The following is a 54580-nucleotide window of genomic DNA, read 5'->3' as shown; positions in this document are numbered from 1 at the left end:
GGTGATGAGCTTAACCGTTTCAACCTTGAATTCCCTGGAATACGTCTTCCTCTTCTTTGCCATGACAGTCCCTCCGTGCTGCCGGTTTTAGCAGCTTTTCGGACTGTCCACAAGATCGGGGAAGATCCACCACCCCCTCGCTATTAGCGACCACCCCTTCGTTAATAGCGACCACCCCCTCCCTAATAACGACCACCCCCTCGCTAATAACGACCACCCCTTCGCTAATAACGACCACCCCCTCGCTAATAGCGACCACCCCTTCGCTAATAACGACCACCCCCTCGCTAATAGCGACTACCCCTTCGCTAATAACGACCACCCCTTCGCTAATAACGACCACCCCCTCGCTATTAGCGACCACCCCCTCGCTATTAGCGACCACCCCCTCGCTATTAGCGACCACCCCCTCGCTAATAACGATGACCCCTTGCTAATAACGATGACCCCTTTGCTAATAACGACTATCTCCGCGCTATTAGCGGTGGCTACCCTGGTGAAAGGGACTGCTGCGCCGTCCGTAACGCCCACCCCTTCGGCCATGGGGACGGGGCCCCGACGGCGGAACGCGAGTTCATGCAGATAAAGGTTTGTTGCTGGGAACTGGATTTATTGAGAAATACGGAATAGGGGAGTGGTAATCAGGGAGGAAAGAACTGTATAAAACGAAAAGCGCCCTGGTCGTTTTGACCAGGGCGCTCTTTGTGATTCGTTGGTGCCGAAGACGAGACTCGAACTCGTACAGGCTATCGCCCGCCACCCCCTCAAGATGGTGTGTCTACCAATTCCACCACTTCGGCAAGAAGTCCTCGTTATTTATCATTAGCTCAGAAAGAAGTCAACCAAAAAGTACAAATCTTTTTTTTATTTCTGTGCAGGAGCCGGCTGAACCGGTGCTGCGGGTGCTGCGGGTGCAGCCGGTGCAACAGGTGCTGCGCCGGGAACGGCCGGTGCTGCGGGCTTCTGCAGCGGCATGCCGCCCATGGGGGCCGGCTTAGCCTTGGGTGCCTTCGACATGATCGAAGAGCTGCTCCCTTTGCCGGAGATGAAGGCCAGGGACAGGGACGTCAGCATGAAAATGATCGCCGCACTCGTGGTGACCTTGCTCATGAAGGTGTTGCCGCCACCAGCGCCGAAGACCGACTGGCTGCCGCTTGCACCGAACGAAGCGCCCATCTCGGCACCTTTTCCGGACTGAAGCAGTACGACGACGATCAGGGCAAGACAGACGACGACGTGCAGAGTTACCAGTAAAATTGTCATTAAACGTGTTACCTCCGAGAAATTTCAACGTGCATATTTAGCATAGTTCTCGGAAAAAACAAAGCCCTTTATTGTCCGAAGTTCACAATGGAGGCAAAGGACGCTGCTTTGAGGCTTGCTCCACCTACCAGTGCGCCGTCTATGTCGCTGCAGGCCATGAGCCCCTTGACGTTCTCCGGCTTCACGCTGCCACCGTAGAGAATGCGCACTTTTCCGGCTGCCGCGGCACCGTAGAGTTCGCTGACGACGCCGCGGATGAAGGCGTGCGCCTCCTGCGCCTGGGCGTCAGTGGCAGTCTTGCCGGTGCCGATAGCCCAGACCGGTTCGTAGGCGATGATGACCGGCGCGAACTGGGCTGCGCCGATCCCTGCCAGACCGCCTTTCACCTGGCGCTCGAGGACTTTAAAGGTTTCGCCGGCTTCCCGCGCTGCCAGGGTCTCGCCGATGCAGAAGATGGGGATGAGCGGACCGTTGAGGGCTGCCTTGATCTTCTTGTTGACCGTCTCGTCGGTCTCGCCGAAATACTCGCGGCGCTCGGAGTGCCCGATGATGACGTAGCTGGCACCGGCATCCAGAAGCATCCTCGAGGATACCTCGCCGGTGTAGGCGCCTTCTTCCTCCCAGAAGACATCCTGGGCTGCCAGGTTGATCTGGGTGCCGGCCACTGCGGGTACCAGCGAAGGGAGCACGGTGAACACGGGAGCTACCACGATCTCGACCTGGCCGGCATCCGCCACCAGCGGGGCGAGTTCCTCGACCAGGGAGAGTGCCTCCTGCTTCGTCTTGTAAAGCTTCCAGTTGCCAGCGATTACCGGTTTGCGCATGAATCCCCTCCAAAAGGTGATGAAGAAAACTGTTTAGGTAATTACATTGCAGTCCGGACCTGTGAAGGTGCGGGAGAGGGGAGGGGGCTGCCCCGACCTCTCTCCCGCGCCGTTGTCCGGGAAACCCTAGTTTTTGTGCCCGTTGTCCTCGAGGACCTTGATGCCCGGGAGCTTCTTTCCTTCCAGGAGTTCCAGGAAGGCGCCGCCGCCGGTGGAGATGTAGCTGATCTTCGCGTACTCACCGGCACGGTGCACCGCGACGTCGGTATCGCCGCCCCCCACGATGGTCAGGGCGTAGGAATTGGCCACGGCCGAGACCATGGCAAAGGTGCCGCGCGAGAAGGCGTCCATCTCGAACACACCCATCGGGCCGTTCCAGACGATGGTCTTCGAGTTCTGCAGCGCCTCGGCGAAGAGGGTCACCGTGGCCGGCCCGATGTCCAGCGCCATCCACCCTTCGGGGATCTCCTGGATGGTGCAGACCTTGGTCTCGGCTGCGGGGTTGAACTGGTCGGCGACCACGCAGTCGACCGGCAGGTAGAACTTGACCCCTTTCTCGCGGGCCTTCTGGTAGGTAGCCATGGCGGTGTCGATGAGGCTGTCCTCGACGAGCGACTTGCCGACGTTGTAACCCAACCCCTTCAGGAAGGTAAAGGCCATGCCGCCGCCGATGATGATCTTGTCAACCTTGTCGCACAGGTTCTCGAGTACCTCGATCTTGCCGGAGACCTTGGCGCCCCCCAGGATGGCGACCAGCGGACGGATCGGGTTCTGCATCGCCTTGTCGAAGTAGTTCATCTCGTTTTTCATCAGGAAGCCCGCGGTCACCACGGGGATGAAATTGGCGATGGCTTCGACCGAGGCATGGGCGCGGTGCGAAACGGCGAAGGCGTCGTTTACGTAGATCTCGCAACCGTTCACCAACTCCTTGGCGAAGTCGGCGTCGTTTTTCTCCTCGCCCTGGTAGAAACGGACGTTCTCCAGCATGAGGATGTCACCCGGCTGCATGGCGTCGACCATGGCGCGCACCTCGGGGCCGATGCAGTCCGGGGCGAGTTTCACCTCTTTGCCCAAAAGGCGGGAGAGGCGCTTTGCGGCCGGGGCCATGGAGTACTTCTCCTTGCGCTCACCCTTGGGGCGGCCCAGGTGCGAGGCGAGGACGATCTTGGCCTTCTGGTCCAGCGCGTAGTTCAAGGTGGGGAGCACGGCGCGGATGCGGGTGTCCTCGGTGATGTTCTGGTTTTCGTCCAGCGGCACGTTGAAGTCGACGCGCATGAAGATCTTCTTGCCGGCCAGGTTGTCTATCTCGTCGATGTAGCGAATTGACATGGTCCCTCCTGATGTATGACGGGAATTTCCCCAAAACGGGTAATGCTGTGAAACGCAGAGCCGCCCCTTTCCGCGCCTGGCCGGCAGGTGTCCGCTTCCGGGTGCACAAGGCGCCGTGGCGCGAACCCGCTTTGACACTCGCCCGTAAAAGGGGAGGGCGGGACCTCGGCGCGAAAGCGGCAAAAAGACGGGGAGAGTAAACCCTCCCCGTCTCTTATGGTCTGCGGTTGCGCCTGTTCGTTAGAGCAGGATTTTCATCAGGCTGACGACGCGGTTGGAGAAGCCTGCCTCGTTGTCGTACCAGGAGATCACCTTCACCATGTTGCCGGCAATCGACTTGGTGCAGGATGCGTCGACGATGGAGGAGAGGGCGTTGCCGTTGAAGTCGATGGATACCAGGGGCTCGGTGCAGAACCCGAGGATCCCCTTGAGCGCCCCTTCTGCGGCGGCCTTCAGGGCGGCGTTGACCTGCTCGGCGTCGGCGGGCTTGGAAAGGGTCACGACCAGGTCGACGACCGAGACGTTCGGGGTCGGGACGCGGATCGCCATGCCGTCCAGCTTGCCCTTAAGTTCGGGAAGCACCAGGGAGACCGCCTTGGCGGCGCCGGTGGTGGTCGGGATCATGGAGAGGGCGGCGGCGCGGGCGCGGCGCAGGTCCTTGTGCGGCAGGTCGAGGATGTTCTGGTCGTTGGTGTAGGAGTGTACGGTGGTGACCAGGCCCTTCTCGATCCCGAAGGTCTCGTGCAGGACCTTGGCGACCGGTGCCAGGCAGTTGGTGGTGCAGGAGGCGTTGGAGATGATGTGGTGCTTGGTCTTGTCGTACTCCTTGTCGTTCACCCCCATGACCACGGTGAGGTCCGGGTCGGTGGCCGGAGCGGAGATGATAACCTTGGCCGCGCCTGCGGTGAGGTGCTGGGCCGCCTTTTCTTTGGCGGTGAACAGGCCGGTGGACTCGAGTACCACGTCGACCTTCATCTCTTTCCAGGGGAGCTCGGCCGGGTTGCGGACGGCCAGGACCTTCACGGCCTTGCCGTTAATGACGATGGAGTCGCCCTCTACCTTCACCTCGCCCGGGAAAGCGCCGTGTACCGAGTCGTACTTCAACAGGTGGGCCAGTGTCTTGGCATCGGTGAGATCGTTGATGGCGACAAATTCGATGTTCTGATCCTGGGCAGCCGCCCTCAGGACGCAACGCCCGATCCTGCCGAAACCGTTAATCGCTACTCGTAAAGCCATGTGCTCCTCCCTGGATTATAATTAAGATTTACTTCTCAACCGCCATAGTATACGGACGCACGCGCGACAGTCAACAATTTTGTTCAAGAAAAGTTAGCCGGGCGTCGATAGCACGGATGTAGCTCAGCAGACCTGTTATATCAGTTATTGTGATGCGCATCACGTTGTCTTGAGACAATAAATCCGGATAATTATTGACTTTTCGAGTCGGGGAAATTATGCTGGAGTATCCGGCATTCTACCCTGTGACTCCCAAGGTTTGGAACGTATCTCATAGATGAACATGACGCTTGAAAAACGCATAACGCTCTTCTCCTTCCTGATCCTGTTCCTGACTATCTTTGTCGGATCCGGAATGGATATCATGGCGTTGCGCAAGGACCAGGTGAACGCCCTCAACCTGCGTTCGCGCAGCCTTGCCAGTGCGCTCAAGGTCAACATCGAGAAAGTCCTGAACCTCGGCCTCGACCTCAAGGATATGACCGGTCTTTCCGAGAAGTGCCGTGAGATCATGGCCGGGAATTCCGACCTCGCCTACTGCATCGTCTCCGATACCAAGGGCACTATCCTCTTCGCCAGCGATTCCCACTACCTCTCCCTGCCGTCGTTACCCGTCTCACCCGAGCAGACCAAGACCCAGAGCCGCCTGACCCTCACGGTTGAAGGGCAGGAGGGGTCCTACTACGATTCGGCGGTCCCCGTCAAGGCCGCGGACGGCAGGACGGTCGCCCTGGCGCACGTAGGGTTCAGCGAGAAGGTCGTCTTCGACAAGGTGAGGGGGATGATCTTCAAGACCCTGTACCTGCTCTGCATGGCGCTCGGGGTCAGCTTCTCGCTGGTGGTCATCTTCGTGAAGAAGTACGTCATGTCTCCGATCTCCACCCTCTTGAAGGGGGTGAAGCAGATCTCGGAAGGGGCCTTCGACACCCAGATCGGCGAGGTGCGGGTTCCCGAATTCAACGAGCTGGCCCGCAACATCAACCTGATGTCCCAGTTCCTGAAGCACAGGGACGAGCAGATCAAGAAGAACTACCAGGACATGGAGAAGACCTTCGAGGAGCTCCATGACTCCTACCGCAAGCTCGAGACCATGAGTGCGGACCTTGAGCGCTCCGAGGAGCTCTACAAGTCCCTTATGGAGGACGCAAGCGACGCCATCCTGGTCATCGGGGCCGACGAGTCGATCCGCATGGTCAACAAGATGGCCGAGGAGTTCTTCGGCTACGAGGCGCGCGAGCTGGTTGGGTTGCCGCTCACCAAGATGCTGCTGCTCCTTAACATCGGCAACATCCCCAAGTTGCAGCGCATTTTCCGCGAGGCGGCGAGCGGCGCGCACATCCAGGAAGAGATGCAGCTTTTAAAGAAGGGGGGCGGGGTGATGGTGGCCATGCTGCACGCGACCGCCATCAAAAGCGGCAGCGAGACCCTGGTGCAGGCGATCTTCCGCGACGTGACCCGCGAGCGCGAGATCATCGCGAACCTCGAGAAGAGCTCGGCGGACCTGGCGCGCCTGAACCGGATGAAAGACTCCTTCCTGGGGCTTGCCTCCCACGAGCTTAAGACCCCGCTTACCGTCATCATGGGGTACTCGGAACTGATCATCACCGACATGTCCGACCGGGTCGACAAGACGGTCATGGAGATGGTCACCAACATAAGCAACGCCGCAAGCCGGCTGGACAACATCGTGAAGGACATGGTCGACGTCTCGCTCATCGACGAGAAGAGGCTCCAGCTCAAGATGGAGGACATCCAGCTGAACCGGCTCATCGAGGCGGCGGTGAACGAGCTGCGCTTCTTCTTCTCCATGCGCAAGCAGGAGGTCGTGGTCAACCTGGACGAATCGATCCCGACGCTGCGCGGCGACGCCCTCAGGCTCATGCAGCTTCTCTCCAACATCCTTGGTAACGCCATCAAGTTCACCCCGGACGGCGGGCGGATCACCATCGCGAGTTCGGCGAAGTACCTCCTGCGCGGTGCGCAGGTCTCCGAGGCGCAGGCAGCCGCCCTCGCCGCCGGGCGGGAGCACCACCTGTTCCTGGAGATCACGATTACCGACACCGGCATCGGTATCGACCGCGACGACCAGCTGCGCGTCTTCGACAAGTTCTACGAGGTCGGCAACATCCAGGAGCATTCGAGCGGCAAGGTCGCCTTCAAGGCCAAGGGGGCGGGGCTCGGACTCTCCATCGCCAAGGGGATCGTCGACATGCACGGCGGCGAGATCTGGGTGGAGTCGACCGGCTACAACCCGGACAAGATGCCCGGTTCCACCTTCCACATCCTCTTGCCGCTCAATCCCATGTTGGGCGAGAACATCGCCGACTACTCCAAGCTGCTCCGTTAACGGCATCTCAGCAAGATAACCTTGAATCTCCCGCCCGTTTCCTGTATATAACTTAGGTTTTTCACTCCTTTTTAGGCAACACTACTTCCCGATCCCTCACCACAGCGTCGTGCCGAGGTTTTTTGTGAAACGATGAGAGCATCGCCCGCGGCACGTAGCGTGCCGGCGGTCTCGCGCTCCCCGTCTTTCCGTCGGCTGGTTGGGGTTTTGATTGCAGCGGTATCCATTCCTGGAGGGATTGATGAAGCTTTGCCTTTTGGCAAGCGGCAGCAAGGGGAATTGTCTCTTTCTCGAAACCGACTCCTGCCGTCTCCTGATCGATGCCGGGCTCTCCGGCAGGGAGGCCCTGAACAGGCTGGCCTCCATCGGGGTTGCCCCCGAAACGCTGGACGGCATACTCATCACCCACGAACACACTGATCACATCCGCGGCGTCGGCACCCTGGCCAGGCGCCTGAAGATCCCCGTACTGATGGCGTCGCGTACCCACGAGGCGGCGCGTCACGTCATCGGCAAGGTGGACCTCGTCGAGTTCGACCCCGGGACCCCGCTTGCCTTCAAGGGGCTCGGCATCGATCCCTTTCCGATCACCCACGACGCGACCGACCCGGTCGGCTACCGCATCGAGGGGAGCGAGGGGTGCATCGGGTTCGCCACCGACCTGGGAATCGCCACCCGTCTTACCTGCGAAAAACTGAAGAACTGCCGCGCGCTGGTGCTTGAATTCAACCACGACGAGGAGATGCTGCAAAACGGGCCCTATCCCTGGCACCTGAAGCAGCGTATCCGCTCGCGGCACGGTCACCTCTCCAATTCGGAAGGGGCCGCGCTTTTGGAGGAGCTGCTCCATGCCGGGCTGGAAGGGGTTTTCCTGTCGCACCTCTCCGAGGTGAACAACGACCCCTCCCTGGCCATGCTGGCCGCGACGAGCCTGGTGAACGGTCAGAACCTCTGCGGCCCGCAGCTTTTCCTGGGGAACCAGTACCAGGCAAGCGGAGTACTCGACATTTAGTTCACGATCCTGTAAAGTCAGCTGGTTCAACTCTTATGGTCCTGCTTTTGACACAGCTTGAGATAAACAGAGGGGATTTGTTTGATCCGCGTATGCCGCTTCTTTGAGCGGTGCCGTGGATTTTCGTGTTTTATACAAAATCTGAAACAGCTACCAATGCAAGGGGGAAGAATTCGTGATTGAACGTTACAGTCGTCCTGAAATGGCCCGTATCTGGGAACCGGAGAACCGCTACCAGAAGTGGCTTGAGATCGAGATCTACGCCTGCGAGGCACACGCACAGATGGGGAGGATCCCCCAGGACGCCGTGGACCGGATCAAGGCCAAGGCCTCGTTCGACGTGGACCGCATCGACGAGATCGAGCGCACCGTCAAGCATGACGTGATCGCCTTCTTGACCTCGGTGGCCGACTACATCGGCGACGACTCCCGTTTCGTCCACCTGGGACTTACCTCTTCCGACGTCCTGGACACCTCCTTCGCCATGCTGTTGAAGGAAGCGGGGGAGCTGATCATCGAGGACATCAAGCGCCTCATGGTCGCCATCAAGAAGCGCGCCTACGAGCACAAGATGACCCCGATGATGGGGCGCTCGCACGGCATCCACGCCGAGCCGGTCACCTTCGGCCTCAAGATGGCCCTTTGGTACGACGAGATGGCCCGCAACTTAAAGCGCATGCAGGCGGCTCTCGAGACCATTTCCTACGGCAAGCTCTCCGGCGCGGTCGGCACCTTCGCCAACATCGACCCGCAGGTCGAGGCCTTCGTCTGCCAGAAGGCGGGGCTTAAGCCGGCGCCGTGCTCCACCCAGGTGCTGCAGCGCGACCGCCACGCCGAATACTTCACCACCCTCGCCATCGTGGCCTCCTCCATCGAGAAGTTCGCCGTCGAGATCCGCCACCTGCAGCGCACCGAGGTGCTGGAAGCCGAGGAGTTCTTCAGCAAGGGGCAGAAGGGGTCCTCCGCGATGCCGCACAAGCGCAACCCGGTACTCTCCGAGAACCTGACCGGCCTGGCGCGCCTGATCCGCGGCTACGCAGTCTCCGCCATGGAGAACGTGCCGCTTTGGCACGAGCGGGACATCTCGCACTCCTCCGTCGAGCGCATCATCGGCCCGGACGCCACCGTCCTCATGGACTTCATGCTGAACCGCGCCATCGGCCTCATCGAGAACCTGGTCGTCTACCCCGAGAACATGATGCGCAACCTGAACCAGATGCGCGGGCTCATCTTCTCGCAGCGCGTGCTCTTGAAACTCGCCGAGGCGGGCGCCTCCCGCGAGAAGGCCTACGCCCTGGTGCAGAGAAACGCCATGAAGGTGTGGGAGGAAGGTAAGGACTTCCAGGCCGAGCTTTTAAACGATGCCGAGGTGACCGGGTTCCTGCCGGCCGAGGAGATCAAGGAAGCCTTCGACCTGGGTTACCACATGAAGCATGTCGACACCATCTTCACGAGGGTTTTCGGTGGCTGATATCTGGAGCTATTTCCTCCCGGACGAAGGTGACATCTTCTACCTCTTCTGGGCCAAGCAGATGCTCATTTCGGTGCTGATCGTCGGCGCCGCTTACCTGGTCTCCAGGTTCGCGGCGCTGCTCGTTGCCCGGGTCGCCCACCGGGTGAACCAGGTGACCAAGGGGGAGTGGGACGAGCCGACCCTGGCGCGCATCTGCGCTCCGCTTCTGGCCCTGGTGAACACCGCAGGCCTCTACGTCGCGATCCGGCGTCTGCCGCTTCCCGAGCGCCTGCACCTGGTCATCTCAGGGATCCTCTTCATCGTCAACATCTGCCTTTTGGCCACCTGCGCCTACCGGCTCATGGACGAGGCCTTGAAGCGCTACGGCAAAAGGCTCGCGGGCGAGGAGATGAGCCGGCAGCTGATCCCCCTGGTGCAGAAGATCGGCAGCATCTTCCTCTTCGGCACCGCGCTCATCATCACCTTAAAGCACTTCAACTACGACATCCTCTCCCTGGTGACCGCCCTGGGGGTCGGCTCCCTGGCCATCGGCCTCGCCGCCAAGGACACCCTCGCGAACATGATCTCCGGCTTCACCCTCATGATCGACCTGCCGTTTCGCATCGGCGACCGGATCCAGCTGGGGAGCCAGGTGGGGGAAGTCATCGACATCGGGCTCAGGAGCACCAAGATCAAGAGCCTGGACAACAGCTACCTGATCGTCCCCAACTCCGAACTCTGCAACACGCTCCTCATCAACCAGGATCTCCCCGACTCCCGCGGCAAGGGGAAGGTCGTCTTGGGGGTCGCCTACGGCACCGACGTCATGCTCGCCAAGAGGGTCCTGGTCGATACCGCCAAGGCGGTCCCCGGCGTGCTCGCCGAGCCGGCACCCGAGGCCTTCTTCACCAGTTTCGGCGACAGCGCCCTGAACCTTACGCTGCTCTTTTGGACCGAGAGCTACACCACGGTCTTCGGCGTCACCGACAGGGTGAACTGCGCCATCCTGGAGAGCTTCGCACAAAACGGCATCAACATCCCGTACCCGACGCGGACGGTTTTCTTCGAAAAGGACACCAACCATGCCCCACAGAATTGAAATAACGCTCAAGGACGAGGTCCGCGACCCGCGCGGCGAACGGATCAAACGGGAGATCGAGCACTTTCTCCACCTGAGCGTGGACCAGGTGCGCACCATCGACGTCTACACGGTCGACGTACCGCTCTCCAGCGAGGAGCTCGAGGCGGTGGCGGCGGGCCCCTTCAGCGACCCCGTCATCCAGGGGTACAGCATCGACAGGGCAGCGGCCCACGGCTTCGACTGGCTGGTCGAGGTCGGCTTCCGCCCCGGCGTCACCGACAACGTCGGTCGTACCGCCGGCGAGGCGATCGCCTACCTGACCGGGCGCCCGCTTTCGGCGGGGGAGGGGGTCTACACCTCGGTGCAGTACCTCATCTCCGGGAAGCTTTCCGCCGAAGTGATCGAGAAGATCGCCACCGGCCTTTTGTGCAACACCCTCATCCAGCGCTACCAGGTGCTGGACGCCGCCTCCTTTAGGGCCAAGGGTGGCGTCGCCACCTTCGTCCCCAAGGTGCAGGTCGAGGCGAAGGTCGAGGTGAACACCGTCGATCTCGAGGTCTCCGACGAGGAGCTGATGCGCATCAGCCGCGACGGGGTCCTGGCGCTCACCCTGGACGAGATGAAGATCATCCAGGCCCACTACCGCGATGCGAAGGTGCGCGAGACCCGTGAGAAGCTGGGGCTCGGTGCGCAGCCGACCGACGTGGAGCTCGAGGCCCTGGCGCAGACCTGGTCCGAGCACTGCAAGCACAAGATCTTCTCCGCAGACGTCGAGTACGACGACGGCACCGGGAAGACCGAGAAGATCAATTCGCTCTTCAAGAGCTACATCCAGAAGACCACCGCCGACGTGCGCGCCGCCCTGGGCGACAAGGACTTCTGCCTCTCCGTCTTCAAGGACAACGCCGGGGTGATCCGCTTCAACGACGACTGGTCGCTGGTCTTCAAGGTGGAGACCCACAACTCGCCGTCCGCGCTCGACCCCTACGGCGGGGCGCTCACCGGGATCGTCGGCGTGAACCGCGACCCGTTCGGCACCGGCAAAGGGGCGAAGCTCATCTTCAACACGGATGTCTTCTGCTTCGCCGATCCCTTCTACGAGAAGCCGCTTCCCACGCGCCTCTTGCACCCCAGCCGCATCTTCGAAGGTGTCGTCGAGGGGGTCGAGCACGGCGGCAACAAAAGCGGCATCCCGACCGTTAACGGCTCCATCGTCTTCGACGACCGCTTCGCGGGAAAACCGCTGGTCTTCTGCGGCACAGCAGGGCTCATGCCGGCTACCGTGAACGGCGAGCCGGGGCACCAAAAGCGGATCGTACCGGGCGACCTGATCGTCATGACCGGCGGCCGCATCGGTAAGGACGGCATCCACGGCGCCACCTTCTCCTCCGAGGAGCTAAACGAGAACTCGCCGGTCTCCGCGGTGCAGATCGGCGACCCGATCACCCAGAAGCGGATGTTCGACTTCCTGATCCGGGCCCGCGACAAGAACCTCTACCGCTTCATCACCGACAACGGGGCAGGGGGGCTCTCCTCCTCGATTGGCGAGATGTCCGAGGAGTGCGGCGGCTGCCAGGTCGACCTCTCCAAGGCGCCGCTCAAGTACCCGGGGCTCGCTCCCTGGGAGATCCTGATCTCCGAGGCCCAGGAGCGCATGAGCCTCGCCGTTCCCCCCGAGCAGATCGACGCGTTCCTGGAGATGGCCAAGCGTTTCGGCGTTGAGGCCACCGTTCTCGGTACCTTCACCGACTCCGGCATCTTCCACATGCTCTACGGCGAGCAGACCGTGGCCTACCTGCCGCTCTCCTTCCTGCACGGCGGCCTCCCCCCCATGCAGATCCCGGCGCGCTGGGAGCAGCCGGTACACCCGGAGCCGACGCTCACGCCGGCCGCCGACTACACCGGCGACCTTAAGGGGCTCCTCTCCTCGCTCAACATCTGCTCCAAGGAGAGCGTGGTCAGGCGCTACGACCACGAGGTCCAGGGTGGTTCGGTAGTGAAGCCGTTTACCGGTGTCGCCAACGACGGCCCCTCCGATGCCGCCGTGGTGCGGCCGATCCTCGATTCCTTCGAGGCGGTGGTGACCGGGCACGGCATCAGCCCGCGCTACAGCGACATCGACGCCTACCACATGGCGGCGAACGCCATCGACGAGGGGCTTAGGAACTACGTGGCCGTGGGCGGCTCCCTCGACCTCGTGGCCGGCCTGGACAACTTCTGCTGGTGCGATCCGGTCCTCTCCGAGCGCACCCCGGACGGCCCCTACAAGATGGCCCAGCTGGTGCGCGCCAACAAGGCGCTCTACGACTACTGCACCGTCTTCTCCCTGCCGCTCATCTCCGGCAAGGACTCGATGAAGAACGACTTCTACGACGGCACCACCAAGATCTCCATTCCGCCGACCCTGCTCTTCTCCGTCATCGGCAAGATGGAAGATGCCCGCAAGGCCGTCACCATGGACGTGAAGCGTCCGGGCGACCTGGTGTACCTCATCGGTGTCACCAGGAACGAGCTGGGCGGCTCCGAGTACCTGGCTCAGAAAGGGCATGTCGGCAACAGCGTACCGAAGGTCGACGCCCAGGCGGCGCTGGCGAGTTACCGCGCCTACCACAAAGCGCTCAACGACGGGCTGGTAGCCTCCTGCCACGACCTCTCCGATGGCGGCCTGGCCGTTGCCGCTGCCGAGTCGGCCTTTGCCGGCGGGTACGGCGTGCAGCTCGACCTCGGCAAGGTGGCCTTTGCCGGCGCGGCAGCAGAAAAGAGCGACGCGGTGCTGCTCTTCTCCGAATCCGCTTCGCGTCTGCTCGTTACCGTGCGTCCCGAGAAGGCGGCTGCCTTCGAGGCGGCACTGGCCGGCAACGTCTGCGCGAAGATCGGCGAGGTGCGCGGCGACCAGAGCTTCGCGGTGACCGGCTTAAACGGTGCCGGGGTCGTCAAGGCTCAGCTTGCCGAATTGAAGGAAGCCTGGCAGGCGCCGCTTCGGGAGCTGTAGAGAGCAACGCCTGGGTATGCAGAACGCCATATATTTAAGTGGACAAAAAAAATCCCCGTTGTGCGATAATGAGAAGCTGAATTTTTCGCCCGGCACCTATTAGAGGATATTTGATGACAAAGGCAAAAGCGCTGGTCATAACTGGTAACGGTACCAACTGCGAGACCGAGGCGGCCCACGCCTGCCGGCTCGGCGGTTTTGACGAGGCACGCATCGCCCACATCTCGGAACTGATGACGGGCGAGGTAAGCCTGGACGACTACCACTTTTTGAACCTCACCGGGGGCTTTCTGGACGGTGACGACCTGGGCTCCGCAAAGGCGCAGGCCAACCGGCTCCGCTACGCAGCGGTCGCCGGCAGCAACGAGCCGATCCTGGAGCAGCTCTTGCGCTTCATCGGCGACGGGAAACTGGTCCTGGGGGTCTGCAACGGCTTCCAGCTCCTGGTGAAGATGGGGATGCTCCCGGCCCTGGGAAGCGACTATGTGAAGCAGACCGCGACCCTTACCTACAACGCGAGCGGCCGCTTCCAGGACCGCTGGTGCTACCTGAAGGTCGATGCCTCCTCGCCGTCGGTCTACACCCGCGGCATCGAGGGGGGCGTCTACCTCCCGATACGCCACGGCGAGGGGAAGTTCCTGGTCGATGCGCCCGAGACCCTGGAAGCCATCGAGAACAAGCACCTGGCCTGCCTGAAATACTCCGATGCCAACTACAGCGCCCCCACCATGGAGTTTCCGGAAAACCCCAACGGCTCCACCAACGCCATCGCCGGCATCTGCGACGAGACCGGCCGCGTGATGGGGCTCATGCCGCACCCCGAGGCTTTCGTGCACCGCACCCAGCATCCGCGCTGGACGCGCGAGGAACTGCCGGAGGAAGGTGCCGGCCTGGTCTTCTTCCGCAACGCGGCGCAGTACGTGAAGCAGAACCTGTAAAAGCTGAGAGTCGCAGTCACATAAGGAGCAATTTTCGTGGACGAAATGTTGATGCATAAACCTGAAGAAGAGTGCGGCATTTTCGGTGTCTTCAACCACCCGGAGGCGTCGAACCTCACCTACCTCGGGCTCTACGCCCTGCAGCACCGCGGTCAGGAAAGCTGCGGCATCGTCTCTTCGGACGGAGTCAACCTGCATGCTCACAAGAGCATGGGGCTGGTGGCCGACGTGTTCGGCAACCAGGAAATCTTCAAATCGCTTCCCGGACGCTCGGCCATCGGTCACGTCCGCTACTCGACCACCGGTTCTTCGGTGATCAAGAACGTGCAGCCGATCAACGTGGATTACTCCCGCGGATCGATCGCCGTGGCCCACAACGGCAACCTGGTCAATGCCCAGATCATCAAGGACGAGCTGGAGGCTTACGGGTCCATCTTCCAGACCACCATGGACACCGAGATAATCGTCCACCTCCTGGCGACCTCGAAGGCCAATTCGCTGCTGGACCGCCTCACCGATGCCCTGAACCGCATCCAGGGCGCCTACTGCCTCTTGTTCCTAACCGAAACCCGGATGATCGCGGCACGCGACCCGAACGGTTTCCGTCCCCTTTGCCTGGGCCGCCTCGGGAGCTCCTACGTGGTAGCCTCCGAGAGCTGTGCGCTCGACCTCATCGATGCCGAGTTCATCCGCGAGATCGAACCGGGCGAGGTGGTGCACGTCGACAAAAACGGCCTGACTTCGTACTTCCCGCTCAAGAAGGTCCAGCCGACCCCGTGCATCTTCGAGTTCGTCTACTTCGCCCGCCCCGACTCGCACATCTTCGGCAAGAACGTCTACCAGGTGCGCAAGGAGCAGGGTCGCCAGCTGGCGCGCGAGCACAAGGTCGATGCCGATATCGTGATCCCGATCCCGGACTCCGGCGTGCCGGCGGCACTTGGCTACGCGGAGGAGTCGGGGATCCCGTTCGAACTCGGCCTGATCCGCAACCACTACGTGGGGCGTACCTTCATCGAGCCGCAGCAGGCGATCCGTCACTTCGGCGTGAAGATCAAGCTGAACCCGGTGCGCGAGGTACTGAAGGGCAAGCGCGTGGTGGTCATCGACGACTCCATCGTGCGCGGCACGACCTCAAGGAAGATCGTGAAGATGATCCGCAATGCCGGCGCCGCCGAGGTGCACGTGCGCATCTCCTCGCCGCCGACCAGCTACCCCTGCTACTACGGGATCGACACCCCGAACCGCAAGGAGCTGATCTCCTCCTCGCACTCCATCGACGAGATCCGCCGCTACATCACCGCCGACTCCCTGGGGTATCTCTCGGAGGAGGGGCTGATGGCCTCGGTGGGCGCCGACAAGGAGAGCTTCTGCCACGCCTGCTTTACCGGGGGCTACCCGGTTAAATTCCCGCGCCTCGCTCAGGACGAAGAGCCGCAGATGCCACTATTCGAAAAGGAGACCGAGAAAAAATGACCGAACTGGAGCGCCTGAAGAAGATCATCATCGAACTGTCCTACGAGAAGAGAAACGTGACGCTGGCCTCCGGGCGCCAGAGCGATTTCTACTTCGACGGCAAACAGACCACGCTGCATCCGGAAGGTGGTTACCTGACCGGTAAGCTTTTCTTCGAGGCGATCCGCGACGTCGAGGGTGTGGAAGGGGTAGGGGGGCTGACCCTGGGGGCCGACCCCATCGCAACCGCCACCTCGGTGGTGAGCTTTTTGGAAGGGAAACCCATCCCGGCCTTCATCATCCGCAAGGAGCCCAAAGGGCACGGTACCGGCGCCTGGCTGGAAGGGCGCAAGAACTTCAAACCGGGCTCCAAGGTGGTCATCGTCGAGGACGTGGTGACCAGCGGCGGTTCCTCCCTGAAGGCGATCAAGCGCGCCGAGGAGGAGGGGCTGGTAGTGCTTGGCGTGGTGACCCTGGTGGACCGTGAGGAAGGCGGCCGCGAGAACATCGAGAAAGAGGGTTACTGGCTCAAGTCGATCTTCACCAAAGCCCAGATCCTTGCCTAGGTATCGGTTGTAACCGCATAATAAAAAAGAGGCGGCCCGAGATAGTTCGCGCCGCCTCTTTTTTTGAACCTGATTCCGCCACGGAGGCACGGACACCACGGAGAAAAGCGAGCCTTCCGGGTTAGATTTAGCTCTCTTTGGTTATCGTCGATTTCAAGGTTTTCTCCGTGTACTCCGTGCCTCCGTGGCAACTACTTAAAGGCTTATGGAACGTACCGTACAGAAGTACCAGGAACTCCTGCAGCAGATCGACCGCTGGTTCGCCCTGAGCAGCGAGCGTTACCCGGAGCTCATCGCCTGCCAGAGCGGCTGCTCTTGCTGCTGCCGGTCGCTCTTCGACATCACCATGCTGGACGCCTACGTCTTGCAGTGCGGCTTCGCCACGCTGCCGGCCGAGACCAGGGAACTCGTACTGGCGAAGTGCCGCGCACGCCTCGAGCTCATGCGGGAACAGTGGCCGGAGTTCCGGCATCCCTTCGTGCTGAATGAGCGTCTCGAGGAGGACTGGGAGGCGCTGATGCCGGACGAGGACGAGACACCGTGCGTGCTCCTCGACGATAACGGCCGCTGCCTGGTTTACCAGAACCGGCCCATGACCTGCCGGCTGCACGGCCTGCCGCTCATCGATGTAACTGGCGAGGTGCTGCACGACGAATGGTGCACGCTCAACTTCACCGACAGCGACCCTCTCGAGCTAGAGGGGGTGCGCGCCCCCTTCGATTCCATGATCCGGCAGGAGGTGGCCCTGGTCCGGGACTTCACCCAGGCGCTTTTGGGGCAGAGGATCAGCGAACTGGACACCTTCATCCCCACCGCACTGCTCGTCGATTTCGCCGGCTTTAATTGGCACGAGTGGCTGCGCGGCTTTACCCCCGCCGCAGCTGAAACCGAAGAAGAATAACCACACTATCCAAGAGGTCCTCCTGAATGGCTCTCCCCTCGACCATCTATCGCGCATCGATCCAGCTTTCCGACCTGGACCGCCAGGTTTACGAGCAGCTGCAGACCACCATCGCCCGACACCCCTCCGAGACCGAGGAACGCCTGGTGGTGCGCCTTTTGGCCTACCTGCTCTGTTACCAGGAGGGTCTCGTTTTCACCAAGGGGGTCGGCTCGGGAGACGAACCTGACCTGTGGGTCATCGGTCCGGATGGCCGACCAACACTCTGGGTGGAAGTAGGTCTCCCCGACCCGGAGCGCCTGGTCAAGGCCTGCCGCCACGTCGGCCGCACCGTCTTGTTCTGTTTCGGCAGGAACCAGGCGCAGTGGCTGGGACAGCACCAGGCGAAGCTGGCGGGGTGCCGGAACCTCAGCATTGTCTCTTTGGATGCGACGTTCCTGGCCGGCCTGGTGGCCACGCTGGAGCGGATGATCGCCTGGGAGGTAACGGTGACTGAAGGGGCGCTCTACCTGACGGCGGCAGGGGAGACTCTCGAATCGACACCGCAGCTGATCGTGGGAGTTCCTCTGTAAGGAATGTTGCTGGATTTTCGAAACCGGTAACCTGAGCCTGCCAGTTCCCGCTTCTCTGACGCCGCTGCCCTAACGTCCCTCCCTTTAGCAAAGGGAGGACAGGAGGGATTCGCTTTTTGGGCTTTAGGTTCTGTGGACTTACGGGCCGACTAAAACCGAATCCCCCCTGTCCCCCTTTTTCAAAGTGGGGAACCTGAGGTCAGCCGCAGCGCTTCGTGGAAGGGAGCTCTGAGCTTCCCAGGAATTTCCGGAAGAACTCTTTTCCAATGGAGAGCGCGTTCCAGCGCTGACAGCGACTAAAGACCGCGCTGTTCCTGGAATTCCTGATGCGAGGTTTTTGGTTGGGTAGGTGGAGGATTGGCAGGAGAGGGGACCGAAACGGGCACAAAAAAAGCCCCGGATTGCTCCGAGGCTTTTTTTAAAGTTCTACGCTATAACTAGATCCGGGTAACGTTAGCTGCCTGAAGACCTTTCGGCCCCTTCACGATTTCGAAGGACACGCTCTCGCCTTCAGTCAGGGACTTGAAGCCGTCGCCGTTGATAGCGGAGAAATGTACGAACACGTCCTCGCCATTTTCCTGCTCAAGAAAGCCAAATCCCTTGCTGTCGTTAAACCACTTCACAGTTCCGTTTACCATTTACTTACTTCTCCCATAATACATCTGATGTTTTTATCCGGGATCATCCGCAGACGCGTCACCTTAGCAGTTTTGCCCCTGATATGTCAATCCTATAATTTTAGTTTTCCGATAAATTTTATCGGCAGGTGGCATCTCTTTTGTTGCTGGCCGCGGCGGCGGATGGGGTGGAAACACCTGAAGTAGCGTACGTTCTCCCCTTTCTGTCGCGTCAAACTAAGACGCCTCCCATTAACCCCGGACCCGCGCCCCTCCTCAAAATGAAGCTTCGGCCCGAGATGGGGGGAGGTTCCCTGGCTCGGTCACGATTCCAGGTGCTTCACGATCCGGTCGATGCACTGCTCGATCTCTTGCCGCGCGGTGAGCCGGTTCCGCCACTGCTCGGGGACCGCACTCATGCCGAACCGTGCGCCGAGCCAGGTGCCGATCATCGCGCAGCGAGCCGCGTTGTCTCCGCCGGCATTGGCACATTCCAGAAACGCACGACGCGGGTCGTCCTGGAACTTGATGGCGGCGTGCAAGGCGGCCGGGAAACTGCTGGTAAGCGGACAGGACTGGCCAACGTCGAGGGTGACCTCGCGAACGTCCTCGCTGAGCCTGCCGAATACCCCCTCCACCAGAGCGCTCAATTCCCTGCCGAATTCCGGCTCGCCTGCCACCGAGCTCGCCGCCGATTTGACTGCTTCGGGAAGCCCGCTCCCGCCGAGGAGCGCCTCGATGATAAGGGCGTGGCATTTCATGTACACCACGGCGCGGGTGTTGTTTTGGCAGACCCGGGTGGCACTTTCCACGGCCCTGAGCAGTTCGTCGTCTTCGGCGTGCGCCACGACCACCGGCGCCAGGCGCGTGGCGGTAGCGGGTTGGTCGTCGTCGGCTCCTGCCTGGAAGTGAAACGGGTTGTCGGGGAACTTGTCAGCATAGGGGCGGAAGTTCTCCAGGGTCCCCTTGGTGGCATGGTCGAGATAGCCATGGTAGTCGGGGGAGGAAAAGAGGGCCACAAAACGCGCACCGAAATCCTGTGGGGTGAAGAACCCTCTATCGGCGATGCTCTGCAGCATCAACAGGGCGGCGTCGCCGTAGTGGGTGAAGTCGCCTGGGTGCTTGCCAAAGTGGTAGTGTCCTTCGACGGGGGCCTCGAAGCCGGTGACACCTTCAGGAAACCGGTTCTTAAGCTCGTTAAGATCGTATATCCAGTGCGAACCGAGGCAGAGCGCATCCCCTACGAACTCCCCCCAGATCGCGGCTTTACAGCGCTCGCTAAAATCGACGATCCTGCTTTCTTGGTCTTTATTCATGGCGTACTCCTCTGGTATGACTGTGGGGCGGAAGTCTTTGTCGAAAAATTCTGTTGCCCGATGCGGCATTTAATATTATACCGCTAGAGGAGAGAACTGTACCAGGGAAGGTCGGTCGCTCTACAAACAGTGTGGCCGCTTAGCCAATCATGCCTCTTTCAGTGGTTGATTTCAGGTTGTTGTTTTTAACCTGTGCGCGGCTTCCAATGCGTACAAAAAATTTAATCGGTTGTTCCAGGTAGAGGAATGCGAGCCGGAAACCAGCAAAGACTCCCCGAAGAGATCGAGCTTGACCTCAAGCAGGACGCATTGGCCGCGTTGCAAGCCGAGCATGGCGCCGCGCGCGCCGAGCTGCAAAAACTGCGCGGAGAAATTACCCGCTTCGAAGGTGAGTACGAAAAGACCGTAGGCCGGCGTATCGCGGAGTTGGAAAGAATAGAGGGCGAGATCGCCCAGCTGACTGGATCCCAATCGGAGGTGGGCCGGGACGCGGGGGAGACCCGGGGGGCCGGAGCCGGGAACGCTTCGCAGTCTGAGGAGGAATCGGAGCGGGAGGACCTGGCTGCCGACCCCGTGCACCTGCGCCGCTTCGAGGACTTAGAGATCAAGGCGCTGTACCGCGAGGTCGCCAAGGCCATCCATCCGGACCTGGTAGGATCGGGGGCAGACGAGAACCAACGGCATGAGCTGATGGCCAAGGCGAACCGGGCCTACGCCAGCCAGGACCGGCATACCCTCGAGGAGATCCTGCGCAACTGGCGCCCCGCGGTGGCAAAACCGCGGCAGGAGCCGCTCGACCTGGCGCACCAGTTGGTGCAGGTGATCCGCCAGATCGCCCAGGAACGCGAGGATATCGCAGCCACCCGCGCCACAGTACAGGACCTAAAAGGGAGCTACGTCTACCGGTTCAAGCTGAGGGTCGAGGCTAGCCTCGCGCAGGGGATGGACCTCTTGGGCGAAATGACGGCCGCCGCCGAGATGAACATCGCCCGGGCCAAGAAACGGCTGGCCCTGCTGCGTGGTGAGCAGGCTCAGGTGCCGGTCGCAGCGCCGGAGAAGGCGGTCCGCGAGATCTGCTTCCCCACGGACCGGTTTGAAGGGACCCTCTACCTGAGGGAGCGCAACTCGTTCAACTTCAGCCAGTGGAGGAAGATCGGCCCGGCACATGGCTGTCTGAAAATCGGCGCAGACCAGGCGGTGCGTCTCGATGTAAAGGCCGACGAGGCAGTCGAGATCGGCAGGATCCGCAACCTGAAACCGGACGACCTCCACTCGCTGTTTCTCTATGAGGTGGCGGACCGCGACCTGGAGAGCATCATGCACCTGACCGGCCTCGAAGAACTCTACCTTTCGGGGCAGGGGCTTACCGACGCGGCGCTGCGCGGTCTCAACAAGCTGACCAACCTGAAACGGCTCTACCTGTACCAAACCGTCATCACCGATCACGGTCTCGCCCACCTGGAGCGGCTCCCTTCGCTTAAGGGGCTCACCTGCAGCGGCAACAGCATCACCGAAAAAGGGCTGGCGACCTTCCAGAAGGCGATCCCCGGCGTGAAGACGGTGAGCTTTCCCTGGCGCTACAACAAGTAAGTTCCGCACCTCCCAAGTAACAAAAAGCCCGACCAGCAGTGGTCGGGCTTTTTTCGTTTCGGGGCGTGGTTCTTTATCGCCGGCAAGGTTCCCTCTCCCCTTGCGGGAGAGGGGTAGGGTGAGGCTGCCACGGAGGTGACAGGCTGCTTCCTTCTTAGGGGGCTTCCCCCACCCCCTGGCCCCCTCCCGCAGGGGGCGGGGGGATGTGTGGTCTTGGGCTACCACGTTAATGACCGGCTGATGCCGTTGTTCCTGCAGACACTGATAAGTTACAACGCGAGGAGAGGAGCCTCGATGGGGCGCAGCCTACTTGAGGAAGCGCTCCAGGTCGGCGATCAGGTCTTCCGGGTCCTCGAGGCCGACCGAGAGCCGGACCAGGGTGTCCTTGATGCCGCGCGCCTCGCGCTCCGCCGGCGGCATGGCCGCGTGGGACATCTTGGCGGGGTAGGAGAGGATGCTCTCGACGCCGCCCAGGCTCACCGCAAAGGCGGCCAGCTGCACCCCTTCCAGAAGGCGCTTGGTGGTCTCGTAGCTGTCGAGCTCGAAGGAGAGCACCGCACCCGGTCCGCTTGCCTGGCGCTGGTGGATCTCGTAGCCCGGATGTTCGGGGAGCCCAGGGTAGTAGATCTTCTGCACCTTGTCCTGCGTCTTCAGCCAGGCCACGATCTTCCGGGCACTCGCCTGGCCCTCCTCAAGGCGCACCTTGAGCGTCTTCAAGCCGCGCAGCACCAGCCAGCAGTCCTGGGGCCCCAACACCGCACCGAAGGCGTTCTGGATGAAACGCAGGCGCTGGCCGAGCTCCTGGGTCGCGGTTACCGCGAAGCCGCAGATGACGTCCGAGTGGCCGTTTAAGAACTTGGTGCCGCTGTGCAGCACGATGTCGCAGCCAAGCTCCAGCGGGCGCTGCAGGTAGGGGGTCATGAAGGTGTTGTCCACGATGGTCAAAAGACCGCGTTGCCGGGCAAGCGCCACGCACCCGGGGAGGTCGCTGATCTTGATGAGCGGGTTGGACGGGGTTTCCAGGTAGAGCGCCCGGGTCTCTGGGGTGATCGCCGCGGCGATCTCTGGGAGGTCGGTGGCGTCCACGAAGCTTACCTTGAGCCCCCAGCCGGTGAAGAGCGTGGAGAGCGCCCGGAAGGTGCCGCCGTAGACGTCCTCGCATACCACCAGGTGGTCGCCGGGGCGAAACAGCAGGAAGGTCGAAGCGATGGCGGCCATGCCTGAGGCGAAGGCCAGGCCCGTCGCCCCTTTTTCCAGCCTCGCTACGGCTTCCTCGAGGGCCTCCCGGGTGGGGTTGCCGCTTCTCGCGTAGTCGTAGCGGCCGAAATGGTCGAAGGAGCGCTGGGCAAATGTCGAGGTGTGGTAGACCGGGTGGCTCAACGAGCCGTGCTCCGGGTCGATGGGGTTCCCCCCGTGGATCAGTTCGGTTGCGAATTTCATCCTTATTCTCCTTCGAAGGCCTGCGCCAGGTCGGCGATCAGGTCGTCCTTGTCTTCAATTCCCACCGACAGGCGCAAGAGCAGGTTGTTGATCCCCAGGCGCTTGAGGGTCTCGGGCTCGATGTCGGCGTGGGTCTGGACCTGCGGGAAGGTGATCAGGCTCTCGACCCCCCCAAGGCTCTCCGCGAAGGAGATCAGCTGTGTCTTCATAAGGAGCTGGTTCACGAGTTCCGGCCGGGCTACCTCGAAGGCGATCATGGCGCCGAAACCGGTGCCGCGCGCCGCCATGAGTTCGCGCCCGGGATGCCCCTCGAGCCCCGGGTAGTAAACCTTGCCGACCTTCGGGTGGCCGGTGAGCCAGCGCGCGATCGCCAGGGCGTTCTCCTGCTGGCGGTCCATCCTGACGTGCAGGGTCTTGATGCCGCGCACGGTAAGCCAGGAATCCTGGGGGCCCAGCACGGCGCCCGCACCGTTTTGGTGGAAGTAGACCTGCTCCGCGAGAGCGGGATCCTTGACCGTCACCAGCCCGCAGACGGTGTCGTTGTGACCGGCCAAGTACTTGCTCCCGCTGTAGATGGCGATGTCGGCGCCCAGGTCCAGGGGGCGCAAAAGGTACGGGGTCAGGAAGGTGTTGTCCACGATACAGAGCAGACCCCGCTCCTTGCAGAGGGTGGCGAGCGCCGCGACGTCGGCCACCTTCAAAAGCGGGTTGGTGAGGGATTCCACGAAAAGCCCGCGGGTGTTCGGCTTGATGGCGGCGCGCACCGCCTCGAGGTCGCTGGTGTCGACGTAACTGAAGGAGAGCCCGAACTGCTGGAACAGTTTCTCGAAGAGCCGGTAGCTGCCGCCGTAGAGGTCCTCGGTGACCACCAGATGATCACCCTGGCGGAACAGGAACATGAGGCTCGTGATGGCGGCCATGCCGGAGGCGTAGGCGAAGCCGCGGGCGCCGCCGTCGAGTTTGGCCAGTCCCACTTCCAGCGCCTCGCGGGTCGGGTTGCCGGACCTGGCGTAGTCGTAGCCGGTGCTCTGACCAAGCCCCGGGTGGCGGAACGTGGCGGTCTGGTAGATGGGGACGGTGACGGCTCCGGTCCTGGTTTCCCGGTCCAGGCCCACCTGGGCTGCCTGTGTTGCGATCTTCATCTGGTACCTCCATAAAGGAAAAGTCCCCATCCGGGGGCGGAAGGGGACTTCATGGGCGAGTAGTCCGCGCTTCCTTATCTACCGGAACGTTGCCGCTCCGCAGGATTTGGCACCTTCCCCTGAAGGGAGGTTGCCGCGACGTCATCGGGCCAGTCCCTCGATCGCTCTAGATAAGTTGCTGCTATGTGATTAGCTAAGGCTGGCTCTACTAATACTTAAATGCACCATTCCTGTCAACTATAAACTCTCTTATTTTCCCAACCGCTCCGCTGGGGATTGACCGGCGCCGGCAAGCGGACGCGGCAACGTCAGCGGGAACCAGGAGCGTTATTTTTCGTTTTCGGACCTTCTTCCTGAACTGATGCCCACCGGGGTGGTTGTTCTCTCCGCGCGTCTGAATAAACTGCAGACGCAACGTTCCGTCCAGTGATTGTAAAGGGAAGCGCACAGGAATATCAACAGCAACTCGGAGAGGCGGACCGATTAAAAAGGGGAAGTTCCCGGGTAATTGTTGTGCTCCCCTTCACGTGCCGGACAGAGGGGGTGAATAACCCGGGCCGCGCACATACAAGGGGTGCAGGCGCTAGGTTTTTCACCTCGTAAAACTGTCAGACCGGTAGGCTCGAACCGAGTCAGGCGCTCGGTTCATCGGACCACCGCCCCATTAATTCAGCATGCTGAATTATTCTCATTGACAAAGGCTACAGATATGTCAGTATAACCGTAATTATTCATTTTAGTTCCGGAGGAACAATCAATGGCAACGTTAGTGGAAATCGCAGCTCAGATCGTAGCATCACATGCGTCGAGTACTCCGATGACTTCAGACCAGCTTATATTCGAAATCGGAAAAGTACACAACGCTCTCAAGAACCTCGAAGCAGGTCAAAGTATCGAGGGAACCGAAGAGGTTAAACCGACTGTTACTGTGAAGGACGCCTTTAAAAAGAGCGAAGTAGTTTGCATGGTCTGCGGCAAAGGTGGCTTCAAGACCTTGGCGCGGCACCTGAGCACCGCCCACGGCATGAAACCCGGCGAGTACAAGAAGCAGTTCGGCATTCCGAGCAAGCAGGCGCTTTCGGCGAAGAACTACTCCGAGGCCCGCCGCAAGATGGCGCAGGACCGCGGCCTTGCCGACAACCTGGCCAAGGCACGCGAGGTACGCATGGCCAACATCGAGGCCAAGAAAGGCGCTCCGGCTAAAGCCGCCAAGGCCGCCAAACCGGCCAAGCAGGCGAAGCCCGCCAAACCGGTCGCCGAAGCGAAGCCCGCCAAGCAGGCCAAAGCGGTCAAGCCGCCCAAGGTTGCCAAGCCCAGAGGCCCCAAGGCCAAAACCGTCGCCTAAGCCGTATCGTCAACGAAAAAAAGCCGCCCTAAAAAGGCGGCTTTTTTTGTTGCTGCGTGATCCCTCGGTTCAGGCTCCTTCCCCCCTGGTCCGGACTATGATCTCCTTCAGGGTGGCCTCCAGGTCGTGCAGGGAGTAGGGCTTGGATACCGCCCCCGCAAAACCGAACTGCCGGTACTTCGCCATCACCAGGTCCTCCGAGTAGCCGCTCGAGGCGACGGCTACCGCGTCGGGGTCCAGTTCCAGGAGTTTTTTCACCGCCTCTTTGCCCCCCATGCCTCCCGGTATGGTGAGGTCCATGATGACCGCGGCAAAGCGGTGTCCCGCCGCCAGTTCCCTCGCGTACACCTCCAAAAGCTCCTCCCCGTCGGAAACCACCACCGCATGGTACCCGAACATGGTGAGCGCCGCCTTGGCCATCTCGCGGATGGCGTCCTCGTCATCCATGAGGAGGATCCTCCCCCCGTCGTTTGCCGGGGCCAGGGGCGCCTTAGGTAGTTCGGGGGGGGGCTCGGGAGCCGGGCCGTCCTGTGCCGGCAGGGTGATGGCGAAGGTGGTGCCGTGCCCGCGGCGCGAGAACACCCTGATCTCCCCGTCGTGGTTCTTGATGATGGCGTACACGGTTGCCAGCCCAAGGCCGTTGCCGGTCGCCTTGGTGGAGAAGTACGGGTCGTAAATACGGCTCAGGTCGTCGGTGCCGATGCCGACCCCGGTGTCCTTGAAGGTGATCCGGATCCGGTGCTGGCTCTCCTCTGCGTCGAGGGGGAGCACGTTTTCCGCCCGGATCAGGATGGTCCCGCCTTCGGGCATCGCCTGGTCGGCGTTGATGACCAGGTTGCTGATCACCTGGCTCATCTGCCCGGTGTCGATCTCGGCCGGCCAGAGGTCGGGGGCGATGTCGAAGTCGCAGCGGACATTGGAGCCCCTGAGGGCAAAGGTCGCCGAGTCGGTGAGCACCTGGGATATCGAGGTGAGTTTCTTCACCGGCGCCCCCCCCTTGGAGAAGGTGAGCAGCTGCTGGGTGAGGGCCTTGGACTGTTCGGCCCCCTTGCGCGCCCGGTCCAGGAACACGGCGGCCTGGTGCTCATCGGGAAGCGTCGCCCGGGAGAGGGCGATGTTCCCCATGATCCCGGTGAGCAGGTTGTTGAAGTCGTGCGCGATGCCGCCGGCCAGGATCCCCAGGGACTCGAGTTTGCGGGCCTTGAAGAGCTCCTCCTCGATGCCGCGCCGCTCGGTTATGTCGCTGAAGACCAGGACCACCCCCGGGATGGCCTGGTTGCGGTCCAGGATCGGCGCGGTCTTGCTGACGATGCTCCGTTCGGTGCCGTCGCGCGCCACCAGCACCCCGAGTCCCGACTGCTCGACCACTTCGCCGGTTGTCAGGACCCGCGCAATGGAGTTCTCCTTCGGTACCCGGCTCCGTTCCTCTACGACCCGGAACACCTGATCCAGGGGGAGCCCGGCAGCCTCCTCCTGGCGGTAGCCGCAGAGTTCCTCCGCCATCCGGTTGATCAGCACGACCTTCCCGGCGGTGTCCACGGTGATGACCCCGTCGCCGATGGAGCGCAGCGTCACGGCAAGGCGCTCCTTCTCGCGTTGCAGGGCGCTTTGCGACGCCTTGAGCTCGGTGACGTCGGCGATGCAGCCGACCAGGGCGCGCAGCGAGCCGTCGCCGGTTTCCAGGCGCCGCCCGGAGAGGTAGCCCCAGAAATCGCTGCCGTCCCGACGCCGGTAGTGCCGCTCCACGGCGACCGAGCTCACCTGCCCGGCGATCAGCCTGGCGGCCAGGCTCGACCCTTCGCCTTCTTCGGAGGGGTGCAGCCAGGAGACGTACTGGGTCCCCAGCACCTCGTCCAGGGGGAGGCCGAACATCTCCGCCATCCGGCGGTTGGCGAAGCTGATCCTGCCGTCGGGGTTGACCAGGACGATGCCGACCTGGGAGGCCTCGAAGATCACGCTCAGGCGCTCCTCGCTTTCCTTAAGCCGCCGCTCGACCTCGGTGCGCTGCGAGATGTCCTCGTAGACCCCCAGGACCCCCACCACGCAACCTGCGTCGCCGTGCAGGGGGATCTTCGTGGTGTCGACGGTGAGCAGCGAGCCGTCCGCCTGGAGCTGGGTTTCGGTAAGGTGGTACTTGGCGCGGTCCAGGCGCATGACCTCGCGGTCGTCGCGCCGGTAGGCCTCGGCCTCCTCGGGCGACCAGGGGAAGTCGTAGTCGGTCTTGCCGACCACGGCGTCCGGCGTGGGGAGTCCGGCCGCGCGCGCGAAGGCGTCGTTGCACCCCGCGTAGACCAGGTTGGTGTCTTTCCAGAAGATGTTCTGCGGAACCGCGTTTATGACCAGGGAGAGCATCTTCTCGCGCTGGCGCAGCGCCTCGGCAACCTGCTGGTGCTTGGCGATCTCGTCTTCCAGCATGGTCGCCTGGAGCTGCTGCTCCTCCTTGGCCAGGGTCTGCTCGGTGAGGTCCGGGATGATACCGACCAGGCCGTGACACCCGCCGCGATCGTCCACCAGGTGAGCCTCGATGAAGAACAGGGTGCAGGTTCCCCCGGCGGCGCTACGCACCGGCAGCACCTGGCCGGGACAACGGGGGTCCGCGCTGGGGCGGGCTTTGGCCAGGGCCTGGACGATGTCGTCGTGCGGCGAGTCGAGCTGGCTTGGGAGCCGTCCCAGGATCTGGTTGCGGGTAAGCTCGAGGAGGGCGCCGAACCGCTCGTTGCAGTCGCAGTAGCTGCCGTCGTCCCCCTTCAGGTACACCGGGTGCGGCATCGCCTCCAAGAGGGCCTGCACCAGGCGGCCGCCCTCTACCTGCGGCGCAGCGGGTTTTTCGAGGAGCCAGTGATAGGTCTGGGGGTGGCGGGGTTGGCCGAGTAGCGGAGTGACGGTTGCCCGGAGCGCCGCCGAGGGGTGTCCGCCGGCAAGGAGCAGCTCGGCGCTGGCGCTACCAGAGGCAAGCGCCCGATCCATGACATCTTGGAGGGAAGGGGTACCCGCCGCGCCGCCCGGCACCAGCAGTTCCGCCAGTGCGCGGCCGAGCAGGTCTGCCGCGCCGAAGAGGGCTGCCGCCGCGGGGGTGCAGAGGGAGACGACGCCACGGTCGTCGGTGACGAGGACTGCGCTGGCGGGAAGCGCCCCGCCAGCGGACCCGGCGCGGTACGGCCCTGAGGCCTCCGCCTCCGGAGTTGCCGGAGGGGTCGCCTCGTTTCCAGGTTTTCCCGTCAAAGGCTCCGGCTGTTCGGACTTTTGGCTGGCTCCTCTCTGCCAAAACTGCATAACACCTCTCATGATTCTAGGCACTTCCCTGGCACCTCGGCGGGCTTGGTCGTGCCGTCTCCACCGGCCGGGAAACTTACCTACGTGGTATCGGCACCGCTTATGAAAACTAAAGGGAGAAAAGCCGGACCAGCCGGCAAATGCCGCAATGGGCCCGGGTAGTTACCGGATAGCTGATGGTGAGGGGACAGCAGCGGGATTCAGGGGGAGAGGAGGCGGCCGGTCACTGCGGGGGCAGGACCGGCGCCAAGGGGGAACGGCCTTTCTCGGTCACAGCTTCCCGAGATAGATGAGGACCAGGAACAGGGCGTAAAAGAGACCGCCAGCCAGCAGGGTGACCGGCGTCAGCGCACGCTTGATGCGCAGCTGCGCGTAAGCCAGGCCGATGGAGGCGAAGGTGAGCAGCACCGTGACGAACGCGGCGTGGTTCAGCTGCCAGGGGGTCATCATGATCCCGATCGCGGTGATGACGGAACTCTGGAAAACCATGGCGCCGGTTATGTTGCCGATGGCCAGGGTGTCCTTCCCCTTGTTGATCCAGATGACGCTGTTGAACTTCTCGGGAAGCTCGGTGGCGATGGGGGCGATGATCATGGAAAGGATGAACGGCGAGATCCCCATCTCGGCCGACAGCACCTGCACCTTTTCCACGAAGATGTAGGATCCCCAGACGATGAGAAACAGCGAACTGAGCACCTGGGAGAGGATCAGGGCGAAGTGCGGGTCGTGGGATTTGGGTGCGAAATAGCAGGGATCGAGATCTGCCTCTTCGACCGCGTGGTTTTGCGTCCCCTTGATGGTCTTGAGCGCGTAGGCGCCGTAGCACATGAAGAGCGTCATGGCGATGAAGACCTTGAGGATCGGATGGGTGAGGAAGGTGCAGAGGATCGCCAGGGAGTAGAGCGAGAGAAAATACTCCATGTCACGGCGCATGACCACGTGGTCCACGCGCATCACGGGGTAGTCGTCGCGCTGCTTGCGGTTGAAGATCACCGCGACGCCGCTGATGAACAGGGCAAGCGTCCCCAGCATGAAGGGGGCCCCGATGATGGCGCCGACCCCGATGCTGTGGCCGGCCTCCTTGGTGCCGAACATGATGGCGATGATCGGGACCAGCGTCTCGGGGAGAGCGGTACCGATGGCGGCAAAGATACTCCCCACGGCGCCGTCGGAGAGGTTCAGCTTCTTGCCGAACCACTCAAGGCCGTTGGTGAAGACGGTGGCGCCGAAGAGGATGATGGCGAGCGCCAGAAAAAGCATCAGGATGTTGCCCATTAAAGCTCCTAGAGGGGGTGTGCGGGGGCCACCGGTGTGGCAAGGCTTGGGCAGGGGGAACCTGCCGCGCTGCTAGGGGGGACAGTCGGCGCACATGGATTTGAAGAGATTGGTGCTCAGGTAGCGGTCGCCGCGGTCCGGGACGATGACCACCACGGTTCCCGAGGCGAGGTCGCCCGAAAGGCGCAGCGCTCCGGATACCGCGGCTCCGCCGGACATGCCGCAGAAGATCCCCTGTTTGCTGGCCAAAAGCCGCGCGGTCTCGAAGGCGTCGTCGTCCTCGACCACCAGTTTGTGGTGGTAGGAAGCCGGATCGTAGATGGCCGGAACGATCGCTTCCTGCATGTTCTTGAGCCCCTGGATCTTGTGCCCCAAGACCGGTTCTACCGCAACCACCCGCACCTCGGGGTTTTTCTCCCGGAAAAAGCGGGAAAGGCCTATCACGGTGCCGCTGGTCCCGATCCCCGCCACCACGTGCGTCACCGTTCCCCCGGTCTGCTCCCAGATCTCGGGGCCGGTGGTCAGGTAGTGCGAAAGGACGTTGTTGGGGTTGGAGTACTGGTTCGGCATGTAGTAGCGCTCCGGGTCCTGGGCGAGAATCTTGTGGGCCAGGCGGATGGCCCCGTCGGTCGCCTCGCACCCCGGCGACAGGACGATCTCGGCACCATAGGCCTCCAGGACGCTGCGGCGCTCGACGCTGACGCAGGCCGGCATGACCAGCTTGATGCGGTAGCCGCGCGCCGCTGCGATCATCGCCAGGGCGATCCCGGTGTTGCCCGAGGTCGGTTCCAGGATGACCTTGTCGGGGGTCAGCTCACCGCTTGCTTCGGCGGCCAGGATCATCTGGCGGGCCGGGCGGTCTTTCACCGAGCCGCCGGGGTTGTTCCCTTCAAGCTTGGCCAGTATCCGCACGGCCGGGTTGTTACTGAGGGTGCCGATCTCTACGAGCGGCGTGGAACCGATGGCCTGCAACAGGCTTTCACCTTTCATGTGCGCCTCGTCATGTGAAAAATGGAGCTACCATATAATCCCTCAAAGGCCAGAAGGTCAAGGCTGTTGACATGTTAATCGGGATTTTCGCGGCTCGGGAAAGCGGCAGGCGCCCCCTTTGACGCTCCTGGCGGCCCGGAGAGGGACGCTAAGCGAAGCAAAAAGCGGCGCCGGGATCTGTCCGGCCGCCGCTTTTTTCGGGTCGTTTACCGACCGCGCTCGTCTCTGTGATCGCCACCGCGCTCGGGACGCCCTTCACCGCGCCCTTCGTGTCCGCGGCGCTCACCGATATCGGGGCGCCGCCCCTGGCCGCGGTACTCCTCGCCCCTGCCATGGTCGGGGCGGAAGGTCCTGCCGCGGTAATGATCCCGGTCCCGATCGTAGACCCGGTACTCGCGGTCGCGGTACTCGTGGATCCGGGCGACCTTGTAGCGACGCAGTTCATAGGGGAGCTCGCGGTGGCGCACCTGGATCCAGTCGCCGCCGTAGCGCGAGGTGCGGTACCAACCGCCGCCGCGGTAGATGTAGTAGACTCCGCCGAGGTAGTACATGTCGTAGGGAACCCCTACCGCGACACCGAAACCGAGTTCAGGCGGGTAGAGGAATGCAGGCGGCTGTTCGATCACCACCGGGGGGCCGCCTACGTTGATACTGAACGAGAAATTGCCGGCCGCCTGGGCCCAGGTGGTGGTGAGAACGAGTAATGCGAGAGTGACTGTCAGTACTCTTTTCATAATTCCTCCTTCAACCGGTCACACTGTATGAGACGCACGTTCACCGGCTAGCGCTAGCTGGTATTTTACCTCATAGCATGGGCAATGCCAATCTTGCTGGCCCTGATAACAGTGCAATCTGCCGTAATCTGCGCAGCTGTCACAGGACAGTCAGGGAATCTGTTGCCTGAAATGCGCCGTGTCTGCCGTATCTGCGGTAGAGCGGAACGGTGATCGGGATGGTGTGCAGGCGACAACTTCGAGAGGGGAGAAACGGTGGGTACACGAAGAGGGGCGGGGACACCCCCAGGGAACGAGCGGCTAGCCGGCGGCAGAGATCAGGTTTTAATACCTGCGGTCGTGCCAATCGCCGTGGTCGCGCCATTCCCCGCGGCCATGCTCATGGTCGTGGTAGCCTCGGTGGTATCCCTCGTCTTCGTAGTACCCTGGCCAGATGATGCAGCCCGTGAGCTGGGTGAGGAGGGCCAGTAACAGCGTGATGCCGGTAAGAGGTTTCATGGTTGTCCTCCGCGTGGGCAGCGCCGGGAAGGCCGGAGTTTTCACTCCGAGGTTGCCAATGGGTGCCTGATGCCCGTTACATTCTCTCAAAAAAAGGCCCCGGTGCGCAAGCTCATAACCGGGCCCCTCCTGCAGGCTGGCGGCTGTCCGGGTGAGTGCCTCGCGGGCTTAGCGGCTCCCCAGGTCGCGCCACTCCACGGCACCCAGGTGGGAGTCGCCGAGGAAGGTATAGACGAGGCTTATGGTCCCGTCGGCCTGCTTGCTGCGCGGCAGGGAGCCGTAGTGGGCGTAGCGCAGCGATTCGACGAACTGCAGCCCGATGCCGTGGCGGCGGAACACCCGGACGGTAAAACCGGCGTTGATCCTGGCGATCTGCTCGTATCCCTGGGAATCGTCGGAACCGGTGCCGCTTACGTAGTAGCCTCGCCCGATCAGCTCCAGCGCCGTCCTGTTGCCAAAGAGCAGGCGCGTGGCCAAAAGTACCTGGGGTGTCGCACCGTAGTGGTAGTCGCGTTTGCCGAGATCGACCGGGGTCTTCCCCGCTGCGCCGAAGCCAAAGCCGCCCAGAACGCTCCCCTGCAGGGCGATCCCCGGGGCCAGCCAGTACTGGCCGGTGGTCCCCAGGGAGAGGGCCGTGGTCGATACCCGGAAGTTGGTCGGCGAGAGGTAATCGTACCCGCCGTAGAGCCCCCAGATGCCGCGGTAGTTCTCGCCGACATGGTAGTCCCGGCCGACGAGCAGGCCGCGCAACAGCACGTAGCTTATGGGGTTCCTGGCCTCTGACAGCCCGCCGATCTGGAAATCGAAGTAATCTAGGGGGCGGCGGTAGCTGTACCCCGGCTTGCCGGGAAGGCCATAGGACATCTGAAAATCGAGCACCGCCGCCTGGCGCGAGGAGCCGCTGATGCTCGCTCCCAGGCGTGCCCGCCAAAAGAGCGCCGGGTCGTCGCTGGTAAAGATCGGCTTGAAGCGCTCGCCATAGGCCCAGCGGTTGAATCCGGTCGGCGGCGACAGGAGCGCCGCACCGGCCTCGTGCCAGGCATCGGGGCGGGGTGCATCCTCTTTGAGCACCAGCTGGGACATGCGAAAGAGGGCCTCACCCAGGAGGCTTCCGGAGTTGCCGGTGGTGATCAGGTCGTTTATGGAGGGGCGGCTGGTCTCCCCCGCCATCTCCCAGGTGAAGCTCCCCAGGTTGCTGTAGAGCAGCGATTCCCAGAAGTTGAGCCCCGTGGAGCGGGCGATGGCGTACATGGTGGCCCCCTGGTAGGGGTGGCCTATCTGGTTTACGTTGAACGGGTCGCGGTCGAAGGTCCAGTTCTGCTTTCTGAGATGCTGCCAGATGGTGGAGGGGTTGCTGTCGTAGGTGCTGCTTCCTTCCTGGGTCTTGGTTTCCAGGAAGGTGCGGTCGTAGAGATTGAGGAGCACCAGGAAACTGGGGAGCTCGATCCCCGGGATGAGGTAGCTCTTCCCGGCGCCGCTATCCCAGTCGAGGACCCTCTGGCCGGCAGTGCCGGCAGCCGAGCCGGCTGGCGCGCGGGGCGCAGCGGACTGCCCCGGTGTCGTGTTGTCGTCTTGCGCGGCTAACACCCGCCACTGGTAGACGGGGGGCGTCGTGCGGGGGGCGTCGGCGGGCTGCGGAGACTGCGGCGGAACCGGTGCCGCCAGGGCTAAGGGGGGTCCCTCTCCCAGCCGGTCCGGCCCCGGAACGCCGGCCAGGAGACGGCCCGCCTCGACCCCGGGAGCAGGGGAGGGCGCGGCCAGGGCCCTCCCCCCGGCACCCAGGCTGGCTGCCAGCACAACTACCAGCAAGAAAAGTATCTCAGAACGAGGCGTCAGGGGCATGTATCGTCTCCATAGGCTCTCAGCGACTTCAGGTTCATCCTTGGTGAGCAGATCCATGGACCGTTCCGAGGTCGGACAGCCAGAGTGTTTTTTCGATACTGGATGAGCGGGGAGTCAGCGTCAGGGACTGGCACAGTGACGGGGCGGCAGAGTACCTGTTGTTGAAAAGAGGGACATTAGGTTGTGCAAATGTCACGGCATGAGCTTATCATAAAAACTGCTAAAGTCAGTTTTGCTGCTATTCTTTGCAGCGGGCCGGCTGGAGGGAGTCTTCCATGAGCGTCGGGTACTTTTAAAACTGCGGCGCGTCGGCAAAGCAGCGAGGTCTCCGCCGCTGGCGGTACAAGGAGTGACAGGTTATGCAGACCCTGATGGATCTTTTCCGTACCTTTCCCGGCCTTGGCGACAAGACGGCCTTTATCAACCGCACCGGCATCCGCAGGTTCGTGACCAGCTATCGTGACTGCTACGAGCTTGCCCTGAAGATGGCCACCTTGCTCGAGCAGCAGGGGGTCCAACCGGGCGACCGCGTGGTGCTTTGGGGGCCTAACTCGTCCTGGTGGGGCGTTGCCTACTGGGGGATCCTGGTGCGGGGGGCCATCGCGGTGCCGGTCGATTTCATGTCCGACCTGGTGCGGGCGGACAGCATCCGGCGCCTGACCGAGGCGAAACTCGTACTGCAGAGTAGGTTCAAGGTCGAGCGGATCAGCACGGGCAACACCCTACTATTGGAACACCTCCCCTTTCTGCTGCCCGATCTTCCCGCCAGCGCCCGCATCAACGAGCCGAAGCCCGAGGACATCGCCCAGCTCATCTACACCTCGGGTACCACGGGGAACCCGAAAGGGGTGATCCTCACCCACCGGAACCTGGTCGCCAACATCGAGCAGATCAACACCCAGGTCCCCATCATCACCCCCCAGTTCTCCTTTCTCTCCCTCCTGCCGCTGTCGCACATGTTCGAGCAGATGGGCGGCTTCTTCACCCCGCTGTACCGCGGCGCCACGGTGATCTACCTGGGAGCGTTGAAGCCCTCGGCCATCATGGAGGCTCTGGCCGAAGAGGACGTCTACGTCATCATGTCGGTCCCGCGCCTCATGCAGCTGCTCAAAACGAGCATCGAGCGGGAGCTCGCCGAGAAGCACCTGGCCGGCGTCTTCGCGAGGCTCTCCCGGTTCGCCGCCGGTTGCTCGATGCCGACCCGGAAGCTTCTCTTCTTCCCGGTGCAGCGCACCTTCGGCCGCAACTTCACCGTCTTCGTCTCCGGCGGGGCGCCGCTTGCCCCGGAACTGTTCGGCTTCTGGTTCGACATGGGCTTTACCGTCCTTGAAGGGTACGGGCTGACGGAGACCGCTCCGGTACTCTGCGTCAACAGCATGGAGCGCCAGGTGCCGGGATCCGTCGGCCCCCCCTTGCCGGGGGTGGAGCTGAAGATCGCGGAGAAGGAAGTGCTGGCCCGGGGGGCCAACGTCTTTCCCGGTTACTACCACAACGAGGAGGCGACCCGCGCCGCCTTCACCGAGGACGGCTGGTTCAAGACCGGGGACCTGGGGGAGATCGGCCCGGACGGCTGGCTCACCATCAAGGGGCGCGAGAAGGAGCTGATCGTCACCGGCGCCGGGGTAAACGTCTACCCGGACGAGGTGGAGGCGGTACTCAACAAGGTCCCGGGTGTGAAGGAGTCCTGCGTGATCGGCCTGGACCGGGGGGGCGGCGAGGAGGTGCACGCCGTGCTGCTTCTGGACAGCTCCGGCAGTCCACCCGATGCCATCATCGCCCAGGCGAACAAGAACCTGGACGGTATGCACCAGATCACCGGGTATACCCTCTGGAAGGAGCCGGAGTTCCCCAAGACCACCACGCTCAAGATCAAGAAATTCGCCGTGAAGGAGGCGATCAAGCAGGGAGCCGAGGAGGGGGATGCCAAGGGTTCCCGCGACAGCCTCACGAACCTCCTCGCCAAGGTGACCGGGACGCCGGTGGCGCAGATCCGCGAGGATTTGCTGGTGGTCGCCGACCTGGGGCTCACCTCGATCGGGCGCCTGGAACTGGTGAACTTCCTGGAACAGGAGTACCGGCTTGACATCGACGATTCCCAGATCGGGCCCGCCTCCCGGGTCTCCGACGTGCGCCGGATCATCGAAAAACGAGAGAAGCTCTCGCAGAAGAGCCACTACCGGTTCTGGACCAACGCCCCTTTAGCCCGCGCGGTGCGCCGCTTCTGGGATACCGTGTTCCACTATCCCCTCTACCGCAGCTTTGCCCGCCTCGAGGTCACGGGCACCGAGAACCTCTCCAAGGTCAAGGGGCCGGTCTTCTTCGTCGCCAACCACCAGGGGTACTTTGACCAACCCTCGGTTATGTTTGCGCTTCCGCCCGAGCTTCGCTATAGTACCGCCACCGCCGCCTGGGCCGAGTTCTTCTTCGGCGACTACCACGGACTGGACCGCATCTGGCGGCGTTTCACCTTCGAGTACGGCACGCTTTTCTTCAACCTCTTTCCGCTCCCCCAGCAGCAAGGGTTCAGCGCCGCCTTCCGGTTCATGGGGAGGCTCGCCGACGCCGGGATCAACATCCTGATCTTCCCGGAGGGGGCCCATACCAGGACCGGGGAGATGCAGCCCTTCCAGCTGGGACTCGGGATCATGGTGAAGGAGTTGGGGCTTCCCGTGGTGCCGATCAAGATCAGGGGGAGTGACCAGGTGCTCCCCCCCGAGGCCGGCTTTCCCCGGCGCGGCACCATTTCGGTCCGCTTCGGCGCCCCCCTTTCCTTCAGGTTCGAGGAGCCTGCCGAGATCGTCGAGCGCTCGCGCCGGGCGGTGGAAGAGCTGTAACCCAAGCAAAGAGGGAGATCCGCATGCCAGCAGAAACCATTTCAAAAACCTACCGCCGCTACGTGCTGGGGCTGCTGCTCGCCGTCAACCTCTTGAACTACATCGACCGGCAGGTGCTCTTCGCCGTTTTCCCGCTCATCAAGAGCGACCTCAACCTCTCCGACACGGCCCTCGGTTTCCTCGGGAGCGCCTTCATGCTGAGCTACATGATGCTCGCGCCGCTGTTCGGTTGGCTGGGGGATCACTGGAGCCGGGTGAAGCTTGCGGCAAGCGGACTGGTGGTCTGGAGCCTCGCCACCGCCCTCGCCGGGCTCGCCCCTGGGTACCGGACGCTTCTGGCTGCCCGGGCCACGGTCGGGGTAGGGGAGGCGAGCTTCGGGACCGTGTCGCCGGGGCTCATCGCCGACTACTTCCCCAAGGAGCGGCGCGGCGAGATCCTCTCCTGGTTCTACGTGGCGATTCCGGTCGGGAGCGCGCTCGGCTACCTCCTGGGCGGCCTGCTCGGGGAGAACTTCGGCTGGCATGCCGCGTTTCTCATGGTCGGCCTGCCGGGGCTTGCCCTGGCCATCCCCATCGCCATGTTGCGCACGCCGCCGCGCGGCGCTGCAGTTCCTGCGCACGGTACGCCGGACGAGGCGGGCGAGGCGGACGCCGTGCCCGAGGGGGTTTCCACGAGCTACCTGGACCTCTTCCGTAATCGCTCCTTTGTCTTCAATACCCTGGCGATGGCCTCGATGACCTTCGCCATCGGCGGCCTGGCCCAGTGGATCCCCTCCTTTTTAAACCGCGCCCACGGACTCAACGTGGCCAAGGGGAACACCCTCTTCGGTGCGACCACGGTGCTCGCCGGCATCCTGGGGACCCTGGCGGGGGGGTGGCTGGGGGATCGCTGGCAGAAAAAGAGCCCCGCCGGGTATCTGCACGTGTCGGGGTGGGGGTTCTTCATCGGCACCCCGTTTGCCGCCTGGGCCATCCTGGCGCCGGATCTCACCACCTGCCTGGGGGCCATCTTCGTGGCCGAATTCTTCCTGTTCCTCAACACCGGGCCGCTCAATACCGTGATCATCAACGTGACCCCACCCACCATGCGGGCCATGGCCTTTGCCGTCAACATCTTCTTCATCCACGCCCTGGGCGACGCCTTCTCCCCCTCGATCCTGGGATGGCTTTCCGACCTCTGGGACCTGCGCAGCGCCCTTTTAATCACCCCGCTTGCCATGGCTTTGGCAGGAGTGCTCTGTTTCGTCTGCGGCTGGTTCGTCGTCAAGGATATGGCCCGCGCCGAGCCCTAGCTGTTCACGCTCGCCCAGCTATCCCATGCTCTGAGCACCCTCGTGCGAACTCACTCCCCTCAAGCCGCAAGCATCGCCTCCTGCGCTTCATGGCTTAACCTGCCTGAGCTGCTGTCTTAGCCGGTTTTCCTGAACAAGGTCGGCACCCCTCCCTATCCTTCGGTACTCAACAGATATTTGTCAGCGCTGTTTGACAGTCCCACCCGCCTACAGTATAAGAGTACGGTGATTAAAAGTGTCTAATTGCGTGCCGCAGGTCCACAGCGAGTGCCTGCACCAGCGCTGTGAAAGTGTGCCGGGGGGGAAGGTCAAGCTTCGGCCGCCCAGGGGCGCGCCCGTGACAGAGGACCGAGTTCCCAACCGGAGCTGTTTCTCGTCGCGGCCAGCATCCTTTTAGGGGCGGATCTTCGCAGCTCCCGCGACACAGCGCTTAAGGCGCAGCATCGCGTAGCGCACCGCCGGGCGCATCCCACGCCCCAGGAGTTCTCATTACATGCACCTCTGCCTGATCATACCCGCCTGCGACGCAGGCCCGCCCCTGTGCGGCACGGTCAGCGAAGCGCTGAAAACCGGCTACCCGGTGCTCGTCGTCGACGACGGATCGAGGGTCTGCAGCTCGGTTTTCCTGGCCGGCCTGCCGGTGACCGTCTTGCGGCACCCGGTGCACCTGGGCAAGGGTAGGGCGTTACAGAGCGGGTTCCAGTGGGCTGCCGACCGCGGCTATTCCGGGGTTATCACCCTCGACGCCGACGCTCGGGATCCCGCGGGTAGCATAAGGGCCCTGGCCGCCGCGGCAAGCTCCGCTGAACCTCAGATCTTCTTGGGAGCGGCGCCGGTGTCGGACGACGAGGCTGACCTGCCGGGGAGGTGCGGACGGTTCGCGGCGTGGTGTCTCAATAAGAAGACCGGCGCATCCGTAGCGCAGGCCTACCCCAGGATCCGCTACTACCCGGGTGCGGTTTTGGCGGGATTGGCACTGGAATCTAAGGGCCCCCGCCTGGAAACCGAGGTGCTGGTCAAGGCTGTGCGTTCCGGGCACCGCATCGGCTCGGTGCCGCTGTCTCCCCCGCGTGCCGAGCGGTTGCCGAAAAGGCCGGTCCCCTCGGCACGTGATGCCTTGACGGTCTGCCTGGCGCTGTTGCGCTACGGCTAACCGGAAGAGGGGGGACCGACCTCGCAAGTCTTTAAGAGTAACGGGAGGGGAGATGAGTGATGAACTCATGCACCAGGTAAAGCACTTCATCATCAACACGCTGCGCAGCGAAGGGCTCACCGTCCACGACCTCGATCCGGACCAGCCCCTCTTCGAGGACGGGCTGGGGCTTGATTCGGTCGATGCCCTGCAGCTCGCCGTGGGGATGGAGCATGCTTTCGGGGTGGTGGTGCCCGACGCGGCCGTCGCCGCCCAGGTTTTCCGCTCGGTGCGCACCATGGCCGAGTACATCGAACTGCACAGCTGCTGAGGTTTCGGTAACCGCTCAGTCGGTTCCCGAGCCTGGACAGAAGACTGCCGAGCCGCGGCCGGATGCGCCGGCGTGGCGCTCAGGTTGCCGTTGCAGGGTAGCCTACCAGGAGAGCCCTAGATGAACTGTTTCATGTTTCCCGGACTGCCTCTGACGGCGGTGGCCAGTTTTCCTGATGACGGCGACTTCTACGAGGTTGCCGAACTGGTGCTGCGCTACGGGCATCATGACCTGCTGACGGGGGCCTGGCCCGGGGAGGAAGGGACTCAGCAGATGGCGTTACAGCTGCAGGGGCTCGCAAGCAGTCTCTACCAGTTGCGCAAGATGGCCAAGATCGGGATAGTGCCGTCGCTGGTCGCGCAGCACGGTCTGGGGATCATTCCCGCCTTGGTGGCCTGCAATTCCATCTCGGAGGCGGCGGCTGTTGAGATCTCGTCCGAGCTTGGGGAGTGCCTGGCGTGCCTGGGGAAGGGGAGGGAGCGTTACGCGCTGGGGGAGATAGCCGGGCTGTCCCTGGAGCGGGTCGAAGAGCTGGCGGCGCAGCATCAGGTCTATCTCGCCAACCACAACACCTCGCTCCACTTCCTCCTCTCCGGCAGGCAGGCGGATATCCACCAAGCCGTGCAGCAGGCGCAGGTCCTGGGTGCCTTTTCCGCCCGCAGCCACCACTGCGATGCCCCTCTGCACTCTCCGCTTCTGGGGGAGATCGAGGAGGCGCTTGGCAAGATCATCGACCGTTTCCGTTATAGAGAACCGGTCTTCCCCCTGATCAACCACCTCAACCAAACCTATCTCGGCGCGCGGGACATCCCGAGGTTTCTTTTGCGCGGGCTGCAGCTTCCGGTCTACTGGGAGCGGACCTACCGGGCCATCGCTGCTGCGGGGGTGGGTACCTGTTATGAGGTCGGCGCCGGGGAATCGCTCAGAAGGTTCAATAAATGGATCGACAGCAACAAGGGAGTCTGATGCCGTAGCGGACTGGTCTGCTGACAGGGAAAGACGCCGGGAGCTGCAAGGGGAAGCGCACCACGAAGGGGCGGCGGATCGACCGGTTTCACAATCAGGACTTGAATGTACCGGGCGGGTCAGGTAAATAGAAACACCGGCGGCTGCACGCCGCACATCCGCAACTCCTCCGCGAGGTCCCTGGTGCCAGTTAGGTTCTTTACACTTTCGTCGCTCTGCCGCTTGGTCGTTTTCCTGGCGGCACTCGCCCTCACTGCCTGCGCTTCGGTGCAGAAACCTCTGACGGGACTGGTTCCCGGCCGCCAGCTCGAGACACTGCAGTCCTCGGTCTCGCTCTCCCTGAAAGCCGGCGAACACGGCACCAGCGGCCGCGGCTACCTGGTGTTCAGCTATCCGGACCGTTTTCACATCGCCGTACTCTCCCCCTTCGGCCTCACCGTGCTCGAGATCTTCAGCGACGGCGACCGGCTCACCTGCATAGTCCCCTCCAGGCAGACGGCCTACCAGGGACGGGCCTCGGAGCTTCCGGCAAACGGTGTGTTCAGAAGCTTTGCCCTTTTCAAATGGGTGGTGGCCCACCAGGCGGATCCCGATCCCTCCCAGTACGGCAGCGAAGTCCTCAACGCGAGCGGAGACCGGGTGCACTACGACAAGTTCGGCCTTATGGATCGCAAGATCTCCCCCGGAGGAGACCGTGCCGATTTTCACGATTACCGAAACGTGAGCGGGGTTCCTTTCCCGGAAGCGATCGAGATCAGGACGGGGCCTACCTCGGCACGCATCGTCTTTGACGAACCCGAAATCAACACCGAAATCGAGCCGGCGGCACTGACACCGAACCTCGAAGGGTACAGCATCCGGCCGCTCGATGAATTCAAAGGGGTATGAATCTAACGGTCGCTATTACTGACTGGTGTCGTCGTCGAAAGAACCGTGCTGCTACTTAGAGCGCGGCCCGTCACTGACACCTCGACCTTAATTGCAGTGATTGTTGCGGTTATTCTTTTCATTATACTTTCTCCTTGGTATGCTTTGTCATGAGGGACCGGGAAGGTTCCAGTATCGATCTCGCCTACTTCCGGGCTCAACCAAGGAGATGACATGAAATACCGACTAATCGCCCAGGCCCTGTCAGTTCTTGCACTAACGGTTCTGCTCGGAGCATGCTCTGCTGCGCGCACCGCGAGGCCTGCAGCGGCCCCCACGGTGCCGCCCAAACCGATCACCATCCCGATCGGGAAAAACTGGCAGGTGATCGAAGAGGCACCCCAGCTCACCGATGAACGGACCAACCGGCCCGCGTTTCAAAGCGAACAGTCTGTGCAGCCCCCGGGTGCTCCCCCGACGACGCCCTCCGACGTCCGCAAACTTGAGACTCCGGGCACCGCGCGCTGACCAGATGCTGATCCGCTCACGGGGGAATCCCGCTGCGGAGGACTCCGATTCTGCTGCCCTGCCGCGTGTGCAGGGAGCTCACGCCGGTCCCCGGACCTGCCGTACCACCTACTTGACCCGGACAGGTGCCCCTTATGGATAAAAAGATCTATGTGAGCTTCTTGGCGGCCTTTTTCACCATTGCAGCCCTCGCGGTGATCGGACTTCTGGCCACGCCGATCGCCGCACCGCTTGCCTGGGCACTGATCATTGGAATTGCGACCCTGCCGCACTACAACCGGATACTGAAACACTTCCCGGAACGCCCGGGAAAGGCAGCCGGCTTGATGGTTCTCATCGTGACCATCTGCTTCATCCTTCCTCTGGCCGCCTTCGTCACCACCATCGTCGTCAACGCCAGTGACTGGTACCACGAGGCAGAACAGCTGGTCCAGGAGTTTGCGCGCACCGGCGCCAACACCATAAGCCATCTCCCCCTAGTGGACCGGTTCACCTCGATTACCCAGAAGCTCGGCGTCGACCTCAAGGGGATGGGAGCCAAGGCCGCTGCGGCCTCCTCCTCGTTTCTCCTCGAACTGGCCACCAACACGGCGCGCAGCCTGGCGGACCTGCTGTTCACCCTGGCGGTCGCCCTTTTTATCCTCTTTTTCATCTATCGCGACGGGGAGCGCACCGTCTCCGCGGCGATCGACCGCTTCGCCTCCAATCCCGCGGCTGCCCACCGCTACGTGAACCAGATCCGCTCCATCACCACCTCGGTAACGGTAGGCACCATCCTGACCTGCTGTGCTCAAGGGGTCACCGCGGGACTTGGCTACTTCGTTGCCGGGGTTCCCGCCCCGGTTCTGTGCGGAGCGCTCACTGCGGTCGCTGCGCTTATTCCGGTGGTGGGGACCGGCGTGGTCTGGGTCCCGCTGGCGGCGCTCATCGCCCTGAACGGCGCCTATCTCAAGGCCGGTCTGCTGGCGCTTTGGTGCCTTCTCTTCGTGGGGCTCGCCGACAACGCCATTAGGCCACTCGCTATCGGGGCCACGGGGGACATACCGGTTTTGGCGATCGTTCTCGGCGCGATCTGCGGCGTCTTCAGCCTCGGTATCCTTGGGCTCATCCTGGGGCCGGTGATCTTCGCCATCCTGATCTCCCTGTGCGCCGACCTGATCACCCCCCAGAGGGTGGCCGCGGACGATGCTGCGTCCCAAGACGCTCGCTGATTCTCTTTCGGTAGGTAGCACATTTTGAAAGTGACTGTCGGCAAAAGGGCCGCGGTTCGGGTGTTTCCGGGCCGGGCCCTTTTTTGTGGGCGTGCCCGGCAGCGCGGGCCGCCGTACCTGTCAGATGGGATAGATGCATTTCCTCGATTAGGAGTATCATGGTTCACAGGTAGTGACACACCATAAGCTGTCAGAGCGCGGTCTGCTCGTGAACCGGAGGTACCTATGACCGGAAACAGACGAAGGCTCCGACTGGATTGGCTTCGAGGAGGGGTGCTTTTGATCCTGGTCCTTGCCGCTTTGTTCCTGGCCGCCCCGGCATCTGCCGATGAGGTGAGCTCCGGAGCGGCCAAGGCGCTGCTCGCCAAATATCCGTCGGTGCTTCCCAAACTGCAGCACAATCTCTTCGGAGCGCCGATCTACCTCGATTCCTTTGAGAACAAGGGGACGGCCGAGGTTGACATGTACGGCGTTTTCAATCACCCCTTCCACCAGGTGAAGGATGCCCTCGCGGTCCCGGCTAACTGGTGTGATATAACCTCGCTGCATATCAACATCAAGGCCTGCACCGCAAAACAGTCCGGCGGAACCTGGCAGGTTACCATGTACAGCGGCAGGAAGTACTACCAGCCACCGGGTGATGCCTATCCGCTCAAACTCGCCTTTCGCGTGGTGGCGCAGCAACCGGACTACCTCAGCGTCGCCCTCCAGGGGGACCAGGGGCCGCTCAGGACCAAGGATCACCGGATCAGGTTGGAGGCGGTCCCGCTCGATGACGGCAAGAGTTTTATTCATTTCAGCTACTCCTACCGTACCGGCACCATGGCCACCATGGCCATCAAAAGCTACTTCGCCACCATAGCTCGGGACAAGGTGGGGTTTAGTACCGTTGCGGGACAAGACGGCAGGCCGACCCTGGTGACCGGTGTACGGGGGGCGGTGGAACGCAATGCCGTGCGATACTACCTGGCCTTGGAGTGTTTCCTGGACGCGCTCCAGGTGCCGGAAAAGGAGCGCTTTGAGCGCAGGATCAGCGAGTGGTACGACATGACCGCCCGCTACCCGCGTCAGCTTAAGGAACTGGAGAAGAACGAGTATCTCACCAACAAAAGACGGGAGTTGCAAAACCAGCTGGCGCTAAAGAAGGCAGCTGGCGCAGGTCCTGTGGCGGGGAAGAACAACGAAGAGAGTTAAGGAGGTTTAGCGATGCGTGTGAAATCAGTGAGCGCGATGCTGCCGGCGCTGCTTCTTGCCGGCGTCTTGACCTGCGGCGCAGAAACCGCGTCACAGAACACGGAGGACACCGGTCAGGGTGTCAAGGAGAACCGTCAGGGGGGTGGTCACGAGATCAAAAAAGCCGGCCAGAAAACGGGACATGAGCTTAAAAAGGCAGCGAAGAAGACGGGAAAGGCGCTGAAAAAGGCCGGCACCGAAACCGGCAAGACCGTGAAAAGGGCAGGGGAAAAGACCAAGGAGGCGGTGAAGGGGGAATAGGTGCGAGCTACGAGCCGCACTCCTGCAGCGTGAAGTAGAAGATGGCCCCTTTCCCGGGGATTCCCCAGGCCCAGATCCTGCCGCTGTGGCGTTCGATTATGCGCCGCACGCAGGTAAGACCGGTGCCCTAACCTGCCAGGCGGTCGTTGTCGTGCAGGTGCTGGAAGGGGTGGAACAACCTGGCGGCGTCGGCAGGATCAAAGCCGACGCCGTTGTCGCGCATCAGGAAGGCCTTTCCTTCGGGGCTCGCTGCAAACTCTATCACGGCAGGAGATCTGCCGGTGGTGTACTTCCAGGCGTTGCTGAACAACTTGCGCAGGGCGATCTTGATGAGGGTAGGGTCGCCGGTTGCCGTCAATGCCGGCTGAATAGAGACGTTGACGTGACGCTCCTGCTGCAGTGAGCCACGCACGCACCAGGGTGATCTGGCTCGCAGTACAGGGGGGGGGACTATCTTGGGAGTCTCGTTCATGGACCCTCCAGGTGTGCGGTAGCACTGAGACGGCCCAGGGGCTTGCTGCACAACCGCTGGGCGCTGGGACAGCGGGAAGCGTCGTCTTTATGTTAAAGCAGTTCGGGATTTTTTCCGGCAGCGGGGGACGCTAGATGGGTATTGGCAAATCGAGGGAAGAGGATCGAAAACGAAAAAAAGCATCCAAGAGTTGAGTCTCAGATGCTTGTGGTAAGTGATGGTGGAGCTGATCAGGATCGAACTGACGACCTCTTGAATGCCATTCAAGCGCTCTCCCAACTGAGCTACAGCCCCATCGAAGTTCCAACTTGTACCATTTGGTTGTCTCGTTGTCAATACTAATTGAAGTAGAGACGCCCTCTGCTGCTTTCAACAAAAAAGCATCCAAGAGTTGAGTCTCAGATGCTTGTGGTAAGTGATGGTGGAGCTGATCAGGATCGAACTGACGACCTCTTGAATGCCATTCAAGCGCTCTCCCAACTGAGCTACAGCCCCATCAAAGGAGTTCCGTTTATAACATCGGGCAAGTGGGCTGTCAATAATTTTTTACGGTACCCTTTGCCAATTTCATTCTTGACCTTGGCAAAACCATTGGGTATACTCCGCGGACACTTGCCGGAGTGGTGAAATTGGTAGACGCACTGGACTCAAAATCCAGCGGAGCAATCCGTGCCGGTTCGACCCCGGCCTCCGGTACCACCAGCTAGTTTTTGGAAGGTTACATAGGTTTAAGAAACAGAAAAGGCCCTGAGAAATCAGGGCCTTTTCTGTTGGTATGGTCCACCAAGGTCTCTGGAGGTCTACTGTAGTCCAGGAGATCCATGGGGGCCTGCCCCAAAGGGCACAAAAAAGGCCCCCAAAAGGAGGTAAAGACTCATGCCTAAAAGGATTCCTCCTCTTTCAGATATCCAGATATCCCGGTCGAAACCGGCCCCAAGAAAGTACAAACTTTTCGATGGCGGGGGGCCGTACCTCTTGATCACCCCACGGGCGGAAAGCTTTGGTACTTCAAATGCCGCTTCGCCGACAAGGAGAAAAAGCTCTCCTTCGGCGCTTATCCCGCGGTCTCTCTTTCCGAGGCCCGCAAATCACGAGATCAAGCAAGGGAAATGATCGCCAGGGGAGAAGACCCCGGTGTGGCCAGAAAGGCCGAGAAAGCGGCACAAGTTGCCGAAGGGGAAAACACCTTCGAAACTGTGGCGAGAGAATGGTTTAAGCGCTTCAGGGCGGTCACGGGCGAGTCTAACCGTTTTTTCCTCGATGCGAGCCGCGCTAAAGTGCTTGGCCGTCAGGCGGGAGACCTGCTCGCGAAACGACTGCAGCTAGTTGTGGTCCGGGTCAGCTCGCGGATCATCGACTCCAGGATGACGAATGCCCGGGTCAGCAGGAAAAACTCCGGAGGGTTGTTGGGGCTTATGCTGAATTTTCGAGACTTTTAATAAAGCAGTGCTATATTGGTTCACATGAAAAGAATCAAGACAAAGACGTCCAGCTCAAGAAGCACCCCCTGCGATGCTGCGGAACAGGCAGTTGCCAGCCCGCGGGAACTCTCCTTCCCCATTGTCGGCGTCGGCGCCTCAGCGGGAGGACTGGAGGCCCTGGAGCAGTTCCTGCGGGGCGTACCGCCGGACAGCGGCATGGCATTCGTCGTCATCCAGCACCTGGACCCGACGCATCAGGGGCTCTTGCCTGAGCTGCTGCAACGTGCCAGCGGCATGACGGTATATCAGGTGAAAGACCGGATGCGGGTCAGGCCGAACTGCGTCTATGTGATCCCTCCCAACCGGGACATGTCGATTTTGCACGGGATCTTGCACCTGTTCGAGCCGACGGCGCCGCGCGGCCTGAGGCTCCCCATCGACTTCTTCCTGCGCTCCCTGGCCGAGGACCGACAGCAGCATAGCGTCGGCGTGATCCTCTCCGGCATGGGGTCGGACGGTACCGCGGGGCTAAGGGCCATCAAGGAAAAGGCCGGTCTCGGGCTGGTCCAGAAGCCCGAGACCGCTAAGTTCGACAGCATGCCCAGAAGCGCCATCGATGCAGGACTTGCCGACCTGGTGGCACCGGCACAGGAGCTGCCTGGCAAGATCGCCGAATACCTGCGCCACTCCCAGCTGATCGCCAAGGTGGAAGGGGCGCAGGAGGAGAAGGACCAAAGCTCCCTGGAGAAGGTGCTCATCCTGCTGCGAGCCAAGACCGGCCACGATTTTTCCCCGTACAAGAAAAACACCGTGTACCGCCGCATCGAGCGGCGCATGGGGATCCATCAAATCGACCGGCTCGTCACCTATGTCCGCTACCTGCAGGGAAACCCTCAGGAGCTCGATCTGCTCTTCAACGAGCTTCTGATCGGGGTCACTAACTTCTTCCGGGATGGGACTGCTTGGGAGTTCCTGCGGGACGAGGCCCTCCCGGCGCTGCTGGCCGAGCGGCAGGGCGGGGTGCTGAGGGTATGGTCGGCGGGCTGCTCCACCGGAGAGGAGGCCTATTCGCTGGCGATAGTGTTTAGGGAGGCCCTGGAGCGGAGCCATGCCGCGGAGAAGTTCCAGCTGCAGATCTTTGCCACCGATCTGGACCGCGACGCCATAGACCGTGCCCGTCAAGGAAGTTACCCGGCCAACATCGCGTCGGACGTGTCATCCGAACGGTTGCACCGGTTCTTCACTAAGGAGGAGAACGGCTACCGGGTCGGCAAGGAGATCCGCGGCGCCGTCACCTTCGCTACGCAAAACCTCATCATGGATCCCCCCTTTACCAAGCTGGACCTTTTGGCCTGCCGCAACCTGTTGATATACTTGACTCCGGAGGTCCAAAGACAGCTCCTTCCGATATTCCACTATGTCCTGAAACCGGGCGGCATCCTGTTCCTTGGGAGTGCGGAGTCGCTGAACAGCAGCGGCGAGCTCTTTACCCCCTTAAACCTCAAGGCGCGGCTTTTTCAGCGGCGCGAATCCGCCTTGCCACTGGAGCCGCTGGCCTTTCCTCCCGCCTTGGTCCCGGCCCTGTCCGGAGTTCATAAGGAAACCATCGTGGCGAAGCCCGCAGACAACCTCCAGGCGCTCGCCGACCAGTTGTTGCTGCAGAGCTTTTCCCCTCCAGCAGTGCTGGTCAACGGCAAAGGCGACATCCTCTACATAAGCGGGCGAACGGGCAAGTATCTCGAGCCTGCGGCCGGCAAGGCCAACTGGAACATCTTCGCCATGGTCCGCAAGGGGCTGCGCTTCGAGCTGGGGGTCGCCTTCGAGAAGGCGCTCAGGCAGAAGGAGGCGGTGACAGCCCCGGCGCTCAAGCTCGGGGAGGGCCCCGGCAGCCAGGATGTCGACATCATCGTTCAGACCGTCGAGGAGCCGCAGGCGCTTCGGGGTCTGGTGATGGTGGTGTTCAAGGATCGGCCGGTGCTCGAGAACAGGAAAAGGAGGCCCCGCTCCGGCGCCATTTCCGAGACCTGCGACAGGGTGCAGGAACTGGAGCGGGAACTCCAGCACCTGTCGGAAAAACTGCAGGTCTCCCGCGAGGAGATGCAATCGTCCCAGGAAGAGCTCAAGTCCGCCAACGAAGAGTTGCAGTCCACCAACGAGGAGCTGCAGTCCACCAACGAGGAGCTGACCACGTCGCGGGAAGAGCTGCAGTCCTTAAACGAAGAGCTGCAGACGGTGAATGCCGAACAGCAGTCCAAGATGGGCGAGCTGGCGCGGACCAACAACGACATGAGGAACCTTCTGAACAGTACGGAGATACTCACCGTTTTCCTGGATTCCCGTTGCCGTATACGCCGCTACACCAAGGGAGTCGAGAAGCTGTTCAAGCTGATCCCCGGGGATGTGGGGAGGCCCCTTGACGACATCGTGAATCACCTGGTGTACCCTGAATTGGTCGCGGACGTGGACGAGGTGCTGCGCACCCTGGTCTTTTCGGAGAAGCAGGTCGCCACCGTCGATAAGCGCTGGTTCCTGGTGCGCATCATGCCCTATCGGACCATCGATGAGGTGATCGACGGGGTGGTGATCACCTTTTCGGACATTACGGCTGCCAAGAGGCTGGAGGCGGAACTGCGCGAGGAGAATGCGCGACTTATGAAACGGCTGGAAACCGGAAGCTAGCGCAGCTGCCGCGCGTAAGGGGCGTACCTGCCGGTGAGGGACACGAGGTTATGTCTAAGGATGCAGGGTTGATAACGGCAGAGGAACTGCGCCGCCGGGCCGAAGGGCGTCTGCGGGAGAAGGCCGCGCAGCTCGAGGTCCCCAGGAGCCCCGAAGAGATGCTGCGGCTCATCCATGAGTTCGAGGTGCACCGGATCGAGCTCGAGTTGCAAAATGCCGAGCTGATGCGGGCCCGGGACGAGGCGGACCGGATCTCCGAAAAGTACACCGACCTCTACGATTTCGCACCGGTGGGCTATTTCACGCTGGACCGGTCCGGAGCCATCAAGGCGGCGAACCTCATGGGAGCGAGCCTCTTGGGGGTCGAGCGCGGCCGGCTTGCGAGGCGGCGCATGGGTGCCTTCGTGCCGACCAGCGCGCGCCCTTTCTTCTCAGATTTCCTGGCCAGGGCCTTTGAGCTGCAGGCAAAACTGTCCTGCGAAATGCCTTTCTCCCCGGAAGGAGGGGAAACGCTCTTTTTGCAGATCGAGGTGGTGCCCGACGCCGCTGGCCAGGAGTGTCGCGTCGCGGTCATCGACATAACCGAGCGCCGGCGTGCCGAGAGGGAACTTGCCGAAAAAAGGCGGGACCTCGAGGAAATGAACAGATTCCTGGAACTGCGCATCGCCAAGGCGGTGGAGCAACTGCGTCAAAAAGACGAAATGTTAATACTGCAGGACCGTCTAGCCGTCATGGGCGAGATGATCAACAACATCGCCCACCAGTGGAACCAGCCGCTGAACTCCCTGGGGCTTATGATCCAGCAGTTGCCGATGTTTTATGCCGTGGGCAAACTAAGCGGCGACGTACTGAAGGAAACTTCAGAAAAAGCGATGGCTCTCGTCCAGCACATGTCGCAAACCGTCGAGGCTTTCCGCAACCTTTTCAAGGTCGATAAGGAAACGACCACCTTCAGGGTCAACAAGGTGATCGCGCGCACCCTCTCCCTGGTGCAAAAGACGTTGCAGGACCAGGGGATCGCGGTGTATTTCCAGCAGGAAACCGACCCGACTGCCACGGGCTTTCCCAACGAATATTCCCAGGTGCTTCTCAATATCCTCCTCAATGCAAGGGACGCGCTGGTCGAGCGTCAGGTCGACTCACCCCGGATTTCCATCCAAGCGGCCATGCTTGGGGGGCGATCGGTGGTCACTATAAGCGACAACGCGGGCGGCATCCCCGACGAGATCCTGGACCGGATCTTCGATGCCTACTTCACCACCAAGGGACCCGACAAGGGAACCGGAATCGGTCTCTTCATGTCCCGGACCATCATCGAAAAAAGCATGAAGGGGCGGCTCACGGCGCGTAACGTGCCAGGGGGCGCCGAGTTCAGAATCGAGGTCTAGATCCCCTGCAGGTGCGGCTTGTACCGATTCGGATTTTCTATCCCAGCGCCGTCCCCGGTGTGGGTCCCCCCTGCTTGGCCACCTCCTGTCCCGAAGGCCACCCTGCCTGCCGACATCTCCGTCACACGTCGCGGTTACGTTAATCTTGGTAGTTCCACCCAAAATGGCACGAACTCTTGCCGTCTAGTCTACCCGAGGGAAAGCAAGGCCGCGGCTGGACTTTTGGGGTCTCATCTCAGCACCCTTTGGCCCGGATGCGCAAGTACGGCATCTTGCGCCGGTACCGTGCTGCCAGCTAAGCGGCGCACGGCTGCTCCGCCATATATGGCAGGAGTGCGACATGCGACGGTCCCTTGCGACGGATTTTCCTGGGCAGAGGGGGCTTACCTCGAAATTCCCGCGTCTTTGCGGCCTGTTGCGCGCCCAGGTTCGCATCCGCTTCCGTCTGGCCCGCTCGTTGCAAGTTCACTGGTGCAGAAGTAACGACTTCCCGCGGTACCAGGAGACGGACATGAGTAAAGGCAAGGACAGCAAGAAGGCTTCCAAGAAGGCACCAGCCAAGACCCAAAAAGAGAAGAAGGCGGATAAGAAGCTCAAAAAGGACGAAAAAACGGCCGGCCTGAAGGTTACCGTCTGACCGGACCTGCCTGTCGCGTGCTTTTGGTAGGGAGGGGCTTGGGACACAACGCTTCGGGGAAAGGCACCCCCGCACGGTAAACGAGGTGCCGGAGGAGCTAAGCTTATGTTGACAATCATTGGTGCAGCCGTATTCTACGCCGCCGTCCTGGCGATTTTGAACAGAGGGCCCATGGACCGGCACTTGGCCCGCAGCACGGCATACTGGGCGCGCTACAAAACCAACGGGCAGCGTCATCCGTAAGGGCTGGTTACCTGCGGACGATGCCGAATTTACGCATCCGCGCCCGCAAAGTACTGGCATTGATGCCGAGCAGCCCAGCCGCACCGTGTTTTCCCTCGATGCGCCAGCCGGTCCTTAACAAAACGCTCAAGATGTGATCGCTCTCGAGGACGGAGAGCGCCTTCACGCCAGCCCCCCCCGTCGCTCCGCCGACTCCGTCCGGAGCCGGAGCCGCGCCGTCTTGTTCCCTTACAGGGAAACTGTCGAACCGGTCCAGCACCTGGAGAGTGCTCCCCTGGCTGGTGATGACCGCACGCTCGATGACGTTTTCCAGTTCACGGACATTGCCCGGCCAGTGGTAGCCCTTGAGGGCCTCCAGTGTCTCCTTCGTTACCGTCCTTACCGTTTTGCCGATCTTCTTGTTGAACTTGGCCAGGAAGTGCTCGACAAGCAGCGGGATGTCCTCGCTGCGCTGCCTAAGTGGCGGAATGGTGATAGGGAAGACATTGAGGCGGTAGTAGAGGTCCTCCCGGAAGCGGCCCTCACGGATCTCCGTCACCAGGTTCCGATTGGTGGCCGCGATGATCCGGACGTCGGTCTTGAGGGTGATGTTGCCGCCCAACCGCTCGAACTCGCCGTCCTGGATTACCCGGAGCAGTTTGCCCTGCAATTCCAGCGGCATGTCGCCTACTTCGTCCAGGAACACGGTGCCGCCGTCGGCCAGTTCGAAACGCCCGATCTGGCGGGCAAATGCACCGGTGAAGGCGCCCTTTTCCCGCCCGAAGAGCTCGCTTTCCACCAGCGTCGCCGGCAAGGTGGTGCAGTTGACGGTAATCATGGGGCGCCCCTTGCGGGGGGAGCCGGCGTGGATGGCACGAGCCACCATCCCCTTGCCGGTGCCGGTTTCGCCCAAAAGCAGCACGGTGGCATTCATGGGGCTGACCTGTTCCACCTGCCGGTTCACGTTGGCGAGGGCCTGGCTCTGGCCGATGATCTCGCCGAAGTTGAACTGCCGGGCGACCTCCTGCTGCAGGTAGTTGTTTTCGGCCTGAAGCCGGTCCTTCAGTCGCTTTATCTCCAGGTAGGCGTTTTGCAGCGCCTCTTCGGCCCTGCTGCGCTCCTCGATTTCCCGGGTGAGCTGTTCGTTGCTGCGGGCGAGCTCCGCGGTGCGCTGCGATACGGTAATCTCGAGGTTGTTGTGAGATTTTTGCAGGTCTTCCTGCAGGCGTCTGGCGAGGGTGCCGTCGACGACCGAGCAGAGAACGCGGATGAAGCCGTCCTTGCCGACGCGGTCGCTGACCCTGATGCTGCGGAACCTGCCGTAAACGATCGAACCGTTTTTTCCGGAAAGCCTGATCTCGCACTGCTGGAGATGGGGATGCTGCACTACCCCGGCCAGGTAGCGGGGGAAAAACTCCCTCCCTTGCGCGTCGGCGAGGTAACGGGTAAAGGGGGTGCCGACCAGCTGGCGCCGCTCGACTCCCAGTAGCTGTGAACCTGCCAGGTTAACCTGGCGTACCACTCCGCAGCTGTCGAAGGTGAAGTAGGCAACGGGGGCGAAGTCGTAGAGTTCGGCCAGGTCGTTGCGCGAGATCTCCAGCTGTTCTCGGGCCTGCCGCAGCTCCTCGTTTTGCGATTCGAGCTCGATCTGATGGATTTCCAATTCCTGGACAAGCCTCCGCATCGCCTCCCGGGTCATAGGCGGTTGCGGCGAGACCGGTCCGGCAATGAGCCGGTGCCGCACGGTAGGCCGTTTTTTTCCGCTTACAACTGAAGCGCTCTCGTCGTTTCCACTGTCCATGCTGTACGCCTCGAATTTGAACCAGGTGCGGTTGGGAAAAGAGCTACTACAAAGGTCCATGAAACTCCTTGACTGGCTCATTCTCAGAGTAACACCTATTCCATAATCTGACTAATGTTTATTAATTCAAAGACGCTTGCTTACAGTAGGCAACTTAAACACAGGGTAGGTCGGTTGGCAGATTCATGCGGTGGCTCAAAGGCTGGGAGTCGCCAGGCACAACAGGGCCAGGCGACCTTGTTATCCGTGTGATACACTGTCATAGAGCGAGGCTGTCGCTGGCGAGTTCTAGATTTCCGCTCAATGAGAACTGTCTGGTTAAAAGCCGCCCGGAGGTGATCTAGAGTGTCCCTGCCTGAAGACACATCGCAGTCGCCGTTTTGGCAGCTTCCCATCGGAATCCTGCTGGAACAACTCGGTTCAACCCCCGAGGGGCTCAGCAGCCCCGAAGCGGCCCGCCGCCTGATGCGCTACGGACCCAACCTGATACACGGGGAGCGCAAAAGGGCTCTCATCCTGCAGTTTCTCGGCAAGTTCCGCAATCCCTTGGTGATCATCCTGCTGACGGCCAGCACCCTTTCCGCCTTCACCGGCGACACGGCCAGCTTTTTCATAATCGGCGTCATCGTCCTTATCAGCGTGAGCCTTGATTTCGTTCAGGAACAGCGCGCCGGGCACGCAGCCGAGGGGCTGCGCCAATCGGTTGCGGTTCGGGGCAGGCTTTTGCGCGACGGCCGGCCCCAGGAGCTGCCCCTGGCCGAGATGGTGCCGGGAGACGTGGTGCTGCTTGCCGCAGGCGACCTGGTCCCTTGCGACGGCCGGGTGCTGGAGGCCAGGGACTTCTTCATCAACCAGGCCCTTTTGACCGGGGAGGCCTATCCCGTGGAGAAATCCCCGGTGGAGCTCCCGGACGAGTTGCAGGTACTTAGCGCCCTCAATACGGTCCTTCTGGGGACCTCGGTGGTAAGCGGTACGGCCAGGGTGCTCATGTGCCGCACCGGGCAGGCTACCGAGTTGGGCGGCATTGCCGACACCCTGCTTGCAAAGCCACCGCCCACCGCATTCGAAACCGGCATCCGCGACTTCGGGATTCTCATCATGCGTATGACGGTGCTCCTGGTCCTGTTCGTACTGCTCGTCAATACCTACTTCCACCGCCCCTGGCTGGAGTCGTTTCTCTTTGCCGTAGCCCTCGCGGTGGGGCTCACCCCGGAGCTCCTCCCCATGGTGGTCTCGGTGACCCTGGCGCGGGGGGCGCTGCGCATGGCGGCGCTCAA

The 54580-nt window shown here is 62.0% G+C and carries 44 protein-coding genes, 4 tRNA genes and 1 riboswitch (1 of these 49 only partly in view); of the genes, 28 read left to right on the top strand and 20 right to left on the bottom strand.

Annotated elements, in window-relative coordinates; all coding sequences use genetic code 11:
- Positions 1-19: 19 nt before the first annotated feature.
- The 6 genes from GMST_RS12115 to gap form a co-directional block, all read right to left on the bottom strand.
- Positions 20-406, bottom strand: coding sequence for a hypothetical protein (locus GMST_RS12115; protein ID WP_183354912.1), 387 nt, complete (start codon positions 404-406; stop codon positions 20-22).
- 307 nt (positions 407-713) lie between these two features.
- Positions 714-800, bottom strand: a tRNA-Leu gene (locus tag GMST_RS12110).
- A 64-nt stretch (positions 801-864) separates the two neighbouring features.
- A complete protein-coding gene (gene secG, locus GMST_RS12105) occupies positions 865-1263 on the bottom strand; it encodes a preprotein translocase subunit SecG (protein ID WP_183354911.1) in 399 nt (132 codons plus the stop codon).
- Between the two features lie 68 nt (positions 1264-1331).
- The gene (gene tpiA, locus GMST_RS12100) at positions 1332-2087 is read right to left on the bottom strand and encodes a triose-phosphate isomerase (protein WP_183354910.1); all 756 of its coding nucleotides are present in this window, start codon (positions 2085-2087) and stop codon (positions 1332-1334) included.
- 126 nt (positions 2088-2213) lie between these two features.
- The gene (gene pgk, locus GMST_RS12095) at positions 2214-3416 is read right to left on the bottom strand and encodes a phosphoglycerate kinase (RefSeq protein WP_183354909.1); all 1203 of its coding nucleotides are present in this window, start codon (positions 3414-3416) and stop codon (positions 2214-2216) included.
- Between the two features lie 240 nt (positions 3417-3656).
- Positions 3657-4652 carry a type I glyceraldehyde-3-phosphate dehydrogenase gene (gap, locus tag GMST_RS12090; RefSeq protein ID WP_183354908.1) on the bottom strand — a complete coding sequence of 332 codons (996 nt, stop codon included), beginning with the start codon at positions 4650-4652 and terminating at the stop codon, positions 3657-3659.
- A 277-nt stretch (positions 4653-4929) separates the two neighbouring features.
- Here gap and GMST_RS12085 point away from each other — a divergent pair, with 277 nt between their 5' ends.
- The 10 genes from GMST_RS12085 (at position 4930) to GMST_RS12040 (ending at position 17966) form a co-directional block, all read left to right on the top strand.
- Positions 4930-6999, top strand: a complete 2070-nt coding sequence (locus GMST_RS12085) for an ATP-binding protein (protein WP_183354907.1) — start codon at positions 4930-4932, stop codon at positions 6997-6999.
- Positions 7000-7240: 241 nt separating this feature from the next.
- The gene (locus GMST_RS12080) at positions 7241-8011 is read left to right on the top strand and encodes an MBL fold metallo-hydrolase (RefSeq protein ID WP_183354906.1); all 771 of its coding nucleotides are present in this window, start codon (positions 7241-7243) and stop codon (positions 8009-8011) included.
- A 175-nt stretch (positions 8012-8186) separates the two neighbouring features.
- Positions 8187-9482: an adenylosuccinate lyase gene (gene purB, locus GMST_RS12075; protein ID WP_183354905.1), complete on the top strand. Its 1296-nt coding sequence runs from the start codon at positions 8187-8189 to the stop codon at positions 9480-9482.
- Positions 9475-10563, top strand: coding sequence for a mechanosensitive ion channel family protein (locus GMST_RS12070; protein WP_246399504.1), 1089 nt, complete (start codon positions 9475-9477; stop codon positions 10561-10563). Before purB ends, GMST_RS12070 begins: the two co-directional genes overlap by 8 nt.
- A complete protein-coding gene (locus tag GMST_RS12065) occupies positions 10547-13537 on the top strand; it encodes a phosphoribosylformylglycinamidine synthase subunit PurS (RefSeq protein WP_183354903.1) in 2991 nt (996 codons plus the stop codon). Before GMST_RS12070 ends, GMST_RS12065 begins: the two co-directional genes overlap by 17 nt.
- A gap of 113 nt (positions 13538-13650) precedes the next feature.
- Positions 13651-14475 carry a phosphoribosylformylglycinamidine synthase subunit PurQ gene (locus GMST_RS12060; RefSeq protein ID WP_183354902.1) on the top strand — a complete coding sequence of 275 codons (825 nt, stop codon included), beginning with the start codon at positions 13651-13653 and terminating at the stop codon, positions 14473-14475.
- 45 nt (positions 14476-14520) lie between these two features.
- Entirely contained in the window at positions 14521-15948 is a 1428-nt protein-coding gene (gene purF, locus GMST_RS12055) for an amidophosphoribosyltransferase (RefSeq protein WP_183354927.1), read from the top strand.
- Positions 15945-16493, top strand: a complete 549-nt coding sequence (gene pyrE / locus GMST_RS12050) for an orotate phosphoribosyltransferase (protein WP_183354901.1) — start codon at positions 15945-15947, stop codon at positions 16491-16493. Before purF ends, pyrE begins: the two co-directional genes overlap by 4 nt.
- Positions 16494-16698: 205 nt before the next feature.
- On the top strand, positions 16699-17394 hold the full coding sequence (locus GMST_RS12045) for a YkgJ family cysteine cluster protein (protein ID WP_183354900.1): 696 nt from the start codon (positions 16699-16701) through the stop codon (positions 17392-17394).
- Positions 17395-17420: 26 nt separating this feature from the next.
- Complete coding sequence (locus tag GMST_RS12040; RefSeq protein WP_183354899.1) at positions 17421-17966, top strand: YaeQ family protein; 546 nt, start codon at positions 17421-17423, stop codon at positions 17964-17966.
- Between the two features lie 437 nt (positions 17967-18403).
- On the opposite strand, the gene GMST_RS12035 is transcribed toward GMST_RS12040, so the two are convergent.
- Both GMST_RS12035 and GMST_RS12030 read right to left on the bottom strand, forming a co-directional pair.
- Positions 18404-18604, bottom strand: coding sequence for a cold-shock protein (locus GMST_RS12035; protein WP_183354898.1), 201 nt, complete (start codon positions 18602-18604; stop codon positions 18404-18406).
- A gap of 302 nt (positions 18605-18906) precedes the next feature.
- Positions 18907-19899 carry an ADP-ribosylglycohydrolase family protein gene (locus GMST_RS12030; RefSeq protein WP_183354897.1) on the bottom strand — a complete coding sequence of 331 codons (993 nt, stop codon included), beginning with the start codon at positions 19897-19899 and terminating at the stop codon, positions 18907-18909.
- A gap of 246 nt (positions 19900-20145) precedes the next feature.
- Here GMST_RS12030 and GMST_RS12025 point away from each other — a divergent pair, with 246 nt between their 5' ends.
- Positions 20146-21489: a leucine-rich repeat domain-containing protein gene (locus GMST_RS12025; protein ID WP_183354896.1), complete on the top strand. Its 1344-nt coding sequence runs from the start codon at positions 20146-20148 to the stop codon at positions 21487-21489.
- A gap of 306 nt (positions 21490-21795) precedes the next feature.
- Here the strand turns inward: GMST_RS12025 and GMST_RS12020 are convergent, their stop codons facing one another.
- Together GMST_RS12020 and GMST_RS12015 are read right to left on the bottom strand one after the other, a co-directional pair.
- Complete coding sequence (locus GMST_RS12020; protein ID WP_183354895.1) at positions 21796-22929, bottom strand: trans-sulfuration enzyme family protein; 1134 nt, start codon at positions 22927-22929, stop codon at positions 21796-21798.
- Between the two features lie 2 nt (positions 22930-22931).
- A complete protein-coding gene (locus tag GMST_RS12015; RefSeq protein ID WP_183354894.1) occupies positions 22932-24071 on the bottom strand; it encodes a trans-sulfuration enzyme family protein in 1140 nt (379 codons plus the stop codon).
- 71 nt (positions 24072-24142) lie between these two features.
- Positions 24143-24248: riboswitch (SAM riboswitch) on the bottom strand.
- Positions 24249-24828: 580 nt separating this feature from the next.
- Between GMST_RS12015 and GMST_RS12010 the strand changes: the two genes are divergently transcribed.
- The gene (locus tag GMST_RS12010) at positions 24829-25416 is read left to right on the top strand and encodes a Ros/MucR family transcriptional regulator (RefSeq protein ID WP_183354893.1); all 588 of its coding nucleotides are present in this window, start codon (positions 24829-24831) and stop codon (positions 25414-25416) included.
- Between the two features lie 69 nt (positions 25417-25485).
- Here the strand turns inward: GMST_RS12010 and GMST_RS12005 are convergent, their stop codons facing one another.
- The 6 genes from GMST_RS12005 to GMST_RS11980 form a co-directional block, all read right to left on the bottom strand.
- Entirely contained in the window at positions 25486-28638 is a 3153-nt protein-coding gene (locus tag GMST_RS12005) for a hybrid sensor histidine kinase/response regulator (RefSeq protein WP_183354892.1), read from the bottom strand.
- Between the two features lie 321 nt (positions 28639-28959).
- Positions 28960-29964, bottom strand: coding sequence for a sodium:calcium antiporter (locus GMST_RS12000; RefSeq protein ID WP_183354891.1), 1005 nt, complete (start codon positions 29962-29964; stop codon positions 28960-28962).
- Positions 29965-30036: 72 nt separating this feature from the next.
- Positions 30037-30954, bottom strand: a complete 918-nt coding sequence (locus GMST_RS11995; protein WP_183354890.1) for a PLP-dependent cysteine synthase family protein — start codon at positions 30952-30954, stop codon at positions 30037-30039.
- 206 nt (positions 30955-31160) lie between these two features.
- Positions 31161-31688, bottom strand: a complete 528-nt coding sequence (locus tag GMST_RS11990) for a hypothetical protein (protein WP_183354889.1) — start codon at positions 31686-31688, stop codon at positions 31161-31163.
- Positions 31689-32012: 324 nt separating this feature from the next.
- Positions 32013-32186: a hypothetical protein gene (locus GMST_RS11985; protein WP_183354888.1), complete on the bottom strand. Its 174-nt coding sequence runs from the start codon at positions 32184-32186 to the stop codon at positions 32013-32015.
- Positions 32187-32354: 168 nt separating this feature from the next.
- Entirely contained in the window at positions 32355-33995 is a 1641-nt protein-coding gene (locus GMST_RS11980) for a DUF3943 domain-containing protein (protein ID WP_246399487.1), read from the bottom strand.
- 392 nt (positions 33996-34387) lie between these two features.
- Here GMST_RS11980 and GMST_RS11975 point away from each other — a divergent pair, with 392 nt between their 5' ends.
- From GMST_RS11975 to GMST_RS11930, 10 genes are all read left to right on the top strand, one after another.
- A complete protein-coding gene (locus tag GMST_RS11975) occupies positions 34388-36862 on the top strand; it encodes an AMP-binding protein (protein WP_183354887.1) in 2475 nt (824 codons plus the stop codon).
- Between the two features lie 23 nt (positions 36863-36885).
- Positions 36886-38154 (top strand): spinster family MFS transporter, encoded by a 1269-nt coding sequence (locus tag GMST_RS11970; protein ID WP_183354886.1) that lies wholly within the window; start codon positions 36886-36888, stop codon positions 38152-38154.
- Positions 38155-38647: 493 nt separating this feature from the next.
- Entirely contained in the window at positions 38648-39307 is a 660-nt protein-coding gene (locus GMST_RS11965) for a glycosyltransferase family 2 protein (protein WP_183354885.1), read from the top strand.
- Positions 39308-39359: 52 nt separating this feature from the next.
- Entirely contained in the window at positions 39360-39617 is a 258-nt protein-coding gene (locus GMST_RS11960; protein WP_183354884.1) for a phosphopantetheine-binding protein, read from the top strand.
- A gap of 120 nt (positions 39618-39737) precedes the next feature.
- Positions 39738-40583: an ACP S-malonyltransferase gene (locus GMST_RS11955; RefSeq protein WP_183354883.1), complete on the top strand. Its 846-nt coding sequence runs from the start codon at positions 39738-39740 to the stop codon at positions 40581-40583.
- A 183-nt stretch (positions 40584-40766) separates the two neighbouring features.
- On the top strand, positions 40767-41471 hold the full coding sequence (locus GMST_RS11950; RefSeq protein WP_246399481.1) for an outer membrane lipoprotein LolB: 705 nt from the start codon (positions 40767-40769) through the stop codon (positions 41469-41471).
- Between the two features lie 213 nt (positions 41472-41684).
- Positions 41685-41978 carry a hypothetical protein gene (locus tag GMST_RS11945; RefSeq protein WP_183354881.1) on the top strand — a complete coding sequence of 98 codons (294 nt, stop codon included), beginning with the start codon at positions 41685-41687 and terminating at the stop codon, positions 41976-41978.
- Positions 41979-42112: 134 nt separating this feature from the next.
- Entirely contained in the window at positions 42113-43189 is a 1077-nt protein-coding gene (locus tag GMST_RS11940; protein WP_183354880.1) for an AI-2E family transporter, read from the top strand.
- Positions 43190-43462: 273 nt separating this feature from the next.
- A complete protein-coding gene (locus GMST_RS11935; RefSeq protein WP_371873122.1) occupies positions 43463-44383 on the top strand; it encodes a hypothetical protein in 921 nt (306 codons plus the stop codon).
- Between the two features lie 12 nt (positions 44384-44395).
- Positions 44396-44683: a hypothetical protein gene (locus tag GMST_RS11930; RefSeq protein ID WP_183354878.1), complete on the top strand. Its 288-nt coding sequence runs from the start codon at positions 44396-44398 to the stop codon at positions 44681-44683.
- A 127-nt stretch (positions 44684-44810) separates the two neighbouring features.
- Here the strand turns inward: GMST_RS11930 and GMST_RS11925 are convergent, their stop codons facing one another.
- The 3 genes from GMST_RS11925 to GMST_RS11915 all read right to left on the bottom strand — a co-directional run bounded on the left by GMST_RS11925 (position 44811) and on the right by GMST_RS11915 (position 45650).
- A complete protein-coding gene (locus tag GMST_RS11925; RefSeq protein ID WP_183354877.1) occupies positions 44811-45155 on the bottom strand; it encodes an ATP-binding protein in 345 nt (114 codons plus the stop codon).
- Between the two features lie 218 nt (positions 45156-45373).
- Positions 45374-45449: transfer RNA gene (locus tag GMST_RS11920), tRNA-Ala, on the bottom strand.
- Positions 45450-45574: 125 nt separating this feature from the next.
- Positions 45575-45650 (bottom strand) — tRNA-Ala (locus GMST_RS11915).
- A 119-nt stretch (positions 45651-45769) separates the two neighbouring features.
- On the opposite strand from GMST_RS11915, the gene GMST_RS11910 reads away from it, so the two are divergent.
- From GMST_RS11910 to GMST_RS22440, 5 genes are all read left to right on the top strand, one after another.
- Positions 45770-45854 (top strand) — tRNA-Leu (locus GMST_RS11910).
- 215 nt (positions 45855-46069) lie between these two features.
- Positions 46070-46594, top strand: coding sequence for an Arm DNA-binding domain-containing protein (locus GMST_RS22445; protein ID WP_183354925.1), 525 nt, complete (start codon positions 46070-46072; stop codon positions 46592-46594).
- A gap of 24 nt (positions 46595-46618) precedes the next feature.
- Positions 46619-49255 carry a chemotaxis protein CheB gene (locus GMST_RS11900; protein WP_183354876.1) on the top strand — a complete coding sequence of 879 codons (2637 nt, stop codon included), beginning with the start codon at positions 46619-46621 and terminating at the stop codon, positions 49253-49255.
- 50 nt (positions 49256-49305) lie between these two features.
- Positions 49306-50643 (top strand): sensor histidine kinase, encoded by a 1338-nt coding sequence (locus GMST_RS11895; RefSeq protein ID WP_183354875.1) that lies wholly within the window; start codon positions 49306-49308, stop codon positions 50641-50643.
- 511 nt (positions 50644-51154) lie between these two features.
- Positions 51155-51280, top strand: a complete 126-nt coding sequence (locus GMST_RS22440) for a hypothetical protein (protein WP_281380033.1) — start codon at positions 51155-51157, stop codon at positions 51278-51280.
- Positions 51281-51530: 250 nt separating this feature from the next.
- Here GMST_RS22440 and GMST_RS11890 read toward each other — a convergent pair whose 3' ends face one another.
- Entirely contained in the window at positions 51531-53165 is a 1635-nt protein-coding gene (locus GMST_RS11890; protein WP_246399462.1) for a sigma 54-interacting transcriptional regulator, read from the bottom strand.
- Between the two features lie 483 nt (positions 53166-53648).
- Between GMST_RS11890 and mgtA the strand changes: the two genes are divergently transcribed.
- Positions 53649-54580, top strand: partial view of a magnesium-translocating P-type ATPase gene (gene mgtA / locus GMST_RS11885; RefSeq protein WP_198424553.1) — the start only. It continues 1609 nt past the right edge of the window; 932 of the gene's 2541 nt are visible here — the first part of the coding sequence; the start codon lies at positions 53649-53651; its stop codon lies beyond the right edge, outside the window.

Origin of the sequence: Geomonas silvestris, assembly GCF_014193515.1 — a bacterium.
Taxonomy (GTDB): domain Bacteria; phylum Desulfobacterota; class Desulfuromonadia; order Geobacterales; family Geobacteraceae; genus Geomonas; species Geomonas silvestris.
Note: the sequence above shows the minus strand (reverse complement) of the source record. Positions and strands in the feature narration are given on the sequence as shown.

What these genes read in the sequence shown, in the direction of transcription:
- pyrE (WP_183354901.1), top strand. Translation starts at nt 15,945, where the DNA reads ATGACCGAACTGGAGCGCCTGAAGAAGATCATCATCGAACTGTCCTAC.
- GMST_RS12035 (WP_183354898.1), bottom strand. Translation starts at nt 18,604, where the DNA reads ATGGTAAACGGAACTGTGAAGTGGTTTAACGACAGCAAGGGATTTGGC.
- GMST_RS11900 (WP_183354876.1), top strand. Translation starts at nt 46,619, where the DNA reads ATGAAAAGAATCAAGACAAAGACGTCCAGCTCAAGAAGCACCCCCTGC.
- GMST_RS11945 (WP_183354881.1), top strand. Translation starts at nt 41,685, where the DNA reads ATGAAATACCGACTAATCGCCCAGGCCCTGTCAGTTCTTGCACTAACG.
- GMST_RS12045 (WP_183354900.1), top strand. Translation starts at nt 16,699, where the DNA reads ATGGAACGTACCGTACAGAAGTACCAGGAACTCCTGCAGCAGATCGAC.
- gap (WP_183354908.1), bottom strand. Translation starts at nt 4,652, where the DNA reads ATGGCTTTACGAGTAGCGATTAACGGTTTCGGCAGGATCGGGCGTTGC.
- GMST_RS11925 (WP_183354877.1), bottom strand. Translation starts at nt 45,155, where the DNA reads ATGAACGAGACTCCCAAGATAGTCCCCCCCCCTGTACTGCGAGCCAGA.
- purF (WP_183354927.1), top strand. Translation starts at nt 14,521, where the DNA reads ATGTTGATGCATAAACCTGAAGAAGAGTGCGGCATTTTCGGTGTCTTC.
- GMST_RS12020 (WP_183354895.1), bottom strand. Translation starts at nt 22,929, where the DNA reads ATGAAATTCGCAACCGAACTGATCCACGGGGGGAACCCCATCGACCCG.
- GMST_RS11970 (WP_183354886.1), top strand. Translation starts at nt 36,886, where the DNA reads ATGCCAGCAGAAACCATTTCAAAAACCTACCGCCGCTACGTGCTGGGG.
- GMST_RS12060 (WP_183354902.1), top strand. Translation starts at nt 13,651, where the DNA reads ATGACAAAGGCAAAAGCGCTGGTCATAACTGGTAACGGTACCAACTGC.
- GMST_RS12000 (WP_183354891.1), bottom strand. Translation starts at nt 29,964, where the DNA reads ATGGGCAACATCCTGATGCTTTTTCTGGCGCTCGCCATCATCCTCTTC.
- GMST_RS12025 (WP_183354896.1), top strand. Translation starts at nt 20,146, where the DNA reads ATGCGAGCCGGAAACCAGCAAAGACTCCCCGAAGAGATCGAGCTTGAC.
- GMST_RS12065 (WP_183354903.1), top strand. Translation starts at nt 10,547, where the DNA reads ATGCCCCACAGAATTGAAATAACGCTCAAGGACGAGGTCCGCGACCCG.
- GMST_RS11995 (WP_183354890.1), bottom strand. Translation starts at nt 30,954, where the DNA reads ATGAAAGGTGAAAGCCTGTTGCAGGCCATCGGTTCCACGCCGCTCGTA.
- GMST_RS11930 (WP_183354878.1), top strand. Translation starts at nt 44,396, where the DNA reads ATGCGTGTGAAATCAGTGAGCGCGATGCTGCCGGCGCTGCTTCTTGCC.
- GMST_RS12010 (WP_183354893.1), top strand. Translation starts at nt 24,829, where the DNA reads ATGGCAACGTTAGTGGAAATCGCAGCTCAGATCGTAGCATCACATGCG.
- GMST_RS11975 (WP_183354887.1), top strand. Translation starts at nt 34,388, where the DNA reads ATGCAGACCCTGATGGATCTTTTCCGTACCTTTCCCGGCCTTGGCGAC.
- GMST_RS11960 (WP_183354884.1), top strand. Translation starts at nt 39,360, where the DNA reads ATGAGTGATGAACTCATGCACCAGGTAAAGCACTTCATCATCAACACG.
- GMST_RS11955 (WP_183354883.1), top strand. Translation starts at nt 39,738, where the DNA reads ATGAACTGTTTCATGTTTCCCGGACTGCCTCTGACGGCGGTGGCCAGT.
- GMST_RS11940 (WP_183354880.1), top strand. Translation starts at nt 42,113, where the DNA reads ATGGATAAAAAGATCTATGTGAGCTTCTTGGCGGCCTTTTTCACCATT.
- secG (WP_183354911.1), bottom strand. Translation starts at nt 1,263, where the DNA reads ATGACAATTTTACTGGTAACTCTGCACGTCGTCGTCTGTCTTGCCCTG.
- GMST_RS11990 (WP_183354889.1), bottom strand. Translation starts at nt 31,688, where the DNA reads ATGAAAAGAGTACTGACAGTCACTCTCGCATTACTCGTTCTCACCACC.
- GMST_RS12015 (WP_183354894.1), bottom strand. Translation starts at nt 24,071, where the DNA reads ATGAAGATCGCAACACAGGCAGCCCAGGTGGGCCTGGACCGGGAAACC.
- GMST_RS12030 (WP_183354897.1), bottom strand. Translation starts at nt 19,899, where the DNA reads ATGAATAAAGACCAAGAAAGCAGGATCGTCGATTTTAGCGAGCGCTGT.
- GMST_RS12040 (WP_183354899.1), top strand. Translation starts at nt 17,421, where the DNA reads ATGGCTCTCCCCTCGACCATCTATCGCGCATCGATCCAGCTTTCCGAC.
- GMST_RS11985 (WP_183354888.1), bottom strand. Translation starts at nt 32,186, where the DNA reads ATGAAACCTCTTACCGGCATCACGCTGTTACTGGCCCTCCTCACCCAG.
- GMST_RS12080 (WP_183354906.1), top strand. Translation starts at nt 7,241, where the DNA reads ATGAAGCTTTGCCTTTTGGCAAGCGGCAGCAAGGGGAATTGTCTCTTT.
- GMST_RS11895 (WP_183354875.1), top strand. Translation starts at nt 49,306, where the DNA reads ATGTCTAAGGATGCAGGGTTGATAACGGCAGAGGAACTGCGCCGCCGG.
- tpiA (WP_183354910.1), bottom strand. Translation starts at nt 2,087, where the DNA reads ATGCGCAAACCGGTAATCGCTGGCAACTGGAAGCTTTACAAGACGAAG.
- GMST_RS12085 (WP_183354907.1), top strand. Translation starts at nt 4,930, where the DNA reads ATGAACATGACGCTTGAAAAACGCATAACGCTCTTCTCCTTCCTGATC.
- pgk (WP_183354909.1), bottom strand. Translation starts at nt 3,416, where the DNA reads ATGTCAATTCGCTACATCGACGAGATAGACAACCTGGCCGGCAAGAAG.
- GMST_RS11965 (WP_183354885.1), top strand. Translation starts at nt 38,648, where the DNA reads ATGCACCTCTGCCTGATCATACCCGCCTGCGACGCAGGCCCGCCCCTG.
- GMST_RS22440 (WP_281380033.1), top strand. Translation starts at nt 51,155, where the DNA reads ATGAGTAAAGGCAAGGACAGCAAGAAGGCTTCCAAGAAGGCACCAGCC.